The 57,671-nt window shown below is 35.8% G+C and carries 55 protein-coding genes and 1 pseudogene (2 of these 56 cut by a window edge); 38 read left to right on the top strand and 18 right to left on the bottom strand.

Annotated features, from left to right (window positions below; genetic code table 11):
• The 5 genes from BAU27_RS24045 to BAU27_RS24065 all read left to right on the top strand — a co-directional run.
• Positions 1-594, top strand: the 3' portion of a protein-coding gene (locus BAU27_RS24045; protein WP_071772188.1) for an amino acid ABC transporter permease. Its footprint begins 63 nt before the window's first position; only the last 594 of its 657 coding nucleotides appear in the window; its start codon lies beyond the left edge, outside the window; it ends in the stop codon at positions 592-594.
• Complete coding sequence (locus BAU27_RS24050; RefSeq protein WP_071772189.1) at positions 595-1,239, top strand: amino acid ABC transporter permease; 645 nt, start codon at positions 595-597, stop codon at positions 1,237-1,239. It abuts the gene before it with no gap.
• Positions 1,240-1,441: 202 nt separating this feature from the next.
• Positions 1,442-2,869: an amino acid permease gene (locus BAU27_RS24055; protein WP_071772190.1), complete on the top strand. Its 1,428-nt coding sequence runs from the start codon at positions 1,442-1,444 to the stop codon at positions 2,867-2,869.
• Positions 2,844-3,221 carry an OsmC family protein gene (locus BAU27_RS24060; RefSeq protein ID WP_071743771.1) on the top strand — a complete coding sequence of 126 codons (378 nt, stop codon included), beginning with the start codon at positions 2,844-2,846 and terminating at the stop codon, positions 3,219-3,221. Before BAU27_RS24055 ends, BAU27_RS24060 begins: the two co-directional genes overlap by 26 nt.
• A 150-nt stretch (positions 3,222-3,371) precedes the next feature.
• Positions 3,372-3,806: an HIT family protein gene (locus BAU27_RS24065; protein ID WP_071772191.1), complete on the top strand. Its 435-nt coding sequence runs from the start codon at positions 3,372-3,374 to the stop codon at positions 3,804-3,806.
• A 20-nt stretch (positions 3,807-3,826) separates the two neighbouring features.
• Here BAU27_RS24065 and BAU27_RS24070 read toward each other — a convergent pair whose 3' ends face one another.
• On the bottom strand, positions 3,827-4,795 hold the full coding sequence (locus BAU27_RS24070) for a helix-turn-helix transcriptional regulator (RefSeq protein ID WP_139254682.1): 969 nt from the start codon (positions 4,793-4,795) through the stop codon (positions 3,827-3,829).
• Between the two features lie 79 nt (positions 4,796-4,874).
• Between BAU27_RS24070 and BAU27_RS24075 the strand changes: the two genes are divergently transcribed.
• On the top strand, positions 4,875-5,399 hold the full coding sequence (locus BAU27_RS24075) for a dihydrofolate reductase family protein (RefSeq protein WP_071772193.1): 525 nt from the start codon (positions 4,875-4,877) through the stop codon (positions 5,397-5,399).
• A 39-nt stretch (positions 5,400-5,438) separates the two neighbouring features.
• Here BAU27_RS24075 and BAU27_RS24080 read toward each other — a convergent pair whose 3' ends face one another.
• Positions 5,439-6,809, bottom strand: a complete 1,371-nt coding sequence (locus BAU27_RS24080) for a sensor histidine kinase (protein ID WP_071772194.1) — start codon at positions 6,807-6,809, stop codon at positions 5,439-5,441.
• 11 nt (positions 6,810-6,820) lie between these two features.
• A complete protein-coding gene (locus BAU27_RS24085; RefSeq protein ID WP_071772195.1) occupies positions 6,821-7,498 on the bottom strand; it encodes a response regulator transcription factor in 678 nt (225 codons plus the stop codon).
• Between the two features lie 174 nt (positions 7,499-7,672).
• On the opposite strand from BAU27_RS24085, the gene BAU27_RS24090 reads away from it, so the two are divergent.
• The 4 genes from BAU27_RS24090 to BAU27_RS24110 all read left to right on the top strand — a co-directional run bounded on the left by BAU27_RS24090 (position 7,673) and on the right by BAU27_RS24110 (position 11,498).
• Positions 7,673-8,920 (top strand): cell wall-binding repeat-containing protein, encoded by a 1,248-nt coding sequence (locus BAU27_RS24090; RefSeq protein WP_071772196.1) that lies wholly within the window; start codon positions 7,673-7,675, stop codon positions 8,918-8,920.
• A 304-nt stretch (positions 8,921-9,224) separates the two neighbouring features.
• A complete protein-coding gene (locus BAU27_RS24100; protein WP_071772198.1) occupies positions 9,225-10,676 on the top strand; it encodes a SulP family inorganic anion transporter in 1,452 nt (483 codons plus the stop codon).
• A 65-nt stretch (positions 10,677-10,741) separates the two neighbouring features.
• Complete coding sequence (locus tag BAU27_RS24105; RefSeq protein WP_071743763.1) at positions 10,742-11,164, top strand: universal stress protein; 423 nt, start codon at positions 10,742-10,744, stop codon at positions 11,162-11,164.
• 208 nt (positions 11,165-11,372) lie between these two features.
• Complete coding sequence (locus tag BAU27_RS24110) at positions 11,373-11,498, top strand: DUF4027 family protein (RefSeq protein ID WP_083596135.1); 126 nt, start codon at positions 11,373-11,375, stop codon at positions 11,496-11,498.
• Between the two features lie 100 nt (positions 11,499-11,598).
• Here BAU27_RS24110 and opp4A read toward each other — a convergent pair whose 3' ends face one another.
• The 6 genes from opp4A to glpT all read right to left on the bottom strand — a co-directional run bounded on the left by opp4A (position 11,599) and on the right by glpT (position 18,855).
• Entirely contained in the window at positions 11,599-13,374 is a 1,776-nt protein-coding gene (opp4A, locus tag BAU27_RS24115; RefSeq protein ID WP_071772199.1) for an oligopeptide ABC transporter substrate-binding protein, read from the bottom strand.
• Positions 13,375-13,386: 12 nt separating this feature from the next.
• A complete protein-coding gene (locus tag BAU27_RS24120) occupies positions 13,387-14,292 on the bottom strand; it encodes an ABC transporter permease (RefSeq protein WP_071743761.1) in 906 nt (301 codons plus the stop codon).
• A gap of 17 nt (positions 14,293-14,309) precedes the next feature.
• Positions 14,310-15,275: an oligopeptide ABC transporter permease gene (gene opp4B / locus BAU27_RS24125; RefSeq protein WP_071743760.1), complete on the bottom strand. Its 966-nt coding sequence runs from the start codon at positions 15,273-15,275 to the stop codon at positions 14,310-14,312.
• A gap of 14 nt (positions 15,276-15,289) precedes the next feature.
• Complete coding sequence (locus BAU27_RS24130; protein WP_071772200.1) at positions 15,290-16,216, bottom strand: ABC transporter ATP-binding protein; 927 nt, start codon at positions 16,214-16,216, stop codon at positions 15,290-15,292.
• The gene (locus tag BAU27_RS24135; RefSeq protein WP_071772201.1) at positions 16,203-17,222 is read right to left on the bottom strand and encodes an ABC transporter ATP-binding protein; all 1,020 of its coding nucleotides are present in this window, start codon (positions 17,220-17,222) and stop codon (positions 16,203-16,205) included. Before BAU27_RS24135 ends, BAU27_RS24130 begins: the two co-directional genes overlap by 14 nt.
• A gap of 283 nt (positions 17,223-17,505) precedes the next feature.
• Entirely contained in the window at positions 17,506-18,855 is a 1,350-nt protein-coding gene (gene glpT, locus BAU27_RS24140) for a glycerol-3-phosphate transporter (protein WP_071743757.1), read from the bottom strand.
• A gap of 272 nt (positions 18,856-19,127) precedes the next feature.
• On the opposite strand from glpT, the gene BAU27_RS24145 reads away from it, so the two are divergent.
• The 12 genes from BAU27_RS24145 (at position 19,128) to BAU27_RS24200 (ending at position 31,579) form a co-directional block, all read left to right on the top strand.
• Complete coding sequence (locus BAU27_RS24145; protein WP_071772202.1) at positions 19,128-19,604, top strand: MarR family winged helix-turn-helix transcriptional regulator; 477 nt, start codon at positions 19,128-19,130, stop codon at positions 19,602-19,604.
• 19 nt (positions 19,605-19,623) lie between these two features.
• Positions 19,624-21,237, top strand: a complete 1,614-nt coding sequence (locus tag BAU27_RS24150; protein WP_071772203.1) for an MDR family MFS transporter — start codon at positions 19,624-19,626, stop codon at positions 21,235-21,237.
• 117 nt (positions 21,238-21,354) lie between these two features.
• Positions 21,355-22,347, top strand: a complete 993-nt coding sequence (gene rbsR / locus BAU27_RS24155; protein ID WP_071772204.1) for a ribose operon transcriptional repressor RbsR — start codon at positions 21,355-21,357, stop codon at positions 22,345-22,347.
• 13 nt (positions 22,348-22,360) lie between these two features.
• Positions 22,361-23,257, top strand: a complete 897-nt coding sequence (gene rbsK, locus BAU27_RS24160) for a ribokinase (protein WP_071772205.1) — start codon at positions 22,361-22,363, stop codon at positions 23,255-23,257.
• Positions 23,254-23,649: a D-ribose pyranase gene (rbsD, locus tag BAU27_RS24165; RefSeq protein WP_071772206.1), complete on the top strand. Its 396-nt coding sequence runs from the start codon at positions 23,254-23,256 to the stop codon at positions 23,647-23,649. The genes rbsK and rbsD overlap by 4 nt, the downstream gene beginning before the upstream one ends.
• Positions 23,650-23,667: 18 nt before the next feature.
• Positions 23,668-25,152: a ribose ABC transporter ATP-binding protein RbsA gene (rbsA, locus tag BAU27_RS24170; RefSeq protein WP_071772207.1), complete on the top strand. Its 1,485-nt coding sequence runs from the start codon at positions 23,668-23,670 to the stop codon at positions 25,150-25,152.
• 3 nt (positions 25,153-25,155) lie between these two features.
• Positions 25,156-26,091, top strand: a complete 936-nt coding sequence (locus BAU27_RS24175; RefSeq protein WP_002114125.1) for an ABC transporter permease subunit — start codon at positions 25,156-25,158, stop codon at positions 26,089-26,091.
• Positions 26,092-26,105: 14 nt separating this feature from the next.
• On the top strand, positions 26,106-27,029 hold the full coding sequence (gene rbsB, locus BAU27_RS24180; RefSeq protein ID WP_002204435.1) for a ribose ABC transporter substrate-binding protein RbsB: 924 nt from the start codon (positions 26,106-26,108) through the stop codon (positions 27,027-27,029).
• 38 nt (positions 27,030-27,067) lie between these two features.
• A complete protein-coding gene (gene fsa / locus BAU27_RS24185; protein WP_000667669.1) occupies positions 27,068-27,715 on the top strand; it encodes a fructose-6-phosphate aldolase in 648 nt (215 codons plus the stop codon).
• Positions 27,716-28,172: 457 nt separating this feature from the next.
• Positions 28,173-30,572 (top strand): M6 family metalloprotease immune inhibitor InhA2, encoded by a 2,400-nt coding sequence (inhA2, locus tag BAU27_RS24190; RefSeq protein ID WP_071772208.1) that lies wholly within the window; start codon positions 28,173-28,175, stop codon positions 30,570-30,572.
• Between the two features lie 319 nt (positions 30,573-30,891).
• Positions 30,892-31,233, top strand: a complete 342-nt coding sequence (locus BAU27_RS24195; RefSeq protein WP_071743750.1) for a hypothetical protein — start codon at positions 30,892-30,894, stop codon at positions 31,231-31,233.
• A 16-nt stretch (positions 31,234-31,249) separates the two neighbouring features.
• Positions 31,250-31,579, top strand: coding sequence for a hypothetical protein (locus BAU27_RS24200; protein ID WP_071772209.1), 330 nt, complete (start codon positions 31,250-31,252; stop codon positions 31,577-31,579).
• A 19-nt stretch (positions 31,580-31,598) separates the two neighbouring features.
• On the opposite strand, the gene BAU27_RS24205 is transcribed toward BAU27_RS24200, so the two are convergent.
• A complete protein-coding gene (locus BAU27_RS24205; protein WP_071743748.1) occupies positions 31,599-32,753 on the bottom strand; it encodes an MFS transporter in 1,155 nt (384 codons plus the stop codon).
• 225 nt (positions 32,754-32,978) lie between these two features.
• Here BAU27_RS24205 and bdhA point away from each other — a divergent pair, with 225 nt between their 5' ends.
• From bdhA to BAU27_RS24235, 6 genes are all read left to right on the top strand, one after another.
• Positions 32,979-34,031 (top strand): (R,R)-butanediol dehydrogenase, encoded by a 1,053-nt coding sequence (bdhA, locus tag BAU27_RS24210; protein ID WP_071772210.1) that lies wholly within the window; start codon positions 32,979-32,981, stop codon positions 34,029-34,031.
• 119 nt (positions 34,032-34,150) lie between these two features.
• Positions 34,151-34,495 carry a potassium channel family protein gene (locus BAU27_RS24215; protein ID WP_002114144.1) on the top strand — a complete coding sequence of 115 codons (345 nt, stop codon included), beginning with the start codon at positions 34,151-34,153 and terminating at the stop codon, positions 34,493-34,495.
• Between the two features lie 264 nt (positions 34,496-34,759).
• Positions 34,760-35,611, top strand: a complete 852-nt coding sequence (gene cerA, locus BAU27_RS24220) for a phospholipase CerA (protein WP_071772211.1) — start codon at positions 34,760-34,762, stop codon at positions 35,609-35,611.
• Between the two features lie 76 nt (positions 35,612-35,687).
• A complete protein-coding gene (gene sph, locus BAU27_RS24225) occupies positions 35,688-36,689 on the top strand; it encodes a sphingomyelinase C (protein ID WP_071772212.1) in 1,002 nt (333 codons plus the stop codon).
• A 113-nt stretch (positions 36,690-36,802) separates the two neighbouring features.
• Positions 36,803-37,975, top strand: coding sequence for an amino acid deaminase/aldolase (locus BAU27_RS24230; RefSeq protein ID WP_071772213.1), 1,173 nt, complete (start codon positions 36,803-36,805; stop codon positions 37,973-37,975).
• On the top strand, positions 37,963-39,282 hold the full coding sequence (locus BAU27_RS24235) for a D-arabinono-1,4-lactone oxidase (protein ID WP_071772214.1): 1,320 nt from the start codon (positions 37,963-37,965) through the stop codon (positions 39,280-39,282). The genes BAU27_RS24230 and BAU27_RS24235 overlap by 13 nt, the downstream gene beginning before the upstream one ends.
• On the opposite strand, the gene BAU27_RS24240 is transcribed toward BAU27_RS24235, so the two are convergent.
• The 3 genes and pseudogenes from BAU27_RS24240 to BAU27_RS33625 form a co-directional block, all read right to left on the bottom strand.
• Entirely contained in the window at positions 39,283-40,434 is a 1,152-nt protein-coding gene (locus BAU27_RS24240) for a VanZ family protein (protein WP_071772215.1), read from the bottom strand.
• 144 nt (positions 40,435-40,578) lie between these two features.
• Entirely contained in the window at positions 40,579-41,391 is an 813-nt protein-coding gene (locus BAU27_RS24245) for an undecaprenyl-diphosphate phosphatase (RefSeq protein ID WP_071743741.1), read from the bottom strand.
• Between the two features lie 132 nt (positions 41,392-41,523).
• Positions 41,524-42,042 (bottom strand): annotated as a pseudogene (locus BAU27_RS33625) (methyl-accepting chemotaxis protein); the annotation flags it as partial.
• Between the two features lie 647 nt (positions 42,043-42,689).
• On the opposite strand from BAU27_RS33625, the gene BAU27_RS24255 reads away from it, so the two are divergent.
• The 5 genes from BAU27_RS24255 to BAU27_RS24275 all read left to right on the top strand — a co-directional run bounded on the left by BAU27_RS24255 (position 42,690) and on the right by BAU27_RS24275 (position 46,712).
• Positions 42,690-43,943, top strand: coding sequence for a 3D domain-containing protein (locus BAU27_RS24255; protein ID WP_071772217.1), 1,254 nt, complete (start codon positions 42,690-42,692; stop codon positions 43,941-43,943).
• A gap of 103 nt (positions 43,944-44,046) precedes the next feature.
• Positions 44,047-44,274 carry a helix-turn-helix transcriptional regulator gene (locus BAU27_RS24260; RefSeq protein WP_083596137.1) on the top strand — a complete coding sequence of 76 codons (228 nt, stop codon included), beginning with the start codon at positions 44,047-44,049 and terminating at the stop codon, positions 44,272-44,274.
• Positions 44,267-44,740, top strand: a complete 474-nt coding sequence (locus BAU27_RS24265; RefSeq protein WP_071772219.1) for a DUF2178 domain-containing protein — start codon at positions 44,267-44,269, stop codon at positions 44,738-44,740. Before BAU27_RS24260 ends, BAU27_RS24265 begins: the two co-directional genes overlap by 8 nt.
• 117 nt (positions 44,741-44,857) lie before the next feature.
• On the top strand, positions 44,858-45,490 hold the full coding sequence (locus BAU27_RS24270) for a class A sortase (RefSeq protein WP_071772220.1): 633 nt from the start codon (positions 44,858-44,860) through the stop codon (positions 45,488-45,490).
• Between the two features lie 139 nt (positions 45,491-45,629).
• A complete protein-coding gene (locus BAU27_RS24275) occupies positions 45,630-46,712 on the top strand; it encodes a YHYH domain-containing protein (RefSeq protein ID WP_071772221.1) in 1,083 nt (360 codons plus the stop codon).
• A gap of 30 nt (positions 46,713-46,742) precedes the next feature.
• Here the strand turns inward: BAU27_RS24275 and BAU27_RS24280 are convergent, their stop codons facing one another.
• Positions 46,743-48,128: a peptide MFS transporter gene (locus BAU27_RS24280; protein ID WP_071772222.1), complete on the bottom strand. Its 1,386-nt coding sequence runs from the start codon at positions 48,126-48,128 to the stop codon at positions 46,743-46,745.
• A gap of 255 nt (positions 48,129-48,383) precedes the next feature.
• On the opposite strand from BAU27_RS24280, the gene brnQ1 reads away from it, so the two are divergent.
• On the top strand, positions 48,384-49,685 hold the full coding sequence (gene brnQ1, locus BAU27_RS24285; protein WP_083596139.1) for a branched-chain amino acid transport system II carrier protein BrnQ1: 1,302 nt from the start codon (positions 48,384-48,386) through the stop codon (positions 49,683-49,685).
• Positions 49,686-49,823: 138 nt separating this feature from the next.
• On the top strand, positions 49,824-51,539 hold the full coding sequence (locus BAU27_RS24290; protein ID WP_071772223.1) for a DUF2339 domain-containing protein: 1,716 nt from the start codon (positions 49,824-49,826) through the stop codon (positions 51,537-51,539).
• Between the two features lie 35 nt (positions 51,540-51,574).
• Here the strand turns inward: BAU27_RS24290 and BAU27_RS24295 are convergent, their stop codons facing one another.
• Positions 51,575-53,122 carry a DNA-binding protein gene (locus BAU27_RS24295; protein ID WP_071772224.1) on the bottom strand — a complete coding sequence of 516 codons (1,548 nt, stop codon included), beginning with the start codon at positions 53,120-53,122 and terminating at the stop codon, positions 51,575-51,577.
• Positions 53,123-53,295: 173 nt separating this feature from the next.
• On the bottom strand, positions 53,296-54,687 hold the full coding sequence (locus BAU27_RS24300) for an amino acid permease (protein ID WP_071772225.1): 1,392 nt from the start codon (positions 54,685-54,687) through the stop codon (positions 53,296-53,298).
• A gap of 280 nt (positions 54,688-54,967) precedes the next feature.
• On the opposite strand from BAU27_RS24300, the gene BAU27_RS24305 reads away from it, so the two are divergent.
• The 3 genes from BAU27_RS24305 to BAU27_RS24315 all read left to right on the top strand — a co-directional run bounded on the left by BAU27_RS24305 (position 54,968) and on the right by BAU27_RS24315 (position 57,121).
• Positions 54,968-56,260, top strand: a complete 1,293-nt coding sequence (locus tag BAU27_RS24305) for an NCS2 family permease (RefSeq protein ID WP_071743728.1) — start codon at positions 54,968-54,970, stop codon at positions 56,258-56,260.
• Between the two features lie 227 nt (positions 56,261-56,487).
• Complete coding sequence (locus BAU27_RS24310) at positions 56,488-56,688, top strand: helix-turn-helix transcriptional regulator (RefSeq protein WP_000301182.1); 201 nt, start codon at positions 56,488-56,490, stop codon at positions 56,686-56,688.
• Between the two features lie 4 nt (positions 56,689-56,692).
• Positions 56,693-57,121 (top strand): hypothetical protein, encoded by a 429-nt coding sequence (locus tag BAU27_RS24315; RefSeq protein ID WP_071743727.1) that lies wholly within the window; start codon positions 56,693-56,695, stop codon positions 57,119-57,121.
• A gap of 39 nt (positions 57,122-57,160) precedes the next feature.
• Here BAU27_RS24315 and BAU27_RS24320 read toward each other — a convergent pair whose 3' ends face one another.
• Both BAU27_RS24320 and BAU27_RS24325 read right to left on the bottom strand, forming a co-directional pair.
• The gene (locus BAU27_RS24320) at positions 57,161-57,598 is read right to left on the bottom strand and encodes a GNAT family N-acetyltransferase (protein ID WP_071743726.1); all 438 of its coding nucleotides are present in this window, start codon (positions 57,596-57,598) and stop codon (positions 57,161-57,163) included.
• Between the two features lie 14 nt (positions 57,599-57,612).
• Positions 57,613-57,671, bottom strand: the 3' portion of a protein-coding gene (locus tag BAU27_RS24325; protein ID WP_071772226.1) for a DUF4022 family protein. 199 nt of this gene lie beyond the right edge of the window; only the last 59 of its 258 coding nucleotides appear in the window; its start codon lies off the right edge, out of view; the stop codon is at positions 57,613-57,615.

Here is a 57,671-nt window from a genome sequence, read left to right on the forward strand (position 1 = left end):
GTTATGTCTAGTGTAATTGCATTAATAGGAAGTTTTATTTTAGGAGTAATTTTGGCGGTAATGCGTATTGCACCTATTCGTATTTTAAATTGGATGGGCTCTACTTATGTAGAGTTTGTTCGAAATATTCCACTCGTATTAATTGCATTCATTTTTTATTTTGCGTTGCCGGTAATAGGAATTACTTTCAACGGTTTTGTAGCAGGGACAGTTGCGCTTACAGTTTATACAGCGGCTTTTATTGCGGAAGTAATTCGTGCTGGTATTTTATCAGTCGCGAAAGGTCAAATGGAAGCAGCACGTTCTTCAGGATTAACTTATACGCAAGCGATGTATTATGTCGTCTTACCTCAAGCGATGAAAATCGTAATTCCTCCTCTAGGAAATCAATTTCTCAATTTAGTAAAAAACTCTTCAATACTCGGAATTATTGCTGGAACGGATTTAATGTATCAAGGAGACTTAATTTCAACGAAGACGTTTGTTACGTTTGATGTATATATATTTGTGGGGATGTTTTATTTAGTATTAACAATTCCACTAAGTATGCTGGTGCGTTATTTAGAAAGACGCTTGGCAAAGGAGGGGGTGTAGATGGATTTTCAAGGTGCTATTACAGGAGATCATATACTCTTTTTATTAAAAGGATTGCTTATCACGCTAGAAGTTGCTCTTGTAGCGATTGTACTTAGTTTTATTATCGGTAGTGTAATAGGAACGTTGCGCTATGCAAAAATACCCGTCATCTCACAAATACTAGGATTTATCGTTGAAGTTATTCGGAATTTACCACTTCTTTTAATTATATTTTTTACGTATTTTGCACTTCCAGAGGCAGGTTTGAAGTTAGAAATTATAACAGCCGTAATTGTTGCTTTAACGATATTTGAAGCAGCGATGATATCTGAAATTGTTAGAAGTGGCTTATTATCTATCGAAAGAGGGCAAATTGAAGCGGCGCGCTCTTCAGGATTAACATATGTCCAGACGCTTTGGCACATTATTTTACCGCAAGCACTTAGAAGAATGGTTCCTCCGCTTGTTAGTCAATTTATTTCATTGTTAAAGGATACGTCATTAGCGGTTGTTATATCATTGCCAGAGCTTATGCATAATGCTCAAATTATTAGCGGACAGAACGTAAATTATATGATTCCAACATTTATACTAGCAGCTTGTATGTATTTCGTTGTAAATTACGGTTTATCAATTTTATCTAGAAGATTAGAAATACGTTAACTCTTACAATAATACGTAAGGGTTTTTCCTTATTAATCCTTAATTACCTTAAAATAGAATCTTAATCTCTTAATAATTAAATTTTTATAATGTTTTATCAGAAAAGTTTTAATTTTATATAGAAATTGTAACCGCTTTCGTGTATATTTTTATTATCAGAAAATTTTAAAAAGAGATAGAGGGTTTATAGGGGAGGATTACAATGCAGCAAACAACGAATGATAAATTACATCGTACGATGAAGAGTAGACATTTATTTATGATCGCACTAGGTGGTGTAATCGGGACAGGTTTTTTCCTAGGTTCAGGATACACTATTAATCAAGCTGGACCAGGGGGAGCCATCCTTTCATATTTAGTGGGCGGATTTATTATGTATTTAACAATGCTTTGTCTTGGAGAGCTAACGGTAGCGATGCCAGTTTCAGGATCTTTCCAAAAGTATGCGACGAAGTTTATTGGACCAGGAACTGGGTTTATGATCGGCTGGCTATACTGGATTGGATGGGCGGTAACAGTAGGATTAGAATTAACATCGATCGGTTTAATGATGAAAAGATGGTTTCCGAATGTTGATGTTTGGGTATGGTGTCTCGTATTCGGGGTTATTTTATATGCTTCAAACGCTATTTCAGCGAAAAGTTATGCTGAATTAGAGTTTTGGTTCTCTAGTATTAAAGTAGTTACAATTATTGCATTCATTCTACTTGGTGGTAGCGCATTACTAGGATTTTTACCATACGACGGAAAAGAAGCAGCACCTCTTTTCTCTAACTTTGTAAGTGATGGTGGGCTATTCCCAAATGGACTAGCCGCAGTGCTTCTTACGATGATTACAGTTAACTTTTCCTTCCAAGGAACAGAGTTAATCGGGATTGCAGCAGGAGAGAGTCAGAATCCTGAAAAAACAATTCCACGTGCAATTCGTAATACAGTATGGCGTATTATGATATTCTTCATCTTAACAATGACAATTTTAGTAGGATTAATTTCTTGGAAAGAAGCAGGAGTAATTGAAAGTCCATTCGTAGTTGTATTTGATAAAATCGGTATTCCATATGCAGCTGATATTATGAACTTCGTTATTATTACAGCTCTTCTATCTGTAGCGAACTCAGGATTATATGCAGCAACGCGTATACTATGGTCACTTGCAAATGAAGGAATGGCACCAACTTCTTTCAAGAAAGTAAATAAACGTGGTATTCCAATTACAGCGTTAGTCGTAACGATTGCTGTTGCGGCGTTATCTTTATTAACAAGCTTCCTTGCAGAAGATACAGTATATATGTACTTATTATCTATAGCTGGTTTATCTGCTGTTTCAAGTTGGATCATTATTGCTTTATCACAACTTCGCTTTAGAAGTCAGTATTTAAAAGGCGGAGGAAAATTAGAGGACTTAAAGTATAGAACACCACTATACCCGCTTGTTCCAATTTTAGCTTTAATTACAAATAGTATCGTTGTTATTAGTTTAGCGTTTATTCCAGAACAAAGAATGGCGTTATATTGTGGTATTCCATTTATCATTTTCTGCTACATATATTATTATATGAGTAAGAAACGAAAGAAACCGATGAAAGTGGAGATGGAAAAAACAAATGAAACTAACAATCAAACACGATGATATAGAAGCAGATTTATCGTATGGTCAATTAGTGATTGGAAAAGAAAATGGATATTCACCGTTACAATTACTAATCTCTTCTATCGCAGGATGTAGTGCAATTGTCTTTCGAACGATTTTAGAAAAGAAACGTATTACATACGATACGTTTACAATTGAAACTGAAATTGGTAGAAGTGAAGCTCTATCAAAACCAGTTGAAAGTGTTCATTTGCACTATAAAATTAAAGCACAAAACATTACAGAAGAGCAATTAGACAAGGCGCTGCAACTTGCGGTGAAAAATTGCACAATTGTTCAATCTGTAAAGGATAGTATAAAAGTTACAGAAACAATTGAATTAGTAAAGTGAAACTTTAATCAGTGGGGGTGTTTATCACCACTGATTATTAGCTTTCACCAATCGGGCTTTTACTGCCCGTTAATGCGGGGTAAGGTGAAACAGAAAAACGTGAGAATAGGGCGCTCACGTTTTTTTGTTTTTGAAAGAGGAGGAACCATGATGGAATGTTTAGGGTGTAAACTAGCAAATGCAGAAGAAATTATATATAAAGTGTATGAAGATGATTATGTAACTTGTTTTTTAGATCATGCGCCTTTCTATACAGGGCATACTTTAATCGTGCCAAAGCAGCATGTTGTAGAAGTAGACGAATTAGATGATTGTGTAGCAAAAGCGATTATGGATGCTTCTAAGCTTATTTCAAAGGCTATTAAATTACTGTATAAACCAGATGGAATTACAATTTGTCAAAATGGTGGAATTTTTAATGAATTAACGCATTATCACATGCATGTTGTACCGAGATGTAAAGAGCGTTCGTTTGCTGAATTTTATACGGTACAACCGGAAGAAAAGCAGAATCATAACTTTGAAGAAACAAAGACATTATTAAAAGAAGTGATAGAGCAAATACTGCATACCGAAAAGGCGTAAGAAGAATTTTCTTACGCTTTTTAGTCTTCATACATATTTAAAATCTCTTTCGCGCGTATACGTAAACCATCTATTAATTCTTTCGGTTCTAAAACTTGTGCATCTTTTCCAAGCCGATAAAATAGAGGCGTAATAAAATTAATTTCGCCTTTATCAATTGTTAAGTTTATATATCCTGTCCCGTTTGCATTTATTACAACGAACTCCTCAAGGCAAGGAACGCTTTTACATTGGCGTAAGCCTTCTGTTGTCAGTAAAACATGTAACTGCGTAGGACTGTGTACTACGTTAGAGCTAGAGGTAAACCATTCTTCTAAATTCATGAACGTATCTTCATTTTCTTCTGTTGATAATATAGAAAGAATACGATCAACGCGATACAGTAATACTTTTTTTCTACTGAAATCATAGGATGGTAAGTACCATAGCCCGTCATGAGCGTATACACCGATAGGATGAACATGTTTTGTTTTTATCCCTGATTTAGATTCGTATTGAAAGTTTAAATTTTTATTTTCAATAGCCGCTGTTAACACTTCTTTTAAAAGTGGTGTATCAATTGTTCTCTTAGGATTCCAAAAGGCGATATAAGAGCGGATTTTATCAACTTTCGCTTTCGCATCGTTTTGGAGAGAGCTATACAGTTTATGAGTAACAGAATTGATTTCTGTATTAAAAGGCAAGTCTCGGTAGTAGCTTAAAGATTGAAAAGCAAAAAAGATGGATACGGCTTCTTCTTCGGTAAATAAAATAGGCGGAATGACTCTATTCGTTAATACTTTATATCCTCCGTTACGACCTTGTTCAGCATAAATAGGTAACCCCATATCACTTAAATCTAAAATGTATCTATGGACAGTACGAACGGAAATATTAAATTCATCAGCTATTTCTTGCGCTGTAAATGTTTTTTTCGCAGAAGCAAATATAAGAATATCTAATAAGCGTTTAGCTTTTGACAAATGTATCACCTTTTTTCTTTTTAACATGACATAAATTGTCGTGTTTTATTGTTAGTATATTGTTTACATCATATGTTATCAAGATGAGATGCAAGGAGGAAAAGATATGTCACGTGAAATAGTTTTATTTATTGCAGCTAGTTTGGATGGATATATTGCGAAAGAAGATGATGATTTACAGTGGTTAATGGAAACCGAAGGAGAGGGAGATAACGGTTATACAGAAATGTATGAAACGATTGATACAATAATTATGGGAAAAAGAACGTACGATTATGTAGTAGAGCATACGGAAACATTCCCGTACTTAGATAAAGCATGTTATGTTTTTTCTCGTTCAGAAAAAGGTTCAAACGGAAACGTGGAGTTTGTAAATGAAGATATAGTGGAATTTACAAAAAGGTTAAAAGCACAAGAAGGATCTAAAATATGGATGGTCGGTGGAGGGAGTCTACTGAGAGAGTTCTTTAAGAATAATCTAATTGACGAATATGTTGTTACGATTACACCTCATATATTGGGTTCTGGTATTCCGTTATTTAAAGAAAAGAATCCAGAAATTCATTTAACTTTAACGGAAACGAAGCGGTTTGGCCAATTCGTAAATCTATATTATAAAGTAAAGTCCTAAAGGATAAGAAAACACGACTATTGATGTATAGTCGTGTTTTTATGTAGCTGGTAATGAAATCGTAAAGCAAGATCCATGACCAACTTCACTTGTTGCAGTAATATTTCCGCCGTGTAGTTCTACAATTTCCTTTACGATGGAGAGTCCTAAACCAGTTCCACCTGTAGCTCTGGAGCGCGCTTTATCAACCCGGTAAAAGCGGTCGAAAATGTGAGGAAGGTCTTCTGGGGGAATACCTTCTCCCTCATCCTCAATTTTGATGGAAATATGTTTATCTTCTTCTGTAACAGAAATATTGATATGAGAATGTTCTTTTGAATGCCTGTAAGCGTTATTTAAAATGTTCACTACAACTTGTTCGAATCGCTGTTCATCCAAGTTTACTAACAGTGAAGGAGGACAAGTGAAAGAAACTGTAATGTGTCTTTCCTTATACATCGCGTTTACTTTTTCGGTTATGCGAGTAAGGAAGGTGTGTAAATGCACTTCCTTTACTTGAATAAAAAAGTTATGTTTTTCCATTTGGGCGAGTGAAAATAAATCTTGAACTAAGTTTGTAATATAATCAGATTCGTCTTTTATAATGGATAAGTATCGTAAACGTTGCTCAGGAGGTGTACTTTCTTTTAATGCAATGTCAGCATAACCTCTTACGTACGTTAAAGGTGTTCTTAATTCATGAGCAACACTTGCTAGAAATTCACTTCTTTCAGTTTTCATATAATGTAAATCATTTGCGAGAGTTTGGATGGATTCTGCTAGTTCACCAATTTCGTCATTTCGAGTAGTCGTTAATGAAACCGATAAATCCCCCTTACTCATTTTTTCAGTCGCTTGTTTCATGTGTAACAATGGTTTTGTTAATAAACGTGACAATAGAAAGATGGTGATAGCTGTTAATAGGAAAGTAATGACTCCGGCGATAATGAATTGTCTTGTTAGCCCGTTAACCATTTTTTCGATTGATTCCGTCCCGAGAAACATATATACATAGCCTTCCGTTTTTCCTGCCACTACAATTGGGCTAACTGTACATATGTAATTAGATGTTTTCCAATGATTCTCTATAATTGTTCCATCATGATCTGTTCGTGTTTGCATGCCTTCAATATGCTTTTTTATAGTAGTATTTATTTCATTGGATTTTGCTAGCACTTCCTTATTTGCATTTGTAATAATAACAGTTGTTTCAGCTTCGGATTCCATTAAAGCAACATGGGAGATTGTTTGCTTATCAAAATACTTTTCAAGGACATCTCGGTGACTATTTCCGCGCTTTAATAAAGCTGTCATTTCTTCATTTACTCTATTGTTTACAAGGCTATAATAGAGCAAGACAAATAGAACACTTTCAATTAAAAGTGTAACAACTAGAAAATAAAATCCGAGTTGAATAGATATTCGCTTCATTGCTTTGCTCCTTAATATAGTGTATCAATCCATCTATAGCCTACTCCATATACAGTTTTTAAATGATGATCAATAGGGAAATTTACTTTTCGTAATTTATCACGCAAATTACGAATATGTGAATCGACTGTTCTATCTTCTGTATTTGTATTTAAACCCCAAATTCGTTCAATGAGCTGATCACGGCTTAATACGTAGTTCACATGACGTAAAAATAATCCGAGTAAAGAGAATTCGATTGGAGTGAGAAGAAGTTCTTCATTATAGACAGAAACGAAATGCTTGGCCTCATCCCATAAAATGCCGTGATATTGGATTTGCGTACGTTGATTCGTTCGTCTTAAAACAGCTTCAATTCTTGCGAAAAGCTCCTCTTCATGGAAAGGTTTCGTCACGTAATCATCTGCCCCAAGTTTTAACCCTTGGATGACATCTACCGTTTGATCACGGGCAGTTACCATAATGATAGGAACGTTACTAAATGATCGAATTCTTTTGCACGCTTCCCATCCATCCATCTTTGGCATCATAATATCGAGTAAAACAAATTTAAAATTCCGATTTTCTATATGTGAAATAGCTTCTTCTCCGGACACTGCACATACGCAGTTATATCCGATTGGAGTAAGATAAAGTGTTAATAATTCAAGCATTCTCGGTTCATCGTCTACGAGTAGTATATCGATCATAGAGTACCTCCGCATTTGTAGTCATTATTTAAATTGTAAGTCAAAATCATGAAGAAATGGTGCAGATTATAATGCATCTGCATAATTTCTTCAGAATTGCTTGTTATTGTAAAGGTGAAATTCCATTTTAGGCAATAATATTGGCTCGAAAACGATTAATACGGAGGCGATATAGTGAAAAAGATGACCCGAATTCTTGGGATAACAATAATTGCGGCAGCTGGTCTTGCGGCGTGTGGACAAACGAACACAGATCATAAAAATCATGAATCTACAACAGAGAAGAAAGCAGAGCAAAAGGAAATGAAAATGAATCAGGAGGTAACTGCGCCGAAAGAAATGAATGCTGGGGCATCGAATGATTTATTAACGACAAGTTTAAAAAATGTAACGAGATTAAATACAAATGATCCTCTGCAAATGGCAGTATTAACTTCGCAAACAATATGGCCAGCTACCCATAAGGAGAATCAGCCAGGCGCTATTATTTTAGTACCAGTAAGCGAGTGGCAATTAGGTATTGCAAGTGCAGATCTTATTCATCATCCGAATAACGGGCCAATTTTATTTATAGAAAAAGAAGTGGTACCCGAAATGACATTAAAAGAAATAAAAAGATTAAATCCGCCCGGAACGAAAGATGGAACGCAAATTATGGTGATGGGGGATGTAGGTGCATCTATCCTTGAGCAATTAAAAGAATATAAAGTAAAGCAAATAAAAGAAACGGACCCAGCTAAATTTGCCAAAGATGTCGATAAAGAATATGCCACTATAGCGGGAGATTATCCAAATAGCGTTATTATCGGTTCGTCTGAAGAAGAAGGACGTTTATATACAACACCAGCTGTAAATTGGATTTCTCATATGCCAGAACCACTTTTATATGTAGAAAAGGATAAGGTGCCAGAAGCGACAATAGAGGCATTAAAGGTAAGAAAAAATAAAGCAAATATATATGTGTTAGGACCAGAGAAAATCATTTCAAGAGAAGTAGAAAAAGAGTTAAATAAATACGGAAAAGTGATCCGTATTAGTGGGGAGACGCCAACAGAAAATTCGGTTGCGTTTGCGAAATTTAAAGATGAAAAAACGAAATTTGGCTGGGGATTCACAAAACCAGGTCACGGTTTGTCATTTGTTTCAAGCAAAACACCAGACTTAGCAATTGCGGGAGCGCCGTTTTCACATATGGGTAAACATGCCCCGGTTGTCTTGCTTGAGGAAGGAAAAGCTTTACAACCAGTGTATGACTTCCTTGCTAGTATTCAACCGAAGTTTAAAGATGACCCGACACTTGGACCGTATAACCACGGCTTCTTATTAGGAAGTACTAGTGATATTTCATTTGAAACACAAGGTATATTGGATGAGAGATTAGAGATTGTGCAAGAAAGTGGTCAAGGTCACGGTGGACATTAATAAAGTGAAACTTTAATCAGTGGGGGGTGTTCCTCCCCCATTGATTATCAGCCCTCACCAATCGGGCTTTTACGGGCAGTTGATCTCCACCTAACATCTTTGCTTTCGCTGAATTTTGAGGTGGGGTCTTACTGCCCGTTAATGCGGGGTAAAATGAGCAAAGGCGCTGCTAAGGTAGCGTCTTTTTTTAGGAAACTTTTACATAGCAAAAAATCCTCTACTCGTTATATAATAGCCTTCGTGCAGTCGGCCCTGGTTTTCTTACGGAGAAAATCAAATGATAAAAGAGTAGAGGAGTGGTACTTTGTTTCAAACAATAAAAAATGACTGGTTCTCCAATGTGAAAGGGGACGTACTATCAGGAATTGTCGTTGCTTTAGCGTTAATTCCTGAAGCGATAGCTTTCTCTGTTATTGCAGGTGTAGATCCGACGGTTGGATTGTACGCGGCCTTTTGTATTGCGGTTACAATTTCGTTTGTTGGTGGAAGAACTGGAATGATTTCAGCTGCAACAGGTGCAATGGCATTATTAATGGTAACGCTCGTTAAAGATCACGGTTTACAATATTTATTTGCTGCGACAATAGTAACAGGTATTGTCCAAATTATTTTTGGAGTGTTCAAACTGAGCTCATTTATGAAGTTTGTTCCTAAATCCGTTATGAGTGGTTTTTTAAATTCACTTGGAATTTTAGTTTTTACAGCGCAATTGCCGCATTTTAAAAATGCAACTTGGCAAATGTATGCACTTGTCGCATTAGGACTTGCAATTATATATTTATTTCCACGTATTACGAAGGCTGTACCGTCTACACTTATTTCAATTATTATTGTGACAAGCATTGCACTTATGAGCGGATTACAGTTGAAAACAGTAGGAGATATGGGAAGTTTACCGAAAGAATTACCGTTCTTTAGTATGCCTGATGTGCCGTTTACACTGGAGACATTACGTATTATTTTACCGTACTCAGTTATGCTTGCAATTATCGGTTTACTAGAGTCATTATTAACAGCTTCGGTTTTAGACGATATGACACATACGGAAAGTAATAAACATAAGGAAGCACGTGGCCAAGGTATTACAAACATTGTCGCTGGTTTCTTCGGAGGAATGGCAGGATGTGCAATGATTGGACAATCTGTTATTAACATTAAATCAGGCGGTCGTGGGAGATTATCGACGTTTGTAGCCGGTGGTTTTTTAATCGTATTACTATTTGTTTTAGGTGATTACGTCGTTCATATTCCGATGGCAGCTTTAGTTGCTGTTATGATTATGGTTTCGATTGGGACTTTTGATTGGAACTCTGTAAAAACGCTTCATAAAGTACCGAAAGGAAACGCATTTGTTATGATCGTAACAGTTGTAATTGTTTTAATCACACATAATTTAGGATTAGGTGTAATTATTGGAACAGTAATTAGCGCGGTTTTATTTGCGTTCAATATGGCAAAGATTCACGTGAAACATTCGTATATTGAAAATAAGAAAATATATGAAATTTACGGCCAACTATTCTTCGCATCTACGGCAGATTTTATAAATGCTTTTTCATATAATGAAGATGCAAAAGAAATTGAGCTGAACTTTACTCACGCACACGTATGGGATGATTCAGCAGTAGCCGCAATTGATAAAGTTATAATGAAGTATGAACAAAATGATGTGAATGTAAGTATAACGGGATTAAATGAACGAAGCTCGAAGATTGTTTCAAATTTAGCTACTTATAATAAGAGAATTGCTAGTTAGAAGCCTCCTTTTTAGGGGGCTTTATTATATAATACGAGTAGGATAACGAAAAGGGGATTCAGCATATGTACAAACAAATTTTATTAGCATGTGACGGTTCTGAACATGCACTTCGAGCAGCTGAGCATGCAACATATATTGCGAAATTTAACGAAGAAACACATGTTGAAGTTGTGTACGTAGTAGATAATAGAACGGCAAAATCAGATATTGTACAAGGACAAACGGATTTAGAAACAATATCAGCTAGTCGAAAAGATAAATTAAAAGAGATTGAAGGTTTATTAAAGAAAGAGAACATTTCTTATACAATTACGATATTACATGGCGATCCAGGAGATACGATTGTTCAATATGTCAATACAGGAGATATAGATCTCGTTATAGCTGGAAGTAGAGGATTAAATACATTGCAAGAGATGGTGCTTGGTAGTGTCAGTCATAAAATAGCAAAACGAGTGAAATGTCCGGTGATGATTATCAAATAAATTGAGTGAGATATTTTGTAGTGTAAGCAAGACCTTGATATAATTCGAGGTCTTTTTTGACGTATAAAAGGGGGGAGTGTGGACATAATAGATACATAAGTTTTAGAAAATATTAACTTACAAATTTGTAAGTTTGTTGTCAGAAAAATCGATGTTATGAAATTTTCCCCATTGGTAAAATAAGAGTATCAAAGGGGAAATAGGGAGGATGAAAAAGATGAAAGCATTTCAAAATTTATCATATAGCCAAGGTGTCGGTCTTATTTGTTTAGGGGGATTTGCTGGATCTGTTACATTAGCTGTTGTAATAAAGATGGTTCATCAAATCTTTTAATGCTAGAGTAGGGAAGGAATTGGTTGTTATTAATAGCAAGAAAAGGGTTATAAATAAAAAATAGCTCCTGGCATGTATCTCAGTGCCAGGAGCTATTTTCTTATTTCTCTGTTTCTGCTTTATCGCTTGTTACACTAACTTTAGCCCACTTATATTGATCTTCCGGTGTATATTTATAATCTTTTACGCGATTATTTACACCTTTTAGGTCAAATTTATAATGAAGTGGAATTAATGGTACTTCATCATGAACTAATTTTTGCCATTTATCGTAGACATCTTTACGGTACTTTTCATCAGCAGCTTCTGGAGAAATACCTTGTTTTAATAATTCTGTGTTTTTGTCACTAGCCCAACGTGGGTAATTGAACGATGCATCTTTAGCCCAAATACCAGAAGGATCTGGGTCAGATCCAGTTCCCCAAGCTGCCGCGAAAAGATCAACTTTTGGATCATCTTTTTTAATCATATCGTAGAATGAGTTAAATTCATGTAAGCGACCATCAAGAAGCTCTACTTTTAGGCCGATGTCTTTCCAAGATTGAATAAAGAATTTTGCAAGTGGTTCACTTACATCGCTACCACTCATTGATAAGAAATTAGCTTTAAATTCTTTACCATTCGGATCTTCACGGAATCCATCTCCGTTCGTATCTTTATAGCCAGCTTCATCTAATAATTTTTTAGCTTTCTCTACATCTTTATCATAGGCACCAGCTTTATTGTTATGATATTTTGGTAGAGATGGTGGGATTGGTGAGTTAGCCGGATAACGTAGGCCATGATATAATTTTTCACCAATTTCTTTTCGATCGATAGCATACGCCATTGCTTGACGTACACGAACATCTTTAAATTTCTCCTTATCCATTACTACTTCTTCTTTTTCTTTATCCATATGGCCTAATTTAAAACCGATATAGCTATAGTATAAATCAGTTTTACCGACTAATTGTGCATTTTTTAATTGACTTACATTTGGATATTGATCTGCACTTACTTCAGCAATGTCAATATCACCATTTTTTAAGGACGCGTTAACAACGGAAGGGTTAACAACTTTTAAAACCATACTTTTCAGTTTTGGTTTTCCACCATAATAATCATCAAAACGTTCAAATTCAACGGCTTCACCTGGCGTAATTTTCTTCACTTTAAAAGGTCCGAAACCAATTGGATTTTTACGGATTTTATCAGATTCTGCTAATTTATCGATTGGTACATCTCCTAAGTATTTCTTATGAAGAGGGTATGTCCAAAGCCCAGTTTTCACTGAAGGGTTCGGTGTTTTAAACGTAATCGAAATTGTTTTTTGATCCGTTACCTTTATACCTGAAATTTTTTCGGCTTTTCCATTATGGTAATCTTCCATACCTTCAATCATTTGCATTTGAGTGTCATAGCGAGAACCGGCATATTGTTTGCTACCAATCACTAGATAAGAATATTCTAAATCCTCAGCAGTAACAGGGTTTCCATCATGCCATTTTACATTATCTTTGATTTTTAGTGTAATTGTCTTTTTATCTTCAGAAATTTTATATGTAGCAGCGCCATCATTCGTGTATTCCCAGTTTTCGTCATTTGATAATAAAGATTCATCGAAAATTGTAATGACTTGGTTATCGGGATCCCCTTCATATACAGCGAAATTTAAAAGTCCTTCAAATGGTGTGTTAGAAACAAGACCATATGTTAATGAACCATCTTTAATTTCCTTTTTATCATTTTTAACAGATGCACTAAATTTATTTGTATCTACTTTTTTTGTGCTGCTCGTTTTTTCACTACCACCACTGCCCCCACATGCTGAAAGTAGTAATGTTGAAACCGCAAGTGTACTTAATACTTTGAAAAACTTTGGCTTATTTGTCATTTCTTCCACCCCTTATCCTTTTCTTTGTCTTGCGTCGGCCGAACGACGTAGCGCTTGACCAATAAAATTTATACACAGCATCAATGCTAAAATCATGATTGATGCAGGTAACCAAATCCACCATTTCTCTTGTAATACATCTGGATTTCTAGCATAACTAACAAGTGTACCAAGGCTTGGTGTACTTTCTGGTAGACCAAATCCTAAGAAAGTTAGACCAGATTCAATACCGATGTTTCCAGCAAGATTTAATGTAACGCTAACAATGATAATTGAACTTAAGTTAGGTAGTACTTGGAAAAGAATGATTTTCCAGTTTGGTGTTCCTAAAGTTTTAGATGCAGAGACATAATCGAGTTCTTTTTCAGTTAATACTTTTGAGCGAATTAATCTTGCCTTTCCTGTCCATAAGAACACGCTCATAATTAAAATGAAAGTGAAGATATTGAATGTAGGAACAAGTGTAATAAATACAATTACAAGCATTAAGAATGGTAAAACCATAACAAAGTCGATAATGCGCATAATGATATTATCAATTGCTCCTCCAAAATAACCGGCAATTAATCCAATTGAAAGGCCAATTAAACAAGAAAGAATAGTAATTGCTAATCCAATTGTAAATGAGTTACGCGTACCAATAATAAGTTGACCGAAAATATCGCGTCCTCCGTAATCTGTTCCTAACCAATGTTCAGCAGAGGGAGGAGCATAAATAGCGAATAAATCAACTCGTACAATATCTTCTTGTTTCATAATAAAAGATGTTACGTAGACTGCTAGTAATAAGATTGCTAGGAAAACAAGTGAAAACATTGCCAATTTATCTTTACGAAGTTCTCGCCACATAATAGAGAAACCAGAAGGGCTTTTTTCGTAATGAATAACTTCAGTTTGTTTTTCAGGGTTTGCTAACATAACGTCATCTCCTTTCTTTAATCAATACGAATACGTGGATCGACGATGCTTAGAATAATATCTGAAAGGAGAGTTCCAAGTAACGTTGCAAATCCAGTAAACATAACGAGTGTAGTTATTACACTAAAATCACGTTGAGAGATAGATTGTATAAATAGTTGTCCAATTCCTGGATAGCTAAAAATACTTTCTAAAAAGATGGCACCGCCAACTAATCCTGTAATTTCATAGCCTAAGAAGGCTGCAATTGGTAAGAATGAATTTCGTAAAATATGTCTAGAATAGATTTTTGATTCTGGAACACCTTTTGCTCTTACTGTACGCACAAAATCTTTATGTTTCGTATCAATAATTTCGCTTCGTAAATATTGAACAGTACCAACTGTTGCAATTAATGCCCCGGATAAAGCTGGTAGTAGCATGTGATTCAATTTGCTTAAATAGTAAGCAAATGTACCTGTTGCAACTTGAGGGTCTACGCTACCGCCGGTTGGGAATATTGCAAACTTAAATCCGAATAGGAAGAGCATAACTAGTGCAAATATAAATAGTGGTGTAGCGAAACCTAGATAGTTGTAAATGGTAATGAGTCGATCAGCCCATGTATCATTCCAACGCCCACTTATAACTCCTAGTGGTATGGCAATTAAATAAGTAAGAATAAGAATGACAAGTGCTAAAGATACTGTATTTCCAAGTCGTTCTCCAATTAAATCGGTTACTTTCATTTTATGTGCATAGGAAATACCAAAGTCACCTTGGACTGCATTTTTAATCCAGCGAACATATTGTGTTGTAACTGGGTCATTTAATCCAAGCTTTTCACGTTGTTCTTCAATCACTTTTGGATCCGCTTTTGGATTCATTGCTTTGCCAGTTAAGGCATCGCCTGGCATTGCTTTAGCTAGTAGAAAGACAAGTACACTTAACACGAATAATTGCGGGATCATTACTAAAAATCTCCGTAATATAAACTTCCACATGTTTTATCACTCCCTTAAGGTAATGCCACCCGGTGTGTTGGCGAGATTGGTTTTAAATCGTAAGCACGACCGTTTTCATTGAAATAATTTTCGTATGATTTCTCGTACTCAGAACTTACTTGCTGACGTAATTTACGTTGCTGTTCTCGGTTTTCAGGACGAATATCAGGAATAGCTGATATTAAGCGCTTCGTATAAATATGTTGTGGATTATTATAAATCTCTGCACTAGTTGCTTCTTCCACAATGCGCCCGCGGTACATAACACCGATACGGTCACACATATGACGAATTACACCCAAATCGTGACTAATAAATAAATATGTTAATCCTAGTTCAGCTTGTAAATCTTGCAAGAAGTTTAAAACCTGTGCTTGTACAGAAACGTCAAGTGCAGATACTGGCTCATCGGCGATAATAAGCTTTGGTTTTAATGTAAGAGCGCGTGCAATACCAATTCGCTGTCTTTGTCCACCGGAAAACTCATGTGGATATTTATAAATAGACTCTGGGTTTAATCCAACTATACTAAGATACTCTTGAACGGTTCTACGTTCTTCATCAGGTGAGAGCTTCTCGAAATTCCGAAGAGGCTCGGCAATAATATCGAGAACACGTTTCTTCGGATTTAGCGATGAATATGGATCTTGGAAAATCATTTGAATATCTTTTCGTTGTTCACGTAACTCAGAGCGACTTAATTTTGTTAAATCATTATTATTAAAATGAATGCTACCGCCCGTCGCTTTTGTTAAATGAATAATTGCTTTACCGGTTGTTGATTTACCACTACCTGATTCACCCACGATTCCGTATGTTTCACCAGGTTGTAATTCAAAACTTACACCATCAACAGCACGCACGTAATCTAATGTGCGCCCGAAGAAACCACCTTTAATTGGAAAGTGTACTTTTAAATCTTCTACTTTAAGCAGTGCCATGAGTCACGTCATCTCCTTTCTTATGTTGGAAGTTGAAATGTTTATAACAAGTACAACGTACCCAATGGTCTGGTTTTACTTCATGTAAAACTGGGTTTTCTTCATGCTGGTCTGGTCTAACCCATGGAATTCGAGCTTGGAAGCGGCAACCTGTGCGAGGTAGCTTCGCTAACGAAGGAACCACCCCTTGAATTACATGTAATTTTTCTTTTTCAGCATACGCAGATGGAATTGAGTTTAATAGAGAACGAGTATATGGGTGAAGAGGGGTATTAAAAATCTCTTCTACTGTTCCTGTTTCTACAACTTGTCCTGCATACATAACGACAATACGATCAGCCGTTTCGGCAACAACACTTAAATCATGTGTAATTAAAATGATACCCATCTTTGTTTGTTCTTGAATGGATTTTAGTAGGTCTAGTATTTGAGCTTGAATTGTTACATCTAGAGCGGTTGTCGGTTCATCAGCAATAATGAGTCCTGGTTTACAAGCAATTGCGATTGCGATAACAATTCTTTGTCTCATTCCGCCAGATAATTCGTGAGGGTATTGTTTATATGTAAGTTCTGGTTTTGGAATACCAACTTGATGGAGTAGTTCTAAGGTGCGTTCTTTTTTTTCTGTTTTCGAAAGGTTTGTGTGGTAGTCTAAGTTTTCTTCGATTTGTTTTCCAACTGTCATAAGAGGATCGAGTGCTGTAAGAGGTTCCTGGAAAATCATACCGATGTTTGATCCGCGTACTTTATTCATATCTGCGGTTGACATAGTAAGTAAATCCTTATCCCTATAGTAAAGTTGCCCTTGTAATTTTGTATTTGCTTCATTATGCAGTCGCATAATGGAAAGGGCAAGTGCACTTTTTCCGCAACCTGATTCACCAACTATCGCGACAATTTCATTTTCATGGACAGTTAACGAAACGTTATCAACTGCTGCATGATATTGATCTTGTATACGAAAGGAAGTCTGTAAGTTTTCAATGCGAAGAAGTGGATTCTTCATGGCTATCCCTCCATCTTTTCTGAAAAGACTAAATATTTAGTATGTTGTTGCTATTTTAATATAAATTGACATTGTTTGACAAGGATAAGTTAAAAAAATATTCAAAAATCTTTCTATACAAAGATTGAATGCTGTTATATAAGGGATTGAAGTGTATTGAAAACGCTAACATATAAAAAGAGAAGAATAAATCTTTTGTAAGAAAAAAGTACTATATGTAGAAAAAAGAGAGGTGTTCTGGAAAGAACTGTCTCTCTTTTTTTTGTAAGTATAATATTAGTGTTTAAGCTTGTTTTGGTTTTACAGATCCTGTATTTAAAGTAAGAGCAAGGAAGAACATTGCAAGCACACAAGAAGCAAGTAGCAAAATGAATCCGCCGTCCCATCCGAATCCATCTACAATAAAGCCCATAGCTGCGCTAGCAAAAGTAGCTCCGCCTAGGTAACCGAAGAACCCAGTTAACCCAGCGGCAGTTCCAGCAGCTTTCTTTGGTGCTAAGTCAAGAGCGTGTAGGCCAATTAACATAACAGGTCCGTAAATTAAAAATCCAATGGAAACAAGTGCGATACTATCAATGATTGGGTGGCCAGCAGGATTTAGCCAGTAAACAAGAACGGCAATGAATACACCGACCATAAATAAAATACCAGCAGGTGCGCGGCGCCCTTTAAACAGTTTATCACTCATCCATCCGCAAAGAAGTGTACCTGGAATACCAGCCCATTCATATAGAGCATAAGCTGTACGTGAGCTACTATGAGTAAAGCTTTTTTCCTCTACTAAATAAGTAGGAGCCCAGTCTACAACACCGTAGCGAACGAAATAAACGAATACGTTCGCGATAGCGATATACCATAAAAATTTATTGTTTAATATGTATGTAAATAAAATTTCCTTTACCGAAAGTTCGCGTTCACGGTCCGCTACTTTTTCATCTGATGGATATTCACCAGTATGTTCTTCGATAGATGGTAATCCACAAGATTGAGGCGTATCACGCATCGTAATTAATACATAAATCCCAACTAAAATTGAAAGAATACCTGGGAAGTAAAATATACTTTTCCAGTCATTTGCAAAGAAATATAAGCCTAATGTAACGAGAGAAGGCATAAGTGCGCCACCGACATTATGAGCGACGTTCCAAATAGACATTTTTGTACCACGTTCACTAATCGAGAACCAGTGAACCATCGTACGGCCACAAGGAGGCCATCCCATACCTTGTACCCATCCATTTAAAAACTGAAGTACAAACATAAGTATAATGCTCGTTGTAATGAAAGAAAATGAGCCGAAAATAATATTAATGATACCTGATAAAAATAGCCCAGCTGCTAAAAAGTAGCGAGGATTACAACGATCGGATACGATACCCATAAGAAATTTACTTAATCCGTAAGCGATAGATACTGCTGAAAGGATAACCCCAAGTTCCGCTTTACTAAAGCCTTGTTCGATTAAGTATGGCATTGCGAGTGAAAAGTTTTTTCGAACAAAGTAGTAACCCGCATAACCGATGAAGATACCTAAAAATACTTGTAAACGTAATTTACGGTATTCGCTATCAGTGCGATCAGTAGGTAAGCGTTCTGCGTGGGGCGCAGGTTTAAATAATTGTGTGAAAAACATAAAATGAAAATCCTCCCCTAATTAATTCGAAGCGTTTTAAGACAGAGAGAATACAAAAAGGCCATGAAATATAAAAAAGTTCCCCTTTTTTATGATTCATAGCCGTATAATCCGATTCTCCGTGACTGTCAATATTAACTTCGACGAAAATTATACAACTTTGTGACAAAAATGTAAACGTTTTTATAAATAAAGTTGTTGACGTAATTTGTTTGTGGGATTAATATTTAAATACGTTAAATATTTTATTGTTTAAATAAGAGGTGGATAACATGCCAAATGATATGACTCATATTGATAAGATTCAAGCTCTTACATTTGCTATAGGAAAGAAAATGCAAACGGAGCTACTGGAACAAATGCAAGCATCAGGACTTACACCACCACAGTTTTATATTTTGAAGATTTTAGATCATCACGGAGCCTCAAGAGCAACACAATTAGCGGAGAAAATGTACGTGAAACCGAGCGCGATTACAGTAATGATTGATCGTTTAATTGATCATGGGCTAGTAGAGCGTTATCACGACGATAATGATCGCCGCGTTGTCGTCATTGAGCTAACGAAAAAGGGGAAAGATACAGTAGAAGAGGCGATGGCAGCTCGTAATGAGCATATCGGCAAATACTTTTCACAATTAGAATTACAAGAGCGAGAAGATTTGTTACGTCTCTTTGAAAAGTTAGAAACAATTATTTGCGGGACACAAGAGAAAAAAGAGAAAAAAGAGAAAAAAGAGAATAAATAAGAGGAATTGAGGAGATTACATGGAGCAACAAGAAAATCAGAATAGAAAGTTGTTGTTAGTCGGTTTAGTAATCGCGATGCTATTTGCTGCGTTAGACGGAACAATCGTTGGTACAGCAATGCCGCGTATCGTCGGTGAACTTGGCGGATTAAGCTTAATGACATGGTTAACAACTGCTTACATGTTAACATCAACGACAGTCGTACCAATTGCAGGTAAATTAGCGGATTTACTTGGGCGTCGTAATGTATATATAACAGGATTAGTTATTTTTATGATTGGTTCAGCGTTATGTGGTATGGCAAATGGTATGACAGAATTAATTATTTTCCGTGGTATTCAAGGTCTTGGTGGCGGTATTATGATGCCAATGGCTATGATTATTATCGGAGATATGTTCACAGGAAAAGAACGTGCGAAATGGCAAGGTATTTTTGGAGCTCTATACGGTCTTGCTTCTGTAATTGGGCCACAAGTTGGTGGTTGGATTGTAGATGCCGTGAACTGGAGATGGGTATTCTACATTAACTTACCAGTTGGTATTTTAGCGACGATCTTTATTGCAATGGGATTAAAATCGCATAAACAAACAGGTCCAATTAAAATTGACATCGCTGGAATCTTTACGATGATTCTCGGTGTTGTAAGTTTATTACTTGCGTTAACGTTTGGTGGGAAAGATTACGCATGGGATTCTTGGCAAATTATCGGGTTATTCGCATTAGCTTTAATTGGTATCGTTAGCTTTATTATTGTTGAAACGAAAGCTGAAGAACCAATTTTACCAATGCATTTCTTTAAAAATCGCACCTTTACAATACTGAATGCGATTGGATTCTTTATGAGTATCGGAATGTTTGGAGCTATTATGTTCGTACCGTTCTTCATGCAAGGAATTGTAGGAGTAAGTGCTGCTGAATCAGGAACGATCATGACACCAATGATGATTACAATGATTGTTATGAGTATTATCGGCGGTCAACTTGTATTAAAAGTCGGTGTGAAACCACAAATTATCACAGGTATGCTTGTTATGGCTGGTGGATTCTGGTTATTAACAACGATGGATATGCACACAACTAAGCTTACTGCTACTTCTTATATGATGGTTATCGGTTTAGGAATGGGTCTTGTTATGCCAACATTAACATTGGCGTTACAAGAAAGCTTCCCGAAAAAAGATCTTGGTGTAGTAACATCATCAAGTCAGTTCTTCCGTCAAATCGGTGGAACATTCGGTATTACAATTTTAGGATCAATTATGAATAACACTTCAGGTACAACATTAACAAATAAATTAGTACCTGTATTAGATACGTTCCCGAAAGAAGCGGGACAAATGGTAACAAAATTTAAAGATATGATTCATACAGACCCACAAGGTTTATATTCGATGCTCTTTAATCCAGAAGCATTAAAGCAAATGCCAGAAGCATTCTCTAATAGCATCGTACCAATTTTGAAAAGTTCTTTAGTAGACTCACTTCATACTGTATTCTTAACAGGATTAGTATTTATCATAGTAGGTGCAATCTTTACGATTTTCTTACAGAAGATTAAGCTGTCTGATCGTAAAAAAAGTGCTGAAGAGCCTGCTGTAGAAGAGAACGAACGAACTGCATCATCTTCGTAATGAAAAAGCATCGCCTTATGGCGGTGCTTTTTTTGAGTATAACCTTAAAAGCTTTTTTATGAGAAATGATTGACGTATTTTTAGAAATACGTTATATTATTTTCTGTAAACGGTTACATGAAATGGAGAGAAAAGAGAATGAGTACGATTAAAGACGTTGCGAAATTAGCGGGAGTATCTGTTGCGACCGTTTCCAGAGTGTTAAATAAAAATGGATATGTTCATGAGGATACATTAAAGAAAGTAGAGCGAGCAATTGAAATGCTAGATTATAAGCCTAGTACAGTAGCGCGTTCTTTATACAATAAAAAATCTCGTTTAATTGGCTTAGTTGTTCCAAATATCGTGAATCCATTCTTTCCGGAAGTTGCACGTGCCGTAGAAGATGTAGCACATAAGCAAGGTTACACAGTTGTCCTTTGTAACTCTGATGAAAGTTTAGAAAAAGAGAAACAATACATTGACGTACTTAGACAAAATAATGTGGATGGGTTTATTGTGGCAACGAATCCACAAAATAGTGTTAATTACATGAATTTGTCTATTCCAGTTGTTGCGATTGACCGTATGTTTAATGAGCGCATTCCTACTGTATATGCAGATAACTATGCAGGGAGTCAGGCGGCGACAAAGTTATTAATAGATAAAGGATGTAAACATATTGCACATATTCGCGGACCACGTGATGTAAGCACAGCCAACGAACGTTTTGAAGGCTTTGTAGACGTTATTACGCAAAATAATCTTTCTTATATGATTGCAGAGAGTACATTCGATCCAGCTAATAGTGAACAGGTAGCGGTAGAATTATTGGAAGAGTATCCGCATATTGACGGAATTGTTGCTGGGAATGATTTAATTGCAATTGGTATTGTAAAGGCTGCACTTCAAAAGGGGATTTCTATCCCAGATGATTTACAAATTATCGGATTCGATGGAATTTCTTTAACAGAAATGATGTATCCATCTATTACGACTGTTGCACAGCCAATATATGAAATGGGGAAAATTGCAACAGAGCTGTTGTTAGAGCAGATGGAAGGAAATGCATTAGAAGAGAAACACTATCGTTTACCGATTGAAATTATAGAAAGAAATACAACGAAGTAAGGAGATGAGACAGATGCCGAATATTGCAGTAGTAGGTAGTATTTCAATGGACTTAGTGGCTGTTTCAAAAATACGGCCGAAAGCAGGAGAAACAGTAATTGGTGAAGCGTTTCATACGATCCCAGGAGGGAAAGGAGCTAACCAAGCAGTTGCAGCAGCTAGATTAGGAGCAAATGTAGCGATGGTTGGTGCAGTAGGAAATGATGATTATGGAACAGTAGTTAGAAAAAATTTGGAGAACGAACGCGTTTTTATCGACTATGTGGTACCGGTTACAGATAGAACGACAGGAATTGCTCATATCATTTTAGCAGAAGAGGACAACAGTATTGTTGTCGTACAAGGAGCAAATGCTCTTGTAAATGAGTCGATTGTAGATCGTTCAAAAGACCTTTTTGTAAAAGCTGATATGGTTGTTCTTCAACTAGAGATTCCGCTTGAAACAGTAAAATACGTTCTGTCTATTTGTGAGGAGCATAAAATTCCGGTTATGTTGAATCCTGCTCCAGCACAAATCTTATCAGAAGATATTTTAGAAAAGGCGACTTATATTACGCCAAATGAGCATGAGTGTCGCATTGTATTAGATGATTTCACATCACCAATTGAAGATCTACTGGCTAAGTACCCAAACAAACTACTGATAACAGAAGGTTCTAGCGGTGTTCGTTTCCATAATGGTACGGAGATTGTACATGTTCCTAGTATTGCTGTTGATGTAGTAGATACGACTGGAGCTGGTGACACATTTAATGGTGCGTTAGCAGTCGCACTTTCTGAAGGAGAAACACTTCAAAAAGCAATTCGTTTTGCCAATATTGCTGGTGGCCTTTCTGTAACAAAACTTGGGGCACAAGGCGGTATGCCAACGAGAGATAGGGTGCGTGAAGTGCAGGTGATTGTCGGATGAAAAAGCACGGTGTATTAAATAGCGAAATCGCGGCAGTCCTTGCTTCACTTGGACATACAGATACAATTGTAATTGCTGATTGCGGATTACCTATTCCTGATGGAGTAAAACGAATTGATTTAGCAGTTGAGATTGGGAAACCTAGTTTTTTAGACGTATTACAAGTAGTTGCCGATGATATGGCGATTGAAAAAGTGACGTTAGCAGAAGAAGTTATTATGAGTAATGCAGAGGTAAATAAAGAGGTTGAGATGCGTTTAATAGAGCCGGCATTTGAATATGTGTCTCATAAGGAGTTTAAAGAGCATACAAAGAGAGCGAAGGCGATTATTCGTACAGGAGAAGCAACGCCTTATGCGAATGTTATTTTACATGCAGGCGTGATTTTTTAATAAAGGGATGTGATGAGAATGCATATTGAAATGAAAAACATTTCAAAAGCGTTCAGTGGTAATCCTGTTCTAAAAAACGCACAGTTTATGATTGAAACAGGAGAAGTCCATGCATTGATGGGGGAAAACGGAGCGGGGAAATCGACGCTCATGAAGATTTTAACAGGTGTATATAAAAAAGACAGTGGAACAGTCACGATTGATGGACAAGAAAGAACTTTTAAAAATGCGAAAGAAGCTGAAGAGTATGGTATTGCATTTATCCATCAAGAGTTGAACATATTACCAAATTTAACGGTAGCTGAAAATATGTTTCTTGGAAAAGAGTTAATGTATGGGAAAACGGGCATTTTACGTACGCGCCAAATGAATGCGATTGCCAAGCAACAATTAGCGGATCTTGGTCTACATGTGAGAGGCGCTATGCTAGCAGGTGAATTATCAGTTGGACAACAGCAAATTATTGAAATTGCGAAAGCATTAATGACAAATGCGAGCGTTATTATTATGGATGAACCTACAGCAGCATTAACAGATCGCGAAATTGAAACACTGTTTATTGTTATTAATAAATTGCGTAAAGAGGGCGTTTCGTTCGTTTATATTTCACACCGGATGGAAGAAATTTTTTCAATATGTGATGCTATTACGATTTTACGTGATGGAGAATATGTAGGGAAAAGATTAATTCCGGAGACATCATTTGATGAAGTAGTTAGCATGATGGTGGGTCGTAGTATTGGTGAACGTTATCCAGAACGAAATAGTCAAATTGGCGAAGTGATTTTTGAAATGCGTAACGGAACGAAAAAGGGGAAATTTGAAAATGTTTCGTTTCAAGTTAGAAAAGGTGAAATCCTTGGTGTTGCGGGCTTGATGGGAGCTGGTCGCACGGATATTATGAAAGCGATATTTGGATATGAACCGCTTGATTCAGGACAAATTTTTATGAATGGACAAGAAGTGAAAATTGATAGTCCAATTGATGCGATTAGACAACGAATTGCCTTTATTACAGAGGATAGAAAATCTGAAGGGCTTGTGTTAGATTTTTCGATTCGTGAAAATTTAGCTTTACCAAATTTAGAAAGTCTTTCAAAGGGAAGCGTTGTTAATAAAGGTTTAGAACAGCAATTTACAGAGGATATGATGAAGCTTCTTAATGTGAAAGCAGCAAACGGAGAGCAAGCTGTAAAATCTCTTTCTGGTGGAAATCAGCAAAAGATTGTAATTGCAAAATGGTTAGGTATTCATCCGCAGTTACTCATTTTAGATGAACCAACGAGAGGTGTAGATGTTGGGGCTAAAAAAGAAATTTACTCTATTATGAATAAGCTTACCGAGCAAGGAGATTCCGTTATTATGGTATCGTCTGAGCTTCCAGAAGTTTTAGGAATGAGTGATCGTGTTCTCGTCATTCATGAGGGGAAAATCGGTGGTATTTTAGAGAAGGATCAGGCATCGCAAGAGTCTATTATGGCACTAGCTACAGGGGGAGAGTAAGATATGGCTAAGAAGGGGAATGTATTACAACAACTTGGTTCTTTAATTGGATTAGTATTAATTATCGTAGTAATTACAGCTTTAAATCCAGCATTTATTGAAATTCCAAATTTATTTAATATACTGCGCCAAGTATCGATTAATGCACTCATTGCATTTGGAATGACCTTCGTTATTTTAACAGGGGGTATTGACTTATCGGTAGGTTCTATTTTAGCATTATCAAGTGCACTTGTTGCCGGAATGATGGCAAGTGGCATGGATCCGTTCCTTGCAATGGTAGTTGGATTATTAGCAGGTCTTGCAATGGGAATTATAAACGGTATCATTATTGCGAAGGGAAAAGTAGCTCCGTTTATTGCAACTTTAGCAACAATGACTATTTTTCGCGGGTTGACGCTTGTTTATATGGACGGACGTCCGATCACTGGTCTTGGTGATCATTTAATGTTCCAAATGTTTGGCCGTGGTTATTTCCTCGGTATTCCTGTGCCAGCCGTTACAATGATGATCGCTTTTGCAGTACTGTACTTTATTTTAAAGAAAACAACGTTTGGTCGCCGTACGTTTGCGATTGGTGGAAATGAAGAAGCGGCAGCTTTATCTGGTATTAATGTTACGAGAATTAAAGTAATGATTTACGGTCTTTCCGGAATTTTGGCAGCGCTTGCAGGTATTGTCTTAACATCAAGATTAGATTCTGCACAGCCGACTGCTGGTACTTCTTACGAATTAGATGCAATTGCTGCAGTTGTGTTAGGAGGAACGAGTCTTTCTGGCGGAAGAGGATGGATTGTTGGTACATTCATCGGTGTGCTTATTATTGGTGTACTAAATAACGGTTTAAATTTATTAGGTGTATCTTCTTTCTTCCAACAAGTTGTAAAAGGACTTGTAATCTTACTAGCTGTACTAATTGATCGTCGAAAAGAAGCGTAATGGAGGGGCAATTCATGAAAAAATGGTTACTGATACTCGTTGCATGCATCATGGTAGTTACTGCTGGTTGTTCAATGGAACCACCAGATTGGGCAAAGGATTCTGGCGATAAAGGTCGAAATAAAACTATTAAAGTTGGATTTTCTGTTTCAACTTTAAATAATCCATTTTTCGTCACGTTGAAAAAAGGTGCAGAAAAGAAAGCAAAAGATAGCGGCATTGAATTAATTGCTGTTGATGCACAAAATGATGCAGCGAAGCAAACAAACGATGTTGAAGATTTAATTCAAAAAGGTGTCGATGTAGTTGTTATTAATCCAACCGACTCAGATGCTGTTGCTTCAGCGGTAAGTGCAGCCAATGCAGCCAATGTTCCTGTTATTACAGTAGACCGAGTTGCAAATTCAGGTAAAGTTGTTTCTCACATAGCTTCCAACAATGTAGAAGGTGGCCAAATGGCTAGTGATTACATTCGGGAATTAGTTGGTGAAGGAACAAATGTTGCTGAGTTAGAAGGAATCCCTGGATCGTCTGCTGCTCGTGAGCGTGGGAAAGGATTCCATAACGTGGCTGATAAGTCTTTAAAAGTAGTAGCAAAACAAGCAGCTGATTTCGATCGTGCAAAAGGGTTATCCGTTATGGAAAATATTTTGCAAGCAAATAGCGATATAAAAGCAGTGTTTGCTCATAACGACGAAATGGCATTAGGCGCACTTGAGGCGTTGAAATCTGCTGGCAAAACGGACGTAGTCGTTGTTGGATTTGATGCAACGGACGATGCTGTAAAAGCGGTTAAAGATGGGCGCATGGCAGCAACAGTCGCTCAAAAACCGGAATTAATCGGAGAGAAGGCGATGGAAACAGCGAAAGAGATAACACAAGGTAAAAAGGTGGACAAATTTATTCCGATTGAATTAGAGCTTATTAAGAAAAAATAAATAAATATAAAATGAAAATTAGGAAGGAAGAATAACAAATGAAATTTTTTATTGATACAGCAAACATTAACGAAATTAAAGAGGCAAATGCATTAGGTGTAGTAGCTGGAGTAACGACAAATCCATCACTTGTAGCAAAAGAAGGCGTAGATTTCCATGAGCGTATTCGTGAAATTTGCAGCTTTATTGAAGGACCTGTAAGCGCAGAAGTAATTAGCTTAGAAGCTGATAAAATGATTGAAGAAGGAAAAGAATTAGCAAAAATCGCTCCAAATGTAGTCGTAAAAGTTCCAATGACAACAGAAGGCTTAAAAGCAGTAAAAGCATTCTCAGATTTAGGAATTCGTACAAACGTTACATTAGTATTCTCAGCAGTGCAAGCATTACTTGCAGCTCGCGCTGGTGCGACATACGTTTCACCGTTCTTAGGTCGCCTAGATGATATCGGTCATAACGGTATGGACTTAATTCGCCAAATCGCAGAAATCTTTGCAATTCACGGCATTGAAACAGAAATCATTGCAGCATCTGTACGTCACAGTGTTCACGTAACAGAAGCAGCATTAAACGGTTCACATATTGCAACAATCCCAGCAAACGTAATCGCTTCATTAGTGAAGCATCCATTAACAGATCAAGGAATTGAGAAATTCTTAGCTGATTGGGAAAAAACACAAGAGAAATAATAGAAAATCGAGAATCCTAGTTTAATTGACTAGGATTCTTTTTGTTTTAAAGAATTTTCATGCAATTTTGCATATTGTCTTTTAAATTTGTTATATAAGCTATTTAATATATATCAAATCACTTTTTATTTTTCATATTTCGACATAAAGTGAAACTTTAATCAGTGGGGGGGTTGTTCATCCCCCACCGATTATCAGCCCTCACCAATCGGGCTTTTACGGGCAGTTATCTCCCTCTTAACTTCCTTGCATTCGCTGAATTTTGAGATGGGAGTCTTACTGCCCAGCAAATAGAGGGATAAAAAAATAGAGGGTCTGACCAGAAAACTGGAGGGCATGATTCTATAACAGAAGGTTTATCGTTTATAGAATTATGTCTTTTTTATATAAGGGAGGATAGCGGTTAGTTTATGTTCAATTATCAGAATTTTAAGATTTGTAAAAGGAGAGAAATACAATGAGAAGAAAAACACCATTTAAAGTGTTGTCGTCATTAGCAATTGCGACAATCATCGGATGCACAGCTGTAATGAGTGCTCCGTTAGCATATGCAGAAACGCCAGCGGGAGCAAAAGAAAATATGTCTACAACTCCAATTGATCATAATTTAATTCAAGAGGATCGTTTAGCGGAAGCATTGAAAGAAAGAGGAACAATTAATCCAGCTTCGTCTAAAGAAGAGACGAAAAAAGCTGTAGAGCAATATATTGAAAAGAAACAAGGGGATCAGGCAAATAAAGAAATTTTTCCAGAGGATACTGCTAAAGAAGCATCTGACTTCGTAAAAAAGGTAAAAGAGAAAAAGATGGAGGAAAAAGAGAAGGTAAAGAAAGCTGAAAAAAATGTGAGCCCTGATCAAAAGCCGGAGCCAAATAAAAAGCAATTAGATGGGAAAGTTCCAACTTCTAAGGCGAAACAAGCTCCATATAGTGGACCTGTCCGTAATGATAAAGTGTTAGTGTTACTCGTTGAGTTTAGTGATTATAAACATAATAATATTGAGCAAACACCGGGTTATATGTACTCGAAAGATTTTAGTAGGGAACATTATCAAAAAATGTTATTTGGTAATGAGCCTTACACATTATTTGATGGTTCAAAAGTAAAAACATTTAAGCAATATTATGAAGAACAGTCTGGTGGCAGTTATACGACAGATGGGTATGTAACAGAGTGGTTAACTGTTCCAGGTAAAGCTGCTGATTACGGTGCTGATGGTAGTAGCGGTCACGATAATAAAGGACCAAAAGGTGCGCGTGATTTAGTGAAAGAAGCATTAAAAGCTGCAGCGGATAAAGGATTAGATTTATCACAATTCGATCAGTTCGACCGCTATGATACAAATGGCGATGGCAATCTTAATGAACCGGACGGTGTAATTGATCATTTAATGGTAATTCATGCCGGTGTTGGTCAAGAAGCTGGCGGTGGTAAATTAGGAGATGATGCAATTTGGTCACATCGATCTAAATTAGCAAGGGATCCAGTAGCGATTGAAGGAACAACATCTAAAGTACCTTATTGGGGTGGAAAAGTAGCGGCTCATGATTACACAATTGAACCAGAAGACGGTGCAGTAGGTGTGTTTGCACATGAATTTGGACATGACCTTGGTTTACCAGATGAGTATGATACGAATTATACTGGAAATGGATCACCTGTTGAAGCTTGGTCATTAATGAGTGGAGGTAGCTGGACAGGAAAAATCGCAGGGACAGAGCCAACTAGTTTTTCACCACAAAATAAAGACTTCTTACAAAAGAATATGGGTGGAAACTGGGCAAAAATTTTAGAAGTAGATTACGATAAAATTAAGAGTGGTGTAGGAGTCCCTACATATATTGATCAAAGTGTTACGAAATCAAATCGTCCAGGTGTCGTACGTGTCAACTTACCAGGTAAGAGTATTGAAACAATTAAGCCTGGATTTGGAAAGCGTGCATACTATAGTACAAGAGGCGATGATATTCATACGACATTAGAAACACCATTCTTCGATTTAACAAAAGGAACAAATGCAAAATTTGATTATAAAGCGAATTATGAACTAGAAGCAGAGTGTGATTTCATCGAAGTACATGCTGTAACTGAAGATGGAACGAAAACATTAATTGATAGATTGGGAGAAAACATAGTCCAAGAAGATAAAGATACAACAGATGGAAAATGGATTGATAAATCATACGATTTAAGTCAATTTAAAGGGAAGAAAGTTAAACTACAATTCGACTATATTACAGATCCAGCTTTAACATATAAAGGTTTTGCAATGGATAATGTAAATGTAACAGTTGATGGACAAGTAGTATTTTCAGATGACGCAGAAGGACAGTCTAAAATGAAGTTAAATGGATTCGTTGTTTCTGATGGGACAGAACAGAAACCTCATTATTATTATCTAGAGTGGAGAAACTATGCCGGATCAGATAATGGATTAAAAGCGGGAAGAGGTCCAGTGTATAATACAGGTCTTGTCGTTTGGTATGCAGATGATAGCTTCAAAGATAACTGGGTTGGGTTACATCCAGGTGAAGGCTTCCTTGGTGTTGTAGATTCTCATCCAGAAGCGATTGTTGGAAATTTAGGCGGGAAACCAGCATACGGTAATACTGGAATTCAAATTGCAGATGCTGCATTTTCATTTGATCAAACACCTTCATGGAGTGTAAATTCATTTACACGAGGACAGTTTAATTATACTGGATTACAAGGTATTACAACGTTCGATGATTCAAAGGTATACAGTAATAAGCAAATTGCTGACGCGGGACGAAAAGTTCCAAACCTTGGACTTAAATTCCAAGTTGTTGGACAAGCAGAGGATAAGTCAGCAGGCGCTGTTTGGATTAAGCGTTAATAAAATAAAAGCACATTCTTCATATGAAGAGTGTGCTTTTTAATTTGTGCAGTAAGTTATTATTTTAGCTCGTGTAATACAACTGTTAATTCATGTATAGTGTATCAAATTATGTGGGGAAAGGAAATATTTCCGAGGAAATTGTCGAAGTATCGTCAGTATTTATTTAGTTTATTTTTTTAAGGGAGAAAGTAGTATTGCTTTTATACATAAGTTTATTTACAGTATTACTTGGTTATATGCAAAAGTAATATATATTAGGCGAAAAAAAGCTCTATTCGATAGAGCTTTTTTTTTGAGTAGAAAGGAGGAGTTATAAATGAAAGAAACAATTGTCTGCCCACAGTGTGAAGGAAATATTACTGCACAACATATTATCGATATCCCACATCTTTTTTCATTAAGGTGTCCACATTGTAAGGTGAAGCTGAAAGAAATAAGGATAACACCATGTTTAATATTAGCGGCAATTTGTATAATTCCACTGTTTATTATTATTGGTGAGAGTATTAAAGAATTGCTAGGAAAATATTTTTCTATTATAGACAATGTACCAACCGTACTTATTTTCTTCTTATTTTGTTATCCGTTGTATTATTTCTATGAAAAATATAATGCCAGATTGTTTATTAAGTATGGTTTATTGAAAGTGAAAAATTGAACAGGAGCTTATCATTATGTTGTGGAAAATTTATTTAGTCATTGTAGCGATATTAGCTATTACTTCATTAATAAGAGGGGTGTTTCAAACACCAATTCAAAAGTTTGATTTTGTAGTGTCCATTATTACGTGGATAGGGCTATTTGGTTTTGTCTTCGATGTAGAAATATTAACCCCAATCGTTTGGAAATGCATCTTTGTGTTTAGCATTATTTGGACTTTGAGTGCAGTTTTTATTTTACGCTTATATGAAGAGAAGAATGAATCGTTGCCTTTTGTATTTAAATTAATTGGGATTATTCCAACGCTTCCGTTATATTACGGGTTATATCAATACGCATTTTAAAAAAAAGACAATGATGGAATTAACCCATCATTGTCTTTTTTACTTTGCTTCTTACAAAAATCATTCCAGCAAATGTTAACAAGAATGCAGTTCCGATAACGAAGCTAGCGCTAGGTGATGCTCCGATTGCTCCAACTGTAAAGGATCCAGCAACAACTCCTAACGAGAAGAATGCATAAAACAACCCGAATGCTTTCCCGCGATTATTATCTGTCGTATTTTCAACAAGTAGAGCATTAATTGCTGGGAAAAGGATAGCGAACCCAATTCCATAAATCATCATAACGATAAAGAGCATGCCTTTTGTTGCAAATAATCCGAGTAAAGATAATGCTAGTGCCATTACTGCAATCCCGATTAGCATTAGTTTTGAACGATTAAATCGATCGTAAATGCGATTTGTTGGCAGTAAGAAGAAGAGGATAGCGGTAATTCCGAATACACTTAACATCATGCCTGTTGTAGATGCTTTAAGTGCTAACGCCTCAACTTTTACAGGTAACATATAAGTGACAATCCCCTGTGAAAACATTAGTGTGAAAGCACCAATATATGCTTGTAATAACGGTTCTGATTTCAATAGTACAATCATATCTTCTTTGTTCATCATTTGAGTTCTTGATGTATCTTTTCTTGATACGTTATTTGGTAAGAAGAATAGAGATACGATTGTACCAAGAACCATTAAAATAGAAATAGTAATGAACACCCACTCTATACCAGCTGTTGCTTTCATAATACCGCTGAAAGCAGGTCCTACGATTGCAGCTGTTCCAACAGCAGCACCAGATAGAGCCATTGCCTTACCTTGCCTTGCTGAATTCGTTTGCTTTGATAAAAATGTAAAGGCAGCAGGAATTAAAAACCCGTCACTAAAACCGTGCATAAAGCGCACAACTAATAGTTGTTCACCACTTTGAACAACGGTGTATAACAAGACTATGAAACTCGTAATTCCCATGCTTATATAAAGGATTTTTTTTGCGCCAAATTTATCGACAGCGGCTCCAGCAATAATATTACCGATCATATTAGCGAATGAGTACATACCGACAACTAGTCCGATAACAAGAGGGGTTCCTCCAAGACTTTGAGCGAAAGTACTCATAATAGGTAATTGTGAAAATGTATCTAAAAACGCTACGATAACAATAAAGTAAATAAAATATTTCAAGCGATATTCACCTCTCCTATGCTATTATGGCATAATGCTAATTTCAACTGCAATGAAATTGAATTAACAGATGTGGAAAAAAGTACAAAGTGACAAAATATTGAACGTTATTTGTTAAAAATTAGTGGAAATGAGATTGTTTTTTTGAAATATATGGATAGAAGTACTATAATAGATTTGTAAACTTCACCAGGTTAAGTATATACATAGAGAGGGATGTTTAAAATGAAAGCATTACTTTGGCATAATCAACGTGATGTACGAGTAGAAGAAGTACCGGAACCAACTGTACGACCAGGAGCAGTGAAAATTAAAGTTAAATGGTGTGGTATCTGCGGGACAGACTTGCATGAATATTTAGCAGGACCAATTTTTATTCCAACAGAAGAGCACCCATTAACACATGTGAAAGCACCAGTTATTTTAGGTCATGAGTTTAGCGGTGAGGTAGTAGAAATCGGTGAAGGCGTTACATCTCATAAAGTGGGAGACCGCGTTGTTGTAGAACCAATTTATGCTTGTGGTAAATGTGAAGCTTGTAAACATGGACATTACAATGTTTGTGAACAACTTGTTTTCCACGGTCTTGGTGGAGACGGTGGTGGTTTCTCTGAATATACAGTAGTACCAGAAGATATGGTTCATCATATTCCAGACGAAATGACGTATGAACAAGGTGCGCTTGTAGAACCAGCAGCAGTAGCAGTTCATGCAGTACGTCAGAGTAAATTAAAAGAAGGGGAAGCAGTAGCAGTATTTGGTTGTGGTCCAATTGGACTTCTTGTTATCCAAGCAGCAAAAGCAGCAGGAGCAACTCCTGTTATCGCAGTTGAACTTTCTAAAGAACGTCAAGAGTTAGCGAAATTAGCAGGTGCGGATTACGTATTAAACCCAGCAACTCAAGATGTACTAGCAGAAATTCGCAACTTAACCAATGGTTTAGGTGTAAATGTGAGCTTTGAAGTAACAGGTGTTGAAGTTGTACTTCGTCAAGCGATTGAAAGTACAAGCTTTGAAGGTCAAACAGTAATTGTTAGTGTGTGGGAAAAAGATGCGACAATTACTCCGAACAACCTTGTATTAAAAGAAAAAGAAGTTATCGGTATTCTTGGATATCGTCATATATTCCCAGCTGTTATTAAATTAATTAGCTCTGGCCAAATTCAAGCAGAGAAATTAATTACGAAAAAAATTACAGTGGACCAAGTTGTTGAAGAAGGCTTTGAAGCACTTGTAAAAGATAAAACACAAGTGAAAATTCTTGTTTCACCTAAATAATATATAATAGAAGAAAGTAGCTCTTTTCTAGAAATAGAAAAGGGCTACTTTTTTTCTATACTGAAAGGTGATAGACTTTCCTTTAACTAAAGGTATTTTTGTTTGGAAGGGGAAGTCCAATGCTTTCATTTATGTTGACATTGAAACGAATGTTAAGAGCCTGTTTACGAGCATGGAAAGATAAAGAGTTTCAAGTGTTATTCGTATTAACAATTTTGACATTAACATCGGGGACGATTTTTTATAGTACAGTTGAAGGATTACGTCCTCTTGACGCTCTATATTTTAGTGTGGTTACGTTGACGACTGTCGGTGATGGGAATTTTAGTCCGCAAACTGATTTTGGAAAGGTGTTTACGATCTTATACATATTTATCGGGATTGGATTAGTGTTTGGATTTATTCATAAATTGGCAGTTAATGTGCAACTGCCAAGTATATTATCGAAAAGAAAAAAAGAGTAAAGCGGTTAATCGCTTTACTCTTTTTTTACATTAGTTTAGACAAGTATTTGCAGTAGCTTAACAATAATTTATTACAATGTAAGTGCATTCATTCATTACGTTCACTATGTATAAAGTTATAGTGATATGAACATTTGCATATTTTGATTTAATAATAGAAATTCAATGAAAGGTGGGATATTCTAATCATAAGTTAACCGAAAGACATCGTAGGATCTTAACAAAATATTTACAATAACTTAATTATAAAATGGAGGATTTCAGATGAAAAAGAAAGTTCTTGCTTTAGCAGCAGCTATTACGTTAGCAGCTCCGTTACAAAATGTAGCTTTTGCACATGAAAATGATGGAGGGAATAGAGTACAGATTATTCAATATTGGTCCGCTGAAGATAAACACTCAGAAGGTGTAAACTCTCATTTATGGATCGTGAATCGTGCAATTGATATTATGTCCCGTAATACGACAATTGTAAAACAAGATCAAGTTGCACTATTAAATGAATGGCGCACAGATTTAGAAAATGGCATTTATTCTGCTGATTATGAAAATCCTTATTATGACAATAGTACATTTGCGTCGCATTTCTATGATCCAGACAATGGAAGTACATACATTCCACTTGCAAAGCAAGCGAAGGAAACTGGAGCTAAGTATTTTAAATTAGCTGGTGAATCTTATAAAAATAAAGATATGAAACAAGCATTCTTCTATTTAGGGTTATCTCTTCATTATTTAGGAGATGTAAATCAACCGATGCATGCAGCAAACTTTACGAATATTTCTTATCCACAAGGATTCCATTCTAAATATGAAAACTTTGTAGATACAATTAAAGATAATTACAAAGTAACGGACGGAAATGGATATTGGAACTGGAAAGGTACGAACCCTGAAGATTGGATTCATGGGGCGGCAGTGGCTGCGAAGCAAGATTACCCTGGCATTGTAAATAGTAATACGAAAAGTTGGTTTGTAAAAGCTGCTGTATCACAAAGTTATGCGGACAAATGGCGTGCTGAAGTTACACCAATGACCGGTAAGCGATTAACGGAAGCGCAACGTGTAACAGCTGGATATATTCAGCTTTGGTTTGATACGTACGGAAATCGTTAAGTATTGGAGAAAGGTCAAATCTCAGAATAGAGTATTTGGCCTTTTTATCACTATACAATACATGGAGGTATGACTCGTGAAAAGTAAATTGTTAAAAGGTGTACTTAGCTTTGGAATAAGTCTAGCAGCTTTATATAGTGGATCTTCCGTTCAAGCAGAAATGTCCACAAATCAAAATGATACGTTAAAAGTTATGACGCATAATGTGTACATGCTATCAACAAATCTATATCCCAACTGGGGACAAATTCAGCGTGCTGATTTAATTGGAGCGGCAGATTATATAAAGAATCAAGATGTTGTTATATTAAATGAAGTGTTTGATAATAGTGCTTCAAATCGCTTAATAGGAAATTTGAAGAAAGAATATCCAAATCAAACGGCAGTATTAGGTCGTAGTAGTGGAAGCGAGTGGGATAAGACGTTAGGAAACTATTCATCTTCGACTCCTGAAGATGGAGGTGTAGCGATTGTGAGTAAATGGCCAATTGTTGAAAAGATTCAATATGTATTCGAACAAGGCTGTGGACCAGATAACTTATCAAATAAAGGGTTTGTATACACAAAAGTTAAGAAAAATGATCGTTTTGTACATGTGATTGGGACTCATTTACAAGCTGAAGATAGTATGTGTGGAAACACTTCGCCAGCATCTGTACGTACAAAACAGCTACAAGAAATTCAAGATTTTATTAAAAATAAAAATATACCAAATAACGAGTATGTGTTAATTGGTGGTGATATGAATGTGAATAAAATAAATGCTGAGAACAATAGTGACTCAGAGTACGCATCCATGTTCAAAACATTGCACGCTTCTATTCCATCTTATACTGGGCATACTACGACTTGGGATGCGACGACAAACAGTATTGCGAAATATAACTTCCCCGATAGCCCTGCCGAGTATTTAGATTATATTATTACAAGTAAGGACCATGCGAATCCATCGTATATAGAGAATAAGGTGTTACAGCCGAAATCGCCACAATGGACTGTTACGTCATGGTTCAAAAAATATACATATAATGATTACTCTGATCATTATCCAGTAGAGGCCACTATTTCTATGAAGTAGAGTAGTCTAAAAAAAGTTTCTTCGTGAAGAAGAAACTTTTTTTATTTGAAAACAGGAAAATCATTTTTTCTTTCCAATATGTATAAGACATATATAGAAGAGGAGAGAAAAATGTGGATAGAGGAATTTTTAAGGAAGTTCCATTACCGTGTGCATTTTTAGATGAACTGGCTTTAGAGAGAAATATTCAATCGATTATAGAGTTAAGTGGAGATAAGAAGATTCGTATAGCGAGTAAATCAGTACGCTCTGTTCCAATTATGAAAAAGATTTTGGCTGCAAATGATCGGTTTCAAGGTATTATGTGTTTTTCCCCTAGAGAAGCTTTGTTTTTAATTGAACAAGGATTTAATGATTTATTGCTCGGATATCCTGCTTATGATGAAAGAGCTTTATATGAAATTAGTTTGCTAACAAAGCAAGGACTCAGTATAACTTGTATGGTGGATTGTGAAGAACATATTGTTTATTTAGAAAAAATTGCTGAGAAGTCTAAAGGTTGTTTTCGCGTTTGTTTGGATATTGATATGAGTAGTCGTTTTTTAAAATTTCATTTTGGTGTAAAAAGATCCCCGGTAAAAGACGTACAGAGTGCTTTGAAAATAGTAGGAAAGGTGAAGGGCTCATCATATTTAATACTAGATGGTGTAATGGGATATGAGGCCCAAATTGCTGGGGTGGGGGATCATATACCGAAGCAATGGATGAAAAGTAAAGTGGTTTCGTATTTAAAGAAGAAATCAGTATTAGAGGTTAAAGAAAGAAGAGGACGTATCGTAAAAGAAATACAAAACCTTGGTATTAAACTAAGATTTGTAAATGGGGGAGGAACAGGAAGTATAAAAACAACTGAGCAAGATAACTCAGTTTCAGAGATTACAATAGGTTCTGCTTTTTATTCCCCGAAACTATTTGATTATTATAAAGAAGTACAATTTCAGCCAGCTGTCGGATTTGCTTTACCCGTTGTGCGTAAACCAGCTCCGTGTATTTATACTTGCCTCGGTGGTGGATATATTGCTTCAGGCGCAGTTGGTAAAGATAAAGAGCCTGAGATTTGGAGGCCGGGTGGTGCAAGACTATTAGCGTTAGAAGGTGCTGGTGAAGTGCAAACGCCAATTTTTTATAACGGTGAGGAACGGGTGGATATAGGAGATTCTATCTTGTTTCGCCATAGTAAAGCTGGAGAGTTATGTGAACGCTTTCCTGTTTTGTATCGCGTTAAAAAAGGAGAGATTGCTGGGGAGTATTCAACATATCGGGGGGATGGACAATGCTTTCTATAAAGGGACAAAAATGGAGAAATTGGACAGGGAATGTAGAAGGAAAGCCGCATTATACGATGTATCCAAAAAGTATACAAGATGTAGTGGAAGTTGTAGGGCTTGCACGAAAAAAGGGAAAGAAAATTCGTGTTGTCGGTTCAGGGCACTCTTTTACACCTCTCGTGCAAACGGAAGAAATTTTAGTTTCTTTAGATGAATTGAAGGGCATTGCAAATATCGATGCAGAGAAGATGGTTGCCGAAGTATGGGCAGGAACAAAGTTATATGATTTAGGGAAGTTACTTGAGGAAAAAGGTTATGCTCAAGAGAATTTAGGAGATATTGATTCACAATCTATTGCTGGAGCGATTAGTACGGGTACTCATGGGACGGGTGTTACATTTGGGAGTTTATCAACACAAATTATAGAGATTACGGCAGTTTTATCAACAGGTGAGAGTATAGTTTGTTCAGAAACCGAAAACGTTGAATATTGGAAAGCATTTCAGGTGTCGCTTGGAATGCTAGGTATCATTGTAAAGATAAAATTGAAAGTTATCCCAGCGTATTCGCTCGTTTATGAAAGTGAAAAGCAGTCATTATCTGCTGTAATGAACAAGCTAGAAGAATATAAGAAGAATCGTCATTTTGAATTTTTCGTTTTTCCTTATTCAGATGAGGTGCAAGTGAAATTTACAAATGAAACAATGAGTAAAGAAAGTGATTTGAAATGGCATAAACTAAAGGTGGAGTTACTTGAAAATAGGATGTTCTCTTTGTTATCTAAAGGGTGTAAATGGTTTCCATCTATAAGTAAAGCAGTAAGTCGATTATCAGCTAAGGCTGTACCAAACACAAAAATAATAGGCCCGAGCTATGAAGTGTTCGCTACATCACGTACGGTTCCATTTTATGAAATGGAGTATAGTGTCCCTTCAAAGTATATGAGGGCTGTTGTAGAAGAAATTTCAAATCTTATTGAAAAGAAAAAGTATAAGGTACACTTCCCGATTGAATGCCGGTATGTGAGAGGTGATGATATATGGCTCAGTCCAGCGTACGGAAGAGATTCAGCGTATATTGCCGTTCATATGTATAAAGGTATGAAGTATGCCGCTTATTTTGGTGAGGTGGAGCAAATCTTTCGAAAGTATGAAGGACGCCCGCATTGGGGGAAAATGCATACTTTATCGTATGAGCAATTACAAGATATATATCCAGAGTTTCATTTGTTTTTACAAGTGAGGAAGTCACTAGATGAAACGGGAATGTTTTTAAATCCTTATGCAGAAAAGTTATTCATGAGTATGAAAAAAGCTGACAAATAATCATTTGTCAGCTTTTTTAAGTAGAATTGCATTTCTTGTATGACTGATATGCTCGTAAAATAGTAATTTATCCTGGCTAAATACATGCAATAAAACATGAATAATGAATAGGCCGTTAATTACGAATTGGAACAACAATGTAACCAGCAATACTAAAGGCTCTGTAATATTTAAGATAGAGCTACTAGAAAGAATATAATTGATTCCACCTAAAATGAAATAGAATATACCGTAACGAATGAATAATTCCTTCATTGTAATACGATCTGACTTTCCTTTCACGTAAACGCGAAGCAATGCTTTCCCAATTGTTTTTCCATTCGTAAAGTATGGAATGATAATAAAGTAAATAAAAATTGAACACGTTATGAAAATGAGTTCGTATATGTTGGTGTAAGATTGAATATTAGAAATGAAGAAAGAATTTCCTTTGTTTTTAATGACAGGTACAACGATAGATAAGAAAATCCAATCAATTTGCATCGCGATAAGGCGACGAACGAATCCAACTGGTTTCGTTTCCAAATCAATATGACTATCTAACTCGCTCGCTTTTGGAAGGAAGTACGTAAATATTGGTGCAATGATAAAACCAATTACGCCACCTAGTGTGTTTAAAAACAAATCGTCGATATCGAATAAGCGATAGGCACAATTATATATACCGTACAATCCAGTCACCTGTGTTAGCTCGAAAAATAGTGAAAGACAAAAAGAAATACAAATAGTCTGTAAGAAACTACGTCGGAAATAATAACGTAAGTAAATACCGAATGGAACGGTTAGTAGAACGTTAAAAGCAACTTGTAAAAATGCAGATTCTTTTAATAACAAGAAATAAGTAGCTGGTTTTGTTAAAATTGCCGATGTATGATTACTAATCTCTTGTATGAAATAAAATGGTGATAGTTGCATGTGCTGTGTATTAGCAGGTTGTAGGCTACAAGTATCGTACGTTTGTGGTAACGGCAAAATAACAAGGAAATAGGCATTTAATAAGTAGAGTAGTAATGAGTATAAAATAAATGAGCGCCATTTATTTAAGTAACCGTATTTTCGATAATTAAATATTAAAAAAGGAATTAAGAGAAACATTGCTAAAATAGGAAATAAAATAAATGCTGTTTTTACTGGAAATAAATATGCAGTCAAAATGAAGCTCCTTTCAATGAAATTTCGTTTATCATTATAGCGCTAAAAAGAATTGAAAACAAAGTTAAAATAGTTCGAAATAGAAAAAAGCAAGTCATCTCATTTGAATAGAATGACTTGCTTTAAAGAGTGTTAACTATCATTTTATAAGAAAATGATAGTTAGTACACCTACGATAATACAGTAGAAAGAGAAATATTTTAAATTTCCTTTTGCCATAATGTTCATAAACCATTTTAATGAAATATATGTCATGATGAATGTTGCGATGAAGGCAACAATATAAGGGACAAATAATGTATCTAAATTTGGATCGTTTGCAATGTCTGTAATACTTAACAATAAACCACCTAAGCTAACAGGAATGTATAGTAAGAATGAGAAGCGAAGAGCTGTTTCTTGCTTCATACCAAGTAACATTGCTGCTACGATTGTAGCACCTGATCGGCTTATACCAGGAATTAGTGCGCAAGCTTGTGCTAGACCGACAATGATTGCATCTTTCATAGAAAGATCGCCATCATTTTTACGTCCACGCAAGTTTCGAATAATCCAAAGACCGATAGCAGTAATAAGAAGAGAAATCCCAACCATTTTAACACCTTTTAAATATTGGTCGATATAATCTTTAAATAAAACTCCAATTACACCTGCTGGAATGGTTGCAATAACGAGGTAAATAATAAAGAAAAAATCTGATTTTGCATCTTCTGCTCTTGTAAATATATAAGATAGACCATTCTTTGTTAGACGAATTAAGTCATTTCTATAAATAAGTAATACAGCTAATAATGAAGCTGAATTAACAAGTAGCTCAAAGCTAAACCCTTCTATTTTTAGTCCTAGCAAATGCTGTGCTAAAACGAGGTGACCGCTTGAAGAAATCGGAATTGGTTCTGTTAGTCCTTGGAATAGACCAAGAATTAAATATTTTAAAATGTAATAAAATTGTTCCATAACATCCTCCTTGTGTATTAGTCGAAAGAAACAACTTTTTTATTATAACAAAAGAGAGAGCGAATATTGAGAAGAAAATAATATTCGAAATATATAAAAAATCCCCTACTACGTCATAGGGGATTTTTTATATTACTGAGAAATAACTATTTCTTGAATACTTTTTGATAATTGGACATCAACTTTTTCAGTATCATTAATATGATTCATAATAGTAGTATTTAACTTTTGGAACAGTAGTTGTGTATTTTCAAATTCTCGTAATATATCATCATTACAAGATTTTTGGTTCTCGATAGCTTTAATAACAGTTGTAGCGCCACTTTGTAATGTTTGAATCATAATTAAAATATTTTCGATTCTAGCGTTAGTATCAGCGCTCATTTCTACACCTTCATCAACTAAATGTAAATTATCTTTTGTATTTTCATATGCTTTTTCAATTTCTTCTTGAATTTTTTTCGTTAAGTTACCGATGTTTTTTGTACTTTCAGCTGTGCTTTCTGCTAGTTTTCTTACTTCATTAGCAACAACAGCGAATCCTTTACCGTGTTCTCCAGCACGTGCAGCTTCAATACTTGCATTTAACGCTAGTAAATTTGTTTGTGCTGCAATGTTTTGAATCACTTCTACAATTTGTTCAATTTCTTTAGAGCGTTCACTTAAATGATTCATACTATTAGAAGTACGTTGAGATTGTTCACCTAACTTATTAATTACAATGAGTAAGCGATGAACGGATTCTTTTCCTTCATTAGAGCAATCGATAATTTCCTCAATAGCTTGAATTAAGTTTTTCTCTTTTTGTAGCATTTCGTTATTTAATTCGTTGGAATGTGTAGTACGCATAGAAACATTTTCAAAGCATGCGTTCAATTGTTGAATTAAATTTTGGAGTGTATGATGTTGGTTATTTACAAGTTTGTGCTCTTGCATAACGTTTTTTACACGATTATGGATATAAGATATAATTTCTTGTTTTTCCACATCTTTTTGTTTTAATTCTGTTTCTAGTTCATGTATATGAGTTTCTAGTTGATCAATTTTATGTTGGAGTGATTTCTTTTGAGTAAACATTTTATTTAATTCAACCGCCTTTAGGGTTTTTAATTTTTCTATATTTGGATTCTAGCATCTTTCGTAACATTTAAATATAGTATTTTTTAAATATTTAAGAATCTATTACATTTTATTCATAATTCTCTCTTTTTTGTCATGAAAAATAAACTGTATTTAATGGTTTTGTAAACAAACTGTAAAATAAATCATGTATAACTGTATAAGAAGGGAGTCGGATTATGAACTATTTTAAGCGAATCAGTAGTCTAGTATTAGCAGGAATTATCGGTCTTTCTAGTACAGTCGCTGTAAAAGCAGAGTCAAACGACGAGAAACTTAACAACATGCAACAGCAATTGCAACAAAACGATGCAGAAATGCAAAAGAAAGAGCAAGAGAAGCAAGCTGTTAGTAAAGAAATTAAAGGTATCGAAAACGAACTACATAATTTAAATAATACAATTGCAAAAAATAAAGAGGATCAAGCTGCTATTCAACGTAAAATCGATGAAACACATAAGCAGATTGAACAAAAAAAAGCAGATATTGTCGTTTTAGAAGATAAAGTCCTTGCTCGTAAGGACATTATGAAAAAACGTATGGTTTCTGTTCAAAATAGCTCAAATACGAGTTTAGTAGTAGAGGTTGTTGTAGAATCAAAAAACTTTGCTGATTTTATACAACGTATGAACGCGGTATCTACAATTTTAGATGCAGATAAAGAAATTTTACGTCTACAAGAACAAGATCTTCGTCAAATTGAAGAAGATAAAAAAGAGATTGACGAAAAAGAAGCATCTTTAGTAGTAGATAAGCAAAAATTAGCAAAAGCACAAGCTGAGTTGCAAGATAACTTGAAAAAGCGTCAAGGTAACTTACAAGCAGTTCAAGCTAAATATAATACGATTGCAAGCCAACTTAATTTAGCAGCAGAAGAAAAAGCTAAAATTGAGTCAAATATGAAAACAGTACAAGAAACAATTGCTCGTGAACAAGAAGCAGCGAGAATTGCAGCAGAAGAGCGTGCAAAAGCGGAAGCAGCTGCAAAGGCTGAGCAAGAAGAGCTAGCGAAAGCGAAGGCAGCAGCAGCTAAGCAAAAAGAGGAACAGGCAGCTAAGCCGGCAGAGCCTGTAGCAAAAAATACAACACCAGAGTCTAAGCCAGACCCTAAACCAGCTCAAGGTGGAAAAGAATTTTATGTAACAGCAACTGCTTATACAGCTGATCCATCTGAAAATGGTTATAAAGCGGGTGAAACTGTAAAATCTAAGATGGGGCATAACTTGACTGCAAATCCCAATATGAAATTAATTGCTGTAGATGAGGCAGTTATTCCATTAGGATCTACTGTATATGTAGAAGGTTATGGAACAGCAATTGCTGGAGATACGGGTAGTGCAATTAAAGGTCATATTATCGATTTATTAATGCCAGATTCTGCAACAGCTAATGCTTGGGGTAGAAGAACTGTTAAAATTACAATTTTAAACTAAATAAAAATCCAACTTCACAACAAGTGAAGTTGGATTTTTTTGTAGAAATAATGTTAAGTTGAGTTTACATTTTGTTAAGAGTAGCATACAATAATGGCAAGAGGTGGTAAATTTGACCATTTTAAACAGAGTGAAGGAATTAAGAGCTCGTTTTAATTTCACACAAAGTGTATTAGCAGAAAAGGTTGGAGTAACGAGACAAACGATCGCTGCAATTGAAAAAGGGGATTATGTTCCTTCGTTGTTATTAGCACTTACGATTTGTGATGTATTCGAGTTAAAGATGGAAGATGTGTTTGTTTTAAATAAGGAGGGGGAAGAGAATGAATAGAATTGGGGTTTCTTATATCTTAAATGTGCTGAGATTTATGATAGCTTTTTGGGCGTTTATTGAGCTCTATTATGCTTGGATAGAGCTAGCAAATATTATTGAAACTGAGAAATTACCGTTTGAAGTAACAATCAATATGATGCCATTAGGAGTGTTAACAATTGTAGCTATTATAACGACGGTTTTTTATAAAGTTCAAAAGAAGAAACATAAAGCTCTTTCTTATTGGATGTACCCGTTATTATTTCCACAAGAAGACGAGCGGGAAAAAGCAATTACACAAAAAGCATGCCGGACAACATTTGTTTCATTCTGGTATGGAATAGTTATTGCTATTGGATTTTTAACACTTTCTCCTGTAGCTAATTTATATATTCCTGGATACCCATTATATATTTTATTTTTCATGCTTTTTATTCAAATGACAGTCTTTTACGTATCCCTGTACAGAAATAAATTAGTCTAAAAAAGAAACCTTCTTGCTGAAGCGAGAAGGTTTCTTTTCAGCTTACACTTGTGCATATAGCAATATTGTCTTATCATTTTATATAGAGTAAGATTTTGTAACGGAAAGGAATCGTATATGAACAAGCAAAGAATTTATAGTATAGTAGCAATCCTGTTATTTGTTGTAGGTGGTGTGTTAATTGGAAAGCCATTCTATGATGGATATAAAGCAGAAACGAAACAGACAGAAAATGTGCAAGCAGTTCAAAAGATGGCATATGAAAAGCATGAAACGGAATTTGTAGATGCTTCAAAAATTAATCAACCAGACTTGGCAGAAGTAGCGAATGCATCGTTAGATAAGACACAAGTAATCGGTCGTATTTCGATTCCAAGTGTTTCAGTAGAACTTCCCGTTTTAAAAGCTTCTACTGAGAAAAATCTATTGTCAGGTGCAGCGACAGTAAAAGAAAATCAAGTAATGGGAAAAGGGAATTACGCGCTAGCAGGACATAATATGTCTAAAAAAGGTGTTTTATTTAGTGATATAGCATCTTTGAAAAAAGGCGATAAAATTTATTTATATGATAATGAAAATGAATATGAGTACGCTGTTACTGGTGTATCTGAAGTAACTCCGGATAAGTGGGAAGTTGTAGAAGATCATGGGAAAGATGAGATAACGCTTATTACATGTGTATCTGTAAAAGATAATTCTAAGCGTTATGTTGTAGCTGGTAATTTAGTAGGAACGAAGGCGAAGAAGTAAAAAAGAAGGTCAACTCTTTAAAGAGTTGACCTTCTTTTTTACTATTGTTGAGAAATAATAGAATATTTTAGTTGGTATTTAAAAATCCTTCTATTTATGTATAATAAAGTTAGAATTCTAGATTTTGGGAGGAACAAGAGTGAGACAACAGGTGAAGAAACTTCTTTTAACAACAAGTGTAGCGTTATTGGTAGCACCAATTTCTGCTTATGCACATCCAGGGCGTACAGATGCGAATGGTGGACATACGTGTCGTACAAATTGTGAAAAATGGGGATTACAGTACGGGGAATATCATTATCACAATAAACCAGCTTCTAGTAGTGGTGCAACGGATCCAGCTCCTAGTCAAAATAATAATGGTGCCGTAGAAGCTGAAAGACAAGCGGAAGTGCAGCGCAATGCTGAGGCTGAAAAACAACGTAAAGCAGAAGAAGCACGTAAAGCAGAGGAAGAGAGACAGCGTGCTGCAGAAGAACAGCGCAAAGCAGAGGAAGAGAGACAGCGAGTTGCAGAAGAACAACGCAAAGCAGAATCTGAAAAGGGACAAGCTGAAGGGCAAAAAAGCGGAGAGATAGATTTTAAAGCAGGAAAGAATAATGCAGAAGGACATGTAGCTGGAAAGTCAGATGCATATAAACAAGAATTTACAACTGCGTATGCTACGGCATGGTCTTTAGAAGAACAGAAAAAAGCGCATTTTGAAAAAGGTAAAGAGCAAGGGTTAGCACAAGAAGCAATGGACGATAGTCAAATTACTCCTGAGTTTAAGGTGAACTTTGCAGAAGGTTTCCAAGTAGGTAATAAAGAGAGAACCGAAAAGATTGAAAAAGAACAAGCGGAACTTGGTGAAAAGGCTGGTAAAGAATTAGCTGAAAAGAAACCTGGAAATACTGAAAAGGATACATATGTGAAAGCATTTGAAACCGCGTATGAAACAGGATATAAGTCTGCCAAAAAAATGACGGAAAAAGCTGGATATACATATGCATTTGAAAATTATGATTTGAAAGTTCCTGCTAAGTATGAAAAACACGAATCATTAAAGAAATGGTTTACGGAAGGATTTAAATCAAATGAAAAGGCAGCAGAAATCCGAGAAGAAGGATATAAAAAAGGAGATAGCTGGCTGTCATTCTTCTATAAAAACTTCGTACCAAGTGAATATAAAGAGCACAAAGATCTGTATGAACAAGCAATAGAAAAGGGCGAGAAAGCATAAAAAAAGATGAGGAGAAATTCCTCATCTTTTTTAATCCATCCATTTCACTAATTTCTTAGAAATTAATAATAAAACACAACCTAAAACAATCGCTGCAGCTCCGATTACTGTAAATACTTCAGAATATCCAAGTGAAGTTGTAAAGCTCGCAAGTTGTCCGCCTAAAATGTTGGCGATTCCTGAGCTTGCTAGCCATACCCCCATTAATAAAGAAGCAAGTTTTACTGGAGCAAGTGCACTAACCATTGATAGTCCAACAGGTGATAAGAATAGCTCACCTAACGTATGGAAAAGATACGTAAAGACGATAAATAGTAGGTTTGCTTTTTCTGTAATGTTATGTTCATCGCTACCTGTTTTTAATGTAGCGATAACGAGAATGATATAACCGATACCGAGTAGGATCATACCAAGTCCCATTTTTGTTGGGATTTTTAAATCACCTTTTTTTCTAGTTGCAAGTTTTGCCCATAATGCTGAAATGATTGGAGCAAGTAAAATAATAAATAACGGATTGACCGATTGGAACCAAGATGTTGGAACTTCCCATCCGAACACAGAGCGGTCTACAAATTTGTTTGTATATAATGTTAACGAGCTACCAGCTTGTTCAAAGCCAGCCCAGAAGAAGACAACGAAGCATGTTAAAATGACGATAACTGCGGTACGTTGTTTTTCTTTTTTTGTTAACGGTGTATCTCCTACTGTTGGTTGTCCAGCAGCCGTTTGTAAATCGCGAGTTGGTTTTTTACCGATATCACCAAGGAAGCGATTAGATAGTGTTGTAAATAAAATTTGTCCAATGATCATTCCGATTGAAGCCGCTAAGAAACCGTAACGGAATCCGTAATGAACAACGCCATCTACTGTTGTTTTGAATAAATTTTCTGATAAAAATCCGCAAACGAGTGGAGCTAAAAATGAACCGACGTTAATACCCATATAGAAAATTGTAAATGCACTATCACGTTTTGGATCGTGCTCTTCGTATAATTCTCCAACAAGTGTAGAGATATTCGGTTTGAAGAATCCATTACCGATAATAATAAGCGCTAATCCGAGGTATAGGCCGACTTGGTTTTGCAAGGCAAATAGTGTAAGGTTACCGATTGCCATTGTTATACCACCAATTGTGATGGCTTTTCGTTTACCTAGAAAACGGTCTGTTAAGTATCCACCGATCAATGGTGTGAAATAACAAGCTCCAGTATAAAATCCGTAAATAGAGAGTGCCCAAGCGGGACTAAACCCAAGACCACCACTTACTAAAGCTGTTGTTAAATATAATGTTAATAATCCTCGTAATCCATAGTAACTAAATCTTTCCCACATTTCTGTAAAGAAGAGTAAGTATAAACCGGGAGGATGTTTCTTTTTTCTTTGTTGTTCTCTTTCTAGTTGTATCGTTGATTCCATGTGATTTTTCCTCCTGACACAAACAAAAAACAAAGTTAATAGTTTTGTATATTTAATATTTTACTTTATTAACTATTGGAAGTCAATGAAGGTTGATTTTTCAGAAGAAATTGGAAAAGGGAAATGTCTATAGAATGGGTGTTTCTTTTGTGGTAGACTATGGACTATGTTTTCTTTGTAAGGAAGCGGATTATCGCGTTTTTCCTACGTGTGGAATAGATTTCATACATGATGAAATTGAAGAAGGAGAAAGAAATGAAATTGTTACAGAAAAAAGAAATTTTACTTATTAGTCTTATGTTATTCTCGATGTTCTTTGGAGCAGGGAATCTTATATTCCCACCTTTCCTCGGATACGAAGCGGGAGAGCATGTGTGGATTGCATTGCTAGGTTTTATTATATCAGCAACAGGGCTTCCGATATTAGGTGTTATTGCTATTGCGAAGGCAAGAAGCTTTCAAACGTTAGCGGGTAGAGTTCATTCTTCATTTGCCATTATTTTTCCGTGTATTGTATATGTATTTATTGGACCTGGTCTTGGTATACCGCGTGCAGGAAGTTTAGCTTTTGAAATGGGTCCAGGGCAGTTACTCCCAGAAGCGGGAAGCTTTGTATTATTGTTTTACACAGTTATTTTCTTTAGTATTGTGTATTGGTTAAGTTTATCACCATCTAAATTAATGGGCTTGTTTGGAAAGGTTTTAACCCCTTTATTATTATGTATGATTGCCATTATATTTATAAAAAGTATGTTTACATCAGTAGGCAGTTTGAAAGAGCCTGCAGGAAATTATGGACAAGCTCCTATGTTCCAAGGTTTTTTAGATGGGTATTTAACGATGGATGCGCTAGCGGCTTTAATCTTTGGGATTGTGATTGCAAATGCCCTACGTGCAAAAGGTGTTGAAGATGATAAAGGTTTAGCGAAATATATGAGTATTGCTGGAATCGGGGCAGGACTATTACTATCTGTTATTTATGTCGTCCTCGGATATGTTGGTTCAATTAGTGGCTCGTTGGGGACATTTGATAACGGTGCGCAAGTGTTAGCGCAAGTTATGACGGCATTATTTGGACAAGGTGGAGTAGTTTTATTAGGTCTTATTTTTACTATCGCGTGTTTATGTGTTTCGATTGGACTCGTTACGTCTTGTAGTCAATTTTTCGCTAGTGTATTTCCGAAAGTATCTTATAAAGTTTGGGCGTTTATATTAAGTCTTGTTAGTATGATCTTAGCTAATTTAGGATTAACACAAATTTTAAAAGTATCAGTACCAATTCTCGGATTTATTTATCCCGTTGCACTAACCCTTATTATTTTAGGGTTATTCCATAAGTATATTGGAAAGTATGTATATGTATATTCGGTATCGATTGGAATCGTAGCGTTATTTAGTGCCATTGATATTTTAAATAAAAATGTGATGATGAATAAGTGGACACCAGTATTGAAATACATTCCGTTTTATACAGAAGGTGTTGGATGGATTGTTCCAGCTATTTTCGGTGTTTGTATTGGTGTTATTGTTAGTATTGCTATAAATAAGAAGAAATAAGTAAGAGGTGTTTTCCTATTTCGGAAAACACCTTTCTTTTTTTGGAAAAATGGTATCGAACATGAATAGACTAATAGTATGATAAGGATAATTGGTAATATATAGGTTTAATAATGATCGGTAATGAGGGGGGAGCGTATGAAGGGAGATTTAAATAAGAAAATAGAAGCACTCGAAACGGCAATTGAAACGATGCAAGAGACACTTTATGATTTGAAAGCGAAGCAAAGGGAAATTGAAAAGGTTCAGCAAAATGTTAATAAGGAAAAGAAAGAATACATTGAGACGGTAAGTAATAAAAAGTTACAAGAAGATGTAGTTAAGACGAGGGAGTCCATACTAGAGCCAAAGGTGAAACAAGTAGATATATCTGCATTTAAGCCGGAACCATTTAATATTATAAAGTTTTGTCAAACATGGTTACCACGCATATTTGTCGGTATTATGCTACTCGGCGTTATTTGGTTATTTAAAGCAGGAGTAGATGCTGGATTATTAACACCAGCGATACGGGTTGTGTTTGGTATAGTACTATCTGCCGGTTTGTATTACGTAGGAGATATACAAATTAAAAGAGAGCGGCAAGCGTTAGGGCTAGTATTAGCTGGAGGAAGTATTACGGGAATTGTTTTAACAACGTTTGCGGCACACTATTTATATGAGTTTATTCCTGCAAGTATTGCGTTTATCTGTAATATTGTATGGGTTATTTTAGGGATTTATTTAGCGAAAAGATATAGATCGGAATACCTCGCTATTTTTGTGGCGGTTGGAGCATTTTTTGTTCCTTTCTTGTTAAATAGTACGACTCCTAATACGTATATTTTCTTTAGTTATGAGACGATATTAACAATTAGTTTATTATGGTATGCATTGAGAAACCGTTATAAGTACCTGTATATGATTTCTTATGTGGTTGCGGCAATTGTCCTATTTGTCTTCTTTGCTGTTATGTCAATATTAGTAGGAAACGTGCAAGTGCAGTTAACAGTTGTATACGGTGCCATTCATTTACTGTTATTTTGGCATATGTTTTCGGAAAGAACATTCATACAAGAAGCAAGATCGGCGATATTTAGTGCGAATGCAGTTTTCTTTATTTTAGCCATCTCCCAAATTCCTGAATTTACAACGTGGGGATTAGTTATAAGTGCATTTGTGCATGCTGTTATGTTCGTACTTGAATATAGGAAGAATAAGCAATCTATCTTTACAGATTTGTTATTTGGTTTTGCAATGGGATCATTTAGTTTAGCGATTTTATATGAGTATAGTTTGGTGAATGCAGCGATCGTATTATTGTTACAAGGTTTCCTCGGTATGGTGACTGCTATTAAAGTAAAGCAAAATATTAAATTGTATGTAAGTGCAACGATTTATGCGATTGGAATGGTACAGACGATTTTTAGCCCATTTGATGAGTTCATTTCAGCAGGGTTTGTTGCTCATATTATATTAATAGGAACGTTCTATTATTGCATGAGACAAGCGAAAGAAGTGTTAGTGAGTTTAGGTAAATATGTTTATTCTATAGCGCTCTACTCGTTAATGATCATTGTATTTATTACAATTACTAGAATCGGTGAAGTTCTTTCTACAGATGGAAGTATCATTAGCGTATCTGTATCATTATTATGGATGGTATATGCTTTATTTGCAGTTTGGTTTGGCCGTTATAGACAGATGAATGAAATATTATATGCGGGATTAGTCGTATTAGTAGTAACAGTAGGGAAGTTATTCCTTCTCGACTTACCAGAGGTGTCTATGATGATTAGGGCAGTATTATTCTTAATTGTCGGTAGTATAGGCATTGTTATCTCAAGAATGTTTTTCTCAAAAGAAGAGAAGTGAGAAGAAGGCAATCCATATGTGGATTGCCTTTTTCATTATTTTTTATTAATCGTTACAGTTTCACTATATTTCGCTGTCGTGTTTTGACGTAGACGAAGTGTTGCTTGTCCAGTTGTATTTGGATCAAGTTGTACGTTCACAATTTTTTCAGCAGATCCTTGGTTATTTGTTATGAAAGAGAATGTACTGCTATATCCGAAAGAAGACGGCCAAGTGCCATTTGTATTTTGAACTTTTGCTACCTGTGTTCCGCCAGTTGTGAAAATACCTAAAGAATAATTATTGTACGTTGTATTTGGTAATAAGTTATTTACTTGAATCTTCATTTGGAACACTTCATTGTTTGGTAGAGTACTAGGGTGTGTAATTACGTAATCATTCGTTGTCACTGCACCGTTATAGCCGTATGAACCTGGTTTAAAAGTATTTGTATTGAACCACTGGTAACCTTGATTTGGTGCGCTCCAAGGTTCTGGTTGTGGTTCTGTTGATAGACTTGGCTGTTCAAATGTTTGTAGAGCTGTAGGTGCATCAAGCTGTAAACCACTTACTTGATCTAAGCTTGTAAATGTTTCTTGCTTCGCTAACCAATTCACTATGTTTTTTAATAGAACAGCATCGTTTTCTTCTTTATAACCATCATAAGTTTTCTTCGTTTGACCGGAGTCTTCACGAACATATTTTGGCGATGCATCTTCAACAGGGGAAGAATCACCAATAAAGGCTGCTTTTCCAAGACCAACTTTTGAAATAGCAGCATAAGGCCCCTCTGCAACACCACCGCCGTTATAAACGCCGCTATCAACAGCGTTATTCCATTTTGATGGATTTTCTGGAAGATACACAAGACCTTTTGCTAGTTTTGGATTTGTAATCGCAAGAGTAGAGCCAGCATGCATTGCTACCGATGAAACGCCTTCTGTAATTCCGAATGATTGTGCAGGTGAGACGATATTTTTAGCTGAAACATCACCAAGTGCATTGTAACGGAAGCGAATGCCAAAATTATCGGATAGCCAATCAGAGCTTTCTACTCCTTGCATAGCTTGTGATGTTGTTTCTTCATTAGACATACCCTTTGCTGGATTATCCCATGCCCCGCGCCTATATCCATTGAACACCTCTGAGGAGTCCCAGCGGTTTTTATTACGATCTGCATTATAATGATCGGCAATGAAGAAAATACTGCCACCGTTTTTCACGTATTGTAACATTGCATCTTGCTCAGATTTTTTATAAGGAATATTTGCTTCTGGAACGATAAATACATTGTAATTTTTTAAATCGTCGTATGTAATAGATGTTGATTTACGAAGTTCTTTTACATAATATCCGTTTTGGGCAATGCCGTTTCCGAAATCAGAAAAACCGCCATCAATAACCCAGTCAGCTGTCCCAGCCGTTTGACCGTGCGTATTATCGAATAATACTTTCTTCCCATTGTTTTGGTTTACAACTTTTGCAGCAATTTCAGGAGCTGGGTCTACGGAGCTTTCGGCATAAGTAGACGGAATGTAGGAACTCCCTATACTAAGTGTGATTGCTGTTGCTAAAGAAAATTGAATCCATTTTTTATTCTTCATAGAAGAATCCCCCTAAAAATAAATATATGTGCTTTAATAATGTAATTGATTTTTCTATGAAAATAAAGATAGAAAATATTAAATAGTGCAAAGATAACGTTAATTTAATTGAGAAATATTTGCGCGAATAATGAAAAAATCTCTCCCTAGTAAATTAGGAAGAGATCGTGGACTTAACTAATTTTTGAATTAGATGATTGATCAATCTTATGAAAACCTTTCGTATAATACACGATAGCCAAGCCGATAAGCCAAATTGGACCGACGATTAATGCGATTCGTGTATCTTCTGAATAGACCATTATACCTAGTACAAGTACAAGGAAGCCGAGTGAGAAATATGAACTTAATGGGTGTAAAGGCATTTTATATGCTAGCTTATCCTTTTTATTAGTCTGTAATCCTTTACGGAATTTAATTTGCGCGACTAATATAATTCCCCAAGTCCAAATTGCACCGAAAGTTGAAATACTAGTTAGCCATGTAAACACTTTTGCAGGAACAAGATAGTTTAATATAACGCCAACGAGTAAAACGATTGCTGTTGCGACGATTCCTTGACTTGGAATACCGTTTTTATTTAAACGGCCGAATCGTTCAGGAGCTTTCTTTTGTTGTGCTAATGTAAATAGCATACGGCCTGTACTAAACAAACCACCGTTACAAGAAGAAAGAGCAGCTGTTAAAACGACAAAGTTAATAATACCTGCTGCCTTTGCAATACCGATTTGCTCGAATGTTAATACGAATGGGCTTCCTTTCTCACCAAATTCGTTCCATGGATAAATTGCCATCATAACGAATAGAGCTCCAACGTAGAATAATAAGATTCTCCAAAATACGTTATCAATTGCTTTTGCAAGTGTTTTTTTCGGATTTTGAGCTTCACCAGCTGTAACCCCGATAAGTTCGACTCCTAAATAAGCGAATAATACCATCTGTAAGGAAAGTAGTAATCCAGAGAATCCATTTGGGAACCAGCCTCCGTGCTCCCAAAGATTTGAAATGCCAGTGGCAACGCCTCCGTTTCCAAATCCGAATAAAATAATCCCAGCACCGACTACTATCATACAGATAATTGTGACAATTTTAACGAGAGCAAACCAAAACTCAAGTTCTCCAAATACTTTTACAGATAAGAAGTTGAAAGCACTCATTAATAAAAGAGCTAGTAACGCCCAGATCCAACGCGGGATATCTGGGAACCAGTACTGCATGTAAATTCCTGCCGCTGTAATTTCCGCCATACAAGTAACAACCCATAAAAACCAATAATTCCAGCCTGTAATATACCCGGCTAGTGGGCTGATGTAATCATTTGCATATTTACTAAAAGAGCCAGCAACCGGTTGTTCAATTGCCATTTCTCCGAGTGCGCGCATAATGAAAAAAATAACGAGTCCGGCAATCATGTAACCTAGTAAAATGGATGGTCCAGCTAGTTTAATAGCGGAAGCTGATCCTAAAAATAGTCCAACGCCAATTGCTGAACCGAGAGACATTAAAGTAATATGGCGCTGTTTTAAACCGCGGTTTAAAGTTTCAGATTTGTTTGTTTGCTGCATAAGAAGAATACCCCCTGTAGAGTGAACGATATTTGAATGCGTTTACTAAATATTTAACTATTTCAAATTATAAAACATTTCTATCTGTTATGCTACAAAAATAATCATAATACACTGTACTACATCTGAGCTTGTCAGACTTAAACTTAAAATTCTAACTATTAGAGAATATATTGACTCTTCTTTTTATTGATTGTTAAGATTAAGTATTACATTTTCTCACATACTAATAAGAAAAGAATGTGTGATAATAATTCAGGTGTAGGAAGGGTACATAAGTATGTTTCAATTACAAAAGTATAACACTTCTGTGAAGCAAGAAATTTTGGCTGGCATCACAACTTTTTTTACATTTGCGTATATTCTTGTCATCAATCCGAAAATATTATCTGATGCAGGTGTACCATTTGATCAAGCATTTACGGCAACTATTATTGCGACAGTTGTTGGAACGCTATGTATGGCGTTTTTAGCTAACTATCCAATTGTTATTGCTCCAGCTATGGGAATGAATGCGTATTTTGCTTATTCTGTTGTTCAACAGGCAGAGGGGATTACATATGTCATTGCGTTTTCGGCAGTATTTGTAACAGGTATCATTTTTCTTTTATTATCGTTCACTTCATTTAGGCAAAAGCTAATTGTCGCAATTCCTGACAGTTTAAAACATGCGATTGCAGGTGGAATTGGGTTATTTATTGCTTTTATTGGATTACGTCTATCTGGAATTATCGTTGATCATCCATCTAACTTAGTTACGATTGGTGACTTCCATTCTCCAGCCGTTATTTTAACTCTAATTGGTTTAATATTAGCGGCGGTATTAATGGTATTACGTGTTAGTGGTGCATTGTTTATTAGTATGATTGTGACAGGGATTATTGCTTTCTTTACAGGGCAATTAAAGTTTGAAAATAACATTGTCGCAATGCCACATTTACCAGAAGGCATCATTGTTTCAAACCCTATCAATGCATTTTCGGATGTAATTCAATATGGGTTATATGGAGTTATTTTTTCATTCTTACTTGTACTTTTATTTGATACAACAGGTGCTTTACTAGGTTTAATTAAACAAGCAGGTTTAAATACAGATAACACCGAAAAGCGCTTTGGTAAGGCGTTCATTGCGGATGCAATTGGCGGGACGACAGGTTCTATCTTTGGGACAAGCCCGACAGCAGCGACAATTGAATCGTCAGCAGGAATTGCTGCAGGTGGTAAAACTGGATTGACAGGTATTGTGGTCGTTTGTTTAACGATTATAACGGCATTCTTTAGCCCTGTTATTGCCTCTTTATCAAGTGTAGCAGCTATTACAGCTCCTTCTTTAATTATAGTAGGTAGTTTAATGGCACAAAGCATTCGTGATATTAATTGGAATGAATTCGAAGATGCATTACCGGCATTTTTAATTTTCGTTGGTATTCCGTTAACATCTAGTATTGCGAATGGAATTGCAATCGGATTTTTAGTGTATCCAATTTTAAAAATTGCGAAGGGAAAAGGAATGGAAGTACATCCGTTACTATACTTATTTACAATTTTATTTGGATGTCATTTATTCTTATAATATAGATATAGAAAGGGGGCTTCTTATGAGAGGCCCTTTTTTGTGTATAATAAAGTGAAACTATAAACGGTGGGGCTTTTGTTCATTCCAACTGCTTAGCAGCCCTCACCAATCGGGTGTTTTACTATCCGTTAATGTAGGGTAAGGTGAAAATTAAATCAGTTACGTAAAATATAAATTACTTAATGGAATATATATGTTACAATAAAGGTAGAGGAGGAACATGAATGGCTGTAAGTAAAATAAAAGTCGCGCGTGTTCAGTTAGATTTAACACAGCAACAATTAGCAGAAAAAGTAGGCGTTACAAGGCAAACGATTAGTTTAATTGAGAAGGGGAAATACAATCCGTCTTTAGATTTATGTTTGAAAATTTGTTATGCAGTAGATAAAACATTGAATGATTTGTTCTGGGAGGAAAAGGAGTGATAGGGTGAAAATCGTGAAAGATGAACGTTTAATGATTGAGGGGTTAAAACATATTAGACTAGCTTTCATCTTACAAAATATCGTCATACTAGGTATTGTTTTTTATCGCTATGTTTTGCAAGGTGCAGGATATGAAAGTGTTTCAGATTTATTAATGGTATTTATGGGCGGGATAGTAGTTATTAACTTTTTAAACTTAAAAAATTCGGTGGAAGTGTATGAGCATACAGGGGGAGTATCGCGTAGTTATTTTATGAAGCTATTATTAATTCCAGTAGGTATTGTTATTGGAATTTTAGCTATTTGTATCGTGGCAACACCTGATATTTCGATAAAGGAAATTAGTTTGACAGCACTTATTATGTTTGCTTGTTTTTTAGTTCCTAGTTTGTTTATATACATATATATGAAAAAAATAAAAAGTGAAGATTGAAATATAAGAAAGGCTTTCCCATATTAGGAAAAGCCTTTCTTATATTTCTTTATACATTACTTTATGTAGTCCAAGTGTATCAATTTCAAAGATTTCACCATGCTCATGGAAACCTAATCGTTTGTAATAGTCTGTTACAGTGATTCGGCCATTACACCATAAAGTACTTGCACCACGTTCTTGGAGGATTTGTTCAGCTTTACGGATTAAAGAAGTGCCAGCACGCTGGTTTCGGAAGTTAGGTAATGTTGCCATTCCTCGTAGGCGATAATGGATACCAGTTTGTAAGTCTGGGTATAGTTCTTTTGAAAAGGAAGCGATACTAATAAGTTTATCGTTTAGAAACGCACCTAAGTGGAAGGAGTCTATTTCGTAGTCGGAAAGGTATTTACAATTTTTTAATGATTGATTAGGACGTAAAATTTTTTGGCGTAATAAGTATGTTTCAGATGCATCAATATGTTTCACTGTAATCATAATATCATCCTTTCTTATAGGCCCTTTTCTATAAGTTGTAAGAAGAAATATGTGGGTGCAATGAGAAGGCCTA

It is taken from the genome of Bacillus sp. NH11B, from assembly GCF_001884205.1.
GTDB classification, from domain to species: domain Bacteria; phylum Bacillota; class Bacilli; order Bacillales; family Bacillaceae_G; genus Bacillus_A; species Bacillus_A proteolyticus.

Excerpts from the sequence above, each read along its gene's own strand:
- opp4A (WP_071772199.1), bottom strand. The coding sequence starts at position 13,374 with ATGACAAATAAGCCAAAGTTTTTCAAAGTATTAAGTACACTTGCGGTT.
- BAU27_RS24050 (WP_071772189.1), top strand. The coding sequence starts at position 595 with ATGGATTTTCAAGGTGCTATTACAGGAGATCATATACTCTTTTTATTA.
- BAU27_RS24300 (WP_071772225.1), bottom strand. The coding sequence starts at position 54,687 with ATGCAGCAAACAAACAAATCTGAAACTTTAAACCGCGGTTTAAAACAG.
- BAU27_RS24135 (WP_071772201.1), bottom strand. The coding sequence starts at position 17,222 with ATGAAGAATCCACTTCTTCGCATTGAAAACTTACAGACTTCCTTTCGT.
- BAU27_RS24305 (WP_071743728.1), top strand. The coding sequence starts at position 54,968 with ATGTTTCAATTACAAAAGTATAACACTTCTGTGAAGCAAGAAATTTTG.
- BAU27_RS24245 (WP_071743741.1), bottom strand. The coding sequence starts at position 41,391 with ATGGAACAATTTTATTACATTTTAAAATATTTAATTCTTGGTCTATTC.
- BAU27_RS24065 (WP_071772191.1), top strand. The coding sequence starts at position 3,372 with ATGGAATGTTTAGGGTGTAAACTAGCAAATGCAGAAGAAATTATATAT.
- bdhA (WP_071772210.1), top strand. The coding sequence starts at position 32,979 with ATGAAAGCATTACTTTGGCATAATCAACGTGATGTACGAGTAGAAGAA.
- BAU27_RS24290 (WP_071772223.1), top strand. The coding sequence starts at position 49,824 with ATGAAGGGAGATTTAAATAAGAAAATAGAAGCACTCGAAACGGCAATT.
- BAU27_RS24070 (WP_139254682.1), bottom strand. The coding sequence starts at position 4,795 with ATGTTAAAAAGAAAAAAGGTGATACATTTGTCAAAAGCTAAACGCTTA.
- inhA2 (WP_071772208.1), top strand. The coding sequence starts at position 28,173 with ATGAGAAGAAAAACACCATTTAAAGTGTTGTCGTCATTAGCAATTGCG.
- fsa (WP_000667669.1), top strand. The coding sequence starts at position 27,068 with ATGAAATTTTTTATTGATACAGCAAACATTAACGAAATTAAAGAGGCA.
- BAU27_RS24110 (WP_083596135.1), top strand. The coding sequence starts at position 11,373 with ATGAAAAAGATGAAAGCATTTCAAAATTTATCATATAGCCAAGGTGTC.
- BAU27_RS24265 (WP_071772219.1), top strand. The coding sequence starts at position 44,267 with ATGAATAGAATTGGGGTTTCTTATATCTTAAATGTGCTGAGATTTATG.
- BAU27_RS24145 (WP_071772202.1), top strand. The coding sequence starts at position 19,128 with ATGCCAAATGATATGACTCATATTGATAAGATTCAAGCTCTTACATTT.
- opp4B (WP_071743760.1), bottom strand. The coding sequence starts at position 15,275 with ATGTGGAAGTTTATATTACGGAGATTTTTAGTAATGATCCCGCAATTA.
- BAU27_RS24105 (WP_071743763.1), top strand. The coding sequence starts at position 10,742 with ATGTACAAACAAATTTTATTAGCATGTGACGGTTCTGAACATGCACTT.
- BAU27_RS24175 (WP_002114125.1), top strand. The coding sequence starts at position 25,156 with ATGGCTAAGAAGGGGAATGTATTACAACAACTTGGTTCTTTAATTGGA.
- rbsK (WP_071772205.1), top strand. The coding sequence starts at position 22,361 with ATGCCGAATATTGCAGTAGTAGGTAGTATTTCAATGGACTTAGTGGCT.
- BAU27_RS24255 (WP_071772217.1), top strand. The coding sequence starts at position 42,690 with ATGAACTATTTTAAGCGAATCAGTAGTCTAGTATTAGCAGGAATTATC.
- BAU27_RS24085 (WP_071772195.1), bottom strand. The coding sequence starts at position 7,498 with ATGATCGATATACTACTCGTAGACGATGAACCGAGAATGCTTGAATTA.
- BAU27_RS24280 (WP_071772222.1), bottom strand. The coding sequence starts at position 48,128 with ATGGAATCAACGATACAACTAGAAAGAGAACAACAAAGAAAAAAGAAA.
- brnQ1 (WP_083596139.1), top strand. The coding sequence starts at position 48,384 with ATGAAATTGTTACAGAAAAAAGAAATTTTACTTATTAGTCTTATGTTA.
- BAU27_RS24080 (WP_071772194.1), bottom strand. The coding sequence starts at position 6,809 with ATGAAGCGAATATCTATTCAACTCGGATTTTATTTTCTAGTTGTTACA.
- rbsR (WP_071772204.1), top strand. The coding sequence starts at position 21,355 with ATGAAATGGAGAGAAAAGAGAATGAGTACGATTAAAGACGTTGCGAAA.
- BAU27_RS24075 (WP_071772193.1), top strand. The coding sequence starts at position 4,875 with ATGTCACGTGAAATAGTTTTATTTATTGCAGCTAGTTTGGATGGATAT.
- cerA (WP_071772211.1), top strand. The coding sequence starts at position 34,760 with ATGAAAAAGAAAGTTCTTGCTTTAGCAGCAGCTATTACGTTAGCAGCT.
- BAU27_RS24295 (WP_071772224.1), bottom strand. The coding sequence starts at position 53,122 with ATGAAGAATAAAAAATGGATTCAATTTTCTTTAGCAACAGCAATCACA.
- BAU27_RS24150 (WP_071772203.1), top strand. The coding sequence starts at position 19,624 with ATGGAGCAACAAGAAAATCAGAATAGAAAGTTGTTGTTAGTCGGTTTA.
- BAU27_RS24130 (WP_071772200.1), bottom strand. The coding sequence starts at position 16,216 with ATGGCACTGCTTAAAGTAGAAGATTTAAAAGTACACTTTCCAATTAAA.
- BAU27_RS24320 (WP_071743726.1), bottom strand. The coding sequence starts at position 57,598 with ATGATTACAGTGAAACATATTGATGCATCTGAAACATACTTATTACGC.
- BAU27_RS24120 (WP_071743761.1), bottom strand. The coding sequence starts at position 14,292 with ATGTTAGCAAACCCTGAAAAACAAACTGAAGTTATTCATTACGAAAAA.
- BAU27_RS24235 (WP_071772214.1), top strand. The coding sequence starts at position 37,963 with ATGCTTTCTATAAAGGGACAAAAATGGAGAAATTGGACAGGGAATGTA.
- BAU27_RS24310 (WP_000301182.1), top strand. The coding sequence starts at position 56,488 with ATGGCTGTAAGTAAAATAAAAGTCGCGCGTGTTCAGTTAGATTTAACA.
- BAU27_RS24195 (WP_071743750.1), top strand. The coding sequence starts at position 30,892 with ATGAAAGAAACAATTGTCTGCCCACAGTGTGAAGGAAATATTACTGCA.
- rbsD (WP_071772206.1), top strand. The coding sequence starts at position 23,254 with ATGAAAAAGCACGGTGTATTAAATAGCGAAATCGCGGCAGTCCTTGCT.
- rbsA (WP_071772207.1), top strand. The coding sequence starts at position 23,668 with ATGCATATTGAAATGAAAAACATTTCAAAAGCGTTCAGTGGTAATCCT.
- BAU27_RS24200 (WP_071772209.1), top strand. The coding sequence starts at position 31,250 with ATGTTGTGGAAAATTTATTTAGTCATTGTAGCGATATTAGCTATTACT.
- BAU27_RS24060 (WP_071743771.1), top strand. The coding sequence starts at position 2,844 with ATGAAACTAACAATCAAACACGATGATATAGAAGCAGATTTATCGTAT.
- rbsB (WP_002204435.1), top strand. The coding sequence starts at position 26,106 with ATGAAAAAATGGTTACTGATACTCGTTGCATGCATCATGGTAGTTACT.
- BAU27_RS24215 (WP_002114144.1), top strand. The coding sequence starts at position 34,151 with ATGCTTTCATTTATGTTGACATTGAAACGAATGTTAAGAGCCTGTTTA.
- BAU27_RS24055 (WP_071772190.1), top strand. The coding sequence starts at position 1,442 with ATGCAGCAAACAACGAATGATAAATTACATCGTACGATGAAGAGTAGA.
- glpT (WP_071743757.1), bottom strand. The coding sequence starts at position 18,855 with ATGTTTTTCACACAATTATTTAAACCTGCGCCCCACGCAGAACGCTTA.
- BAU27_RS24270 (WP_071772220.1), top strand. The coding sequence starts at position 44,858 with ATGAACAAGCAAAGAATTTATAGTATAGTAGCAATCCTGTTATTTGTT.